The organism is Bradyrhizobium sp. AUGA SZCCT0431 (assembly GCF_018131065.1).
In the GTDB taxonomy this organism is placed as follows: domain Bacteria; phylum Pseudomonadota; class Alphaproteobacteria; order Rhizobiales; family Xanthobacteraceae; genus Bradyrhizobium.
On sequence record NZ_JAFCLR010000001.1, the window covers coordinates 1 to 57,671 of the forward strand.

A 57,671-nucleotide genomic window follows, 5' to 3' on the forward strand; every position below is an offset into this window, starting at 1 on the left:
CTCCTGATCAGCTTTTGGCCTTTCAGGAACTTGACACCAGCAACGGGGTGTCAGGACCACACGACTTCGCCGTACGCCTCAGTGCCGTTCGTCGCCAGCACTTCAGCGTCCACCGCAACCCGTCCAACGTCCGTGACGACGGCCGACGCCCTCTGAGTGGGACGGGATGGGCGAATATATGCCCCTGACTTTCCTTCTGGTAAACAGAAATATTTTTTATTTCAGGGCTTGACACACCTTCCGAAAATCAGAACTGATTTGCCCGTCGGGTTGATTTGTCGCAGGCGACGGCGATATTTTCTATTGCGAGCGAAGCGACTCAAAGCAGAAGCAATACTATTCATCGTCGTCCCGGCTTTGAGCCGGGACCCATACTCAGCGGCCGTGATGATACGGCGAGTTGGCAGAGATTTTTCAAACAACAAACAGCGGTGGCTATGGGTTGGCCGGGACGACACCGGTGTTGTGGCGATGTCCTCACGCCGCGCGGATATTCGCCATGAAGCGGTCGAGTTCTTCGCGCAGCCGCGTGCTTTCGCTCGACAGCGTGCGCGCCGAATGCAGCACCTCTTCCGAGGCCGTACCGGTTTCGGTCGCGCCGCGATTGACCTGCATGATGCTGGCGGCGGCTTCCTCGGTGCCTTGCGCGACGTTCTGGACGCTGCGCGCGATTTCCTGCGTCGCCGTGCTCTGCTGCTCGACCGCGTCCGCAATCGTCGTGGCGATGTCCGAGATCTTGCCGATGGTGCCGCCGATTTCCTTGATCGCCGCGACCGATTCCTGGGTCGCGCCCTGCATGCCCGAGATGTGATTGGAGATCTCGTCGGTCGCCTTCGCGGTCTGGCTGGCGAGCGATTTGACCTCGGAGGCGACGACGGCAAAGCCGCGGCCGGCATCGCCGGCGCGGGCCGCCTCGATGGTCGCGTTCAGCGCCAGCAGGTTGGTCTGCTCGGCAATCGCCGTGATCAGCTTGACCACGTCACCGATCTCTTGTGCGGCGCGCGACAGTTTTCCGATGCGGCTATCGGTCTGTTCGGCCTGGCGCACCGCGGCTTCCGCAATCTGGCTGGATTCCTTGACGCGGCGGCCGATCTCGTCGACGGAGGCCGACAGCTCCTCGGTCGCGGATGCCACCGATTGCATGTTGCCGGAGGCTTGTTCCGAAGCGCCGGCGACCTGGCTCGACAGGCTCTGGGTGGTTTCCGCCGTTCGCGTCAGCGTTCCCGCCGAGGCTTCCAGCTGCACGGCCGAGGCCGAAACGTTGGAGACGATGGCGCCCACCGCGGCCTCGAACTCGTCGGCAAAGCGAATGAGTTCGGCGCGGCGCGCGGCGCTGCTCGCCTTGTTCTGCGCCTCTTGCGTGGCGGCGTCGCGTTCGGCCTTGGCGACCGCCTGGACCTTGAACTCCTCGACCGCGCCGGCCATTTCGCCAAGTTCGTCCTTGCGCCCGAGGCCGGGCAGCACGACGTCGAAATTGCCGGCGGCGAGTTCACGCATCGCACCGCACATTGCGGTCATCGGCTTGGAAATGCCCTTGCCGAGCAAGAACGCCCAGACACAGCCGAGCAGGAAGCCGCCGGCCGCCAGGATCAGGATCAGCCGTTCGGTTTCGCCAATGCTCGCGTTCGACTCGGCCTCGAGCCGTTTCTGATCGGCCAGCAGGCTGGACTTCATGACGGCAGCGCCCTTGCTGATCGCGGTGACGGAATCCGTCATGTCGAGCGTCAGATCGTCGATTTCCTTGGCGTTGTGAATCAGCTTGGCGAGCGCCTCCCGGTAGGCTTCCAGAAGTCCGGCGACCTCCTTGAGGTCAGCCACGACCTTTTCATTCTTCGAGGAAATCGACTTCAGCGAGTTCTCGACGAATTTCAGACGCGCCAACGCGCTGGCGGCCACCGCCTTGTCCGAATTGATGACAAACGTGTTGACCAGTGCGGTGACGGACTGAAACTGCTCATAGACCTTTTTCGCGCCGAGACTGATGACCTGCTGCTCGGACTCCTCGGCGTTGCTGGGAAGATCGTCGAGCTTGTAGTGCAGCGACATGCCGCTGCGTGTGAGCTGGTTCTGGGTGATCCGCGCGCTCTCGTCCTTGACCTTGACGACGTCGGCAAAGATCTTGGCAAAGGCGCGGAATTCCCGCTCCAGCTTGGCGAGCTGTTCAAGCCGGCCTGGATCCGTGGTGCCCTTCATCGAGGCGATAATGGCTGCCTTCAGGCTGGCTTCGGCCGCCAGCGTCGCCTTGCCATCCTCTTCCTTGGCCGTGACCACGAAATAGCGGGCGAGCGAACTATAGGAAATCAACTCGCGGTCGATGTCGCGCGCCAGGTCGGCTTCCTGCACGCTGCGCCGGTAGGCGTCCACACCTGCGGAAACGTGTTCAAATCCCATATAGGCAATGCCCATGCTGGCCGCCGAGATGGCCAGCGTCACGGCAAAACCAAGCATGATTTTGGCGCGGAATCGAAAGGTTGGGAGTTTGATCGAGAACAAGCCCGTACGTTTCTTAAATCCCACCTCAAGCCCCCCGTTTTCATTCTGAAAACCCGGATCGGGAGGCCCTGCCCCCGATCCAGTGCGCAAAGATAGGGCAGAATGGATAAGGCTGGGTAAACTCCGGCCCCCACTCCCGTGGATTGCATCGCCGGAAGCGCGCATTTTTGGCTTGGGTCGCACCCGTGGGGTTCGGACGATCGACGCAAATATGATGCGGTGCGGTGTGGACGAGACCTCACCCCGTCAATTTACCTTCCATCGCGTGCGGCGCTTTGAATTCATTCCGGCCCGACCGCCGCATGACGGCCGAAGAATCGGCTTGGCCGACGCCGCGTCGCCGCGAGGATGTCATCACAATGACAAGGGCGACCAAAATCCTAGTTGCAAGTTCCCTCGCCCGTGTTTCTAATTGGAATAATTATAAAACATCGGGAGGTATCACGCGTGTCTACCATCAAATTGACGGTGAACGGCAAGGCTGTCTCAGCCGACGTCGAGGACCGGACCCTCCTCGTCCATCTGCTGCGCGAAAACCTGAACCTGACCGGCACCCATGTCGGCTGTGACACCAGCCAGTGCGGCGCCTGCGTCGTCCATATCGACGGCCGGGCGGTCAAATCCTGCACCGTGCTGGCGGGCCAGGCCGCCGGGTCCAACGTCACCACCATCGAGGGCATCTCGAAGGGCGACGAATTGCACCCGATGCAATTGGCGTTCCGCGACAATCACGGCCTGCAGTGCGGCTATTGCACCCCGGGCATGATCATGTCGTCGATCGATATCGTGAATCGCCATGGCGGCAAGCTCGACGAGGAAACCGTCCGGCAGGAGCTGGAAGGCAACATCTGCCGCTGCACCGGCTACCACAACATCGTCAAGGCGGTGCTCGATGCGGCCGGACGCATGAAGGTCTCGCAGGCAGCCGAATAGCTGCCGCAGGCCACCAAACCAGCATTCAAAGGCCGCTTCGTTTCGATGGAAATGGCGGAAACAATAACTCCGGTTGGGAGGACAGGACATGGGCGTTGAAGGCATTGGCGCAAGCGTTGTGCGCAAGGAAGACCGCCGTTTCATTACCGGCAAGGGCCGTTACGTCGACGACATCAAGATTGTGGGCCTGACCCACGCGCACTTCATCCGCAGCCCGCACGCCCACGCCAAGGTAAAGAGCATCGACACGTCAGCGGCGATGGACATGCCCGGCGTGGTCGGCGTCCTGACCGGCCAGCAGATCGTCGACGACAAGGTCGGCAACCTTATCTGCGGCTGGGCCATTACGTCGAAGGATGGCACTGGCATGAAGATGGGCGCATGGCCGGCGATGGCGCCGGAGACCGTGCGCTTTGTCGGCCAGGCGGTCGCGGTCGTGATCGCCGAGACCAAGAACCAGGCCAAGGACGCCGCCGAAGCCGTCGTCGTCAACTACGAGGAACTCCCGGCCGCCGCTGATATTCGCGCGGCCATCAAGGCAGGCGCGCCGCAGCTTCACCCTGAAGCGCCCGGCAACGTGATCTACGACTGGACGATCGGCGACGAGGCCGCCACCGAAGCCGCGTTCAAAGCGGCGGCCAACGTGGTTTCGCTCGACATCACCAACAACCGGCTGGTGCCGAACGCGATGGAACCGCGGGCGGCGATCGGCGAATATAATGAGGCGGAAGAGCACTTCACGCTCTACACGACCTCGCAAAATCCGCATGTCGCCCGTCTTGTGCTGTCGGCGTTCTATAACATTGCCCCGGAGCACAAATTGCGGGTGGTGGCGCCCGACGTCGGCGGCGGCTTCGGCTCCAAGATCTTCATTTACCCTGAGGAGATGGTGGCGCTGTGGGCCTCCAAGAAGGTGGGGCGGCCGGTGAAGTGGACCGGCGATCGCACCGAGGCTTTCCTGACCGATGCCCATGGCCGCGATCACCTGACCAACGCCGAACTGGCGCTCGACGCCGACAACAAGATCACCGGCTTGCGCGTCAAGACCTATGCCAATCTCGGCGCCTATATGTCGCTGTTCTCGTCGTCAGTGCCGACCTATCTCTACGCGACGCTGTTGTCGGGCCAGTACAACATCCCCAACATCTTCGCCGAGGTGATCAGCGTCTACACCAACACCACCCCGGTCGACGCCTATCGGGGCGCGGGCCGGCCCGAAGCGAGTTTCGTGGTTGAACGGCTGCTGGAGACGGCGGCGCGGCAGTTGAAGGTCGATCCGGCGGAATTGCGCCGCAAGAACTTCATCACGCAATTCCCGCATCAGACGCCTGTCATCATGGCCTACGATATCGGCGATTTCGGCGCCTCGCTCGACTCGGCGATGAAGGCGATCGACTACGCCGGCTTCCCGGCCCGCAAGGCGAAGGCCAAGTCCGAAGGCAAGCTGCGCGGCATCGGCCTCTCCTGCTACATCGAGGCCTGCGGCATCGCGCCCTCGAAAGCGGTCGGCAGTCTTGGCGCCGGCGTCGGCCTGTGGGAATCCGCGGAAGTCCGCGTCAACCCGGTCGGCACCATCGAGATCCTCACCGGCTCGCACAGCCACGGCCAGGGCCATGAAACCACGTTCTGCCAGCTGGTGGCCGAACGCCTCGGCGTTCCCATCAGCCAGGTGCAGATCGTCCATGGCGACACCGACAAGGTGCAGTTCGGCATGGGCACCTACGGTTCGCGCTCGGCCGCGGTTGGCCTGACCGCGATCCTCAAGGCGATGGAGAAGGTCGAGGCCAAGGCGAAGAAGATCGCCGCCCATGCGCTCGAAGCCTCCGAAAGCGACATCGTGATCGAGAACGGCGAGTTCAAAGTCACCGGCACCGACAAGTCGATCGCGCTGCCGATGGTCGCGCTCGCCGCCTACACGGCGCACAATCTGCCCGACGGCATGGAGCCGGGCCTGAAGGAGGGCGCGTTCTACGACCCGACCAACTTCACCTTCCCGGCCGGCGCCTATATCTGCGAACTCGAGGTCGATGCCGCCACCGGCAAGACTTCCTTCGTCAACTTCGTGGCGGCGGACGATTTCGGCCGGCTGATCAACCCGATGATCGTCGAGGGCCAGGTCCATGGCGGGCTCGCCCAGGGCATCGGCCAGGCGCTGCTCGAAGGCGCAGCGTATGACAGCTCGGGTCAGCTGCTGACGGCGTCGTTCATGGATTACGCCATGCCGCGCGCCGACGATCTGCCGTCGTTCAAGCTGAACCACACCACGACGCTGTGTCCGGGCAACCCGCTCGGCGTCAAGGGCTGCGGCGAGGCCGGCGCGATCGGTGCATCCGCCGCCGTGATCAACGCGATCACGGATGCGATCGGCAACAACAAACTCGAAATGCCGGCGACGCCTGATCGCGTCTGGCACGCCATTCACGGCTAATTCTCGTCATTCCGGGGCGACGCAAAGCGTCGAACCCGGAATCTGAAGCACGGCTAACTCCTCGAGATTCCGGGTCTGCGCGCAAGAGGCGCGCATCCCGGAATGACGGAGGAGACCAAAGAGCAAAATTTCAGGGAGTACCATCATGTACGAGACAATCTATCATCGCCCCTCCTCGGTCGACGAAGCCGTGGCGCTTTTCGGCAAAGGCTCGGATTCGAAATATCTCGCCGGTGGCCACACGCTGATCCCCGTGATGAAACAGCGGCTGGCCGCGCCGTCCGACGTGATCGATCTCGGCAAGATCAAGGAGCTGATCGGGATCGAAGCATCAGGCGATACGCTTGTTATCAAGGCGGCCACGACCTATTTCGACATCATGCAAAGCGCTGATGTGAAGAAGTCGATCCCGGCGATCGCCTACCTCACCTCGGTGCTCGGCGATCCCGCGGTCCGCTACCGCGGCACGATCGGCGGCTCGATCGCCAACAACGACCCGGCGGCGGATTTTCCGGCGGCATTGGTCTCGCTCGGCGCCACGGTGAAAACCAACAAGCGCTCGATAGCGGCGGATGATTTCTTCATGGGCCTGTTCACGACGGCACTGGAAGACGGCGAGATCATCACGCAGGTCGCGTTCCCGATTCCGGCCAAGGCCGGTTACGAGAAGATGCGCCACCCCGCCTCACGCTTCGCGCTGACCGGTGTGTTCGTGACCAAGACCAAGGCCGGCGATGTCAGGGTTGCCGCGACCGGAGCATCGCAAAACGGCGTCATGCGAGTACCGGTGATCGAGACAGCGCTGAAGGCGAACTGGTCGGCCGGCGCGCTCGACAGCGTCAAAGTGTCCGACAGCGGCATGCTCGCCGATATCCATGGCTCCGCCGCCTATCGCGCCAACCTGGTCAAGGTGATGGCGCAGCGCGCGGTGACTGCGGCGGGCTAATAACGTCTAGACACAAGTTCCCATGCAAGCGGCGCGTGCGAGCCCGGTTCTGATTAAATCAGAACCGGGCCCTGCGCTTTGTTTTGACGCGTTTCTTCACGCGAACCGGCGGCCCACCCCGGATCAAGTCCGGGGCAGGCCTTCGCTCAAAACGCTATGGATATGCGCGCCGCTCTGCATTTGGTCAGATTCTCGACGAAAGAAGCTTGCCACGCCTTCCCTAAGGCGAGACAATTTAGCTAATCAGCTAATTAAAAATACCACTTCGGGAGAACAAGACGTGCTCGACAAACCCGCCGCTCAATCCGCAGTTCGCGCCTCCGGCCCGCTCGCAGGCTTTCGCATCGTCGAGTTCGCGGGCATTGGCCCGGGTCCGTTCGCCTGCATGATGCTGGCCGACATGGGCGCGGAGGTCGTGACGCTCGACCGCGTCGGCGCCAAGAAGAATTTGAAATCGGTGGCGGGCCGTGGCCGCAAAGTCGTCGAACTCGATTTGAAGGACAAGGCCGCGGTCGGCCAAGTGCTCGATTTGCTCGCCAATGCCGACGCGCTGATCGAAGGCTTTCGTCCCGGCGTGATGGAGCGGCTGGGGCTCGGGCCCGACGTCGTGATGGCGCGCAATCCGCGGCTGGTGTTCGGCCGCATGACCGGCTGGGGCCAGGAAGGCCCGCTGGCGCAGGCTGCCGGCCATGACATCAATTACATCTCGGTCACCGGCGCGCTCGCTGCGATCGGCACGAAGGAAAAGCCGGTGCCGCCGCTTAACCTGGTCGGCGATTTCGGCGGCGGCGCGCTCTATCTCGTGGTCGGCATTCTTGCCGCACTGCTGGAAGCGTCGAAATCCGGCAAGGGCCAGGTGGTCGATGCCGCGATGTGCGACGGCGCGGCGTCGCTGATGTCGATGTTCTTCGACATGACCGCGATCGGCCGCTGGACCGAAGGACGCGATCAGAATTTCCTCGACGGCGGCGCGCATTTCTATGGCGTCTACGAATGCTCCTGCGGCAATTTCATTTCGATCGGATCGATCGAGCCGCAGTTCTACGCCCTGCTCCGCGAACACGCCGGCCTGACCGACGCCGATTTCGACGCCCAGATGGACCGCAACGCCTGGCCGGCGCTGAAGGAAAAACTCACAAAAGTGTTCAAGAGCAAGAGCCGCCAAGACTGGTGCAAGATCATGGAAGGCACCGACATCTGCTTCGCGCCGATCCTGACCATGGCGGAAGCGCCGAAGCATCCACACAACGCCGCGCGCAAGATTTTTGTCGAACGCCACGGGGTTACGCAGCCCGCGCCGGCGCCGCGGTTTTCGCGGACGCCGTCGGCGATCCGGGATGCGGAGAAGGCGGAGATTGGGGAATTGACCAGCGCGTGGAGGGCGGGGAGGTAAAATCTCTCCGTCGTCCCGGCGAACGCCGGGACCCGTAGCCACCAGCGGAAATGATATGGCACGCTGGTCGTTGTCTTCCTTTTCCAACAACATTGGCCGCGGCGTATGGGTCCCGGCCTTCGCCGGGACGACATGAGCTACGCCGCGTCCACCTTCAACACACCCCTTCGAATCTGATCCTCCTCGATCGATTCGAACAGCGCCTTGAAATTGCCTTCGCCAAAGCCGTCGTCGCCCTTGCGCTGGATGAATTCGAAGAAGATCGGTCCGATCGCGTTCGCCGAGAAGATCTGCAACAGCACCTTGGTGTGGCCGCCTTCGACGACACCCTCGCCGTCGATCAGGATGCCGTCACGTTGGAGGCGTGCGACGTCCTCGCCATGCCGGGGCAGCCGTGCATCGATCTTCTCGAAGTAAGTCAGCGGCGGTGACGGCATGAACGGCAAGCCGTCGGCGCGCAGCGTCTCCACCGTGCCGTAAATGTCGCGCGCACCGCAGGCGATGTGCTGGATGCCCTCGCCGCGATAGGTGTTGAGATATTCTTCGATCTGGCCGGAATCGCCGGCGTCCTCGTTGATCGGAATCCTGATCTTGCCGTCCGGGCTGGTCAGCGCGCGCGAGAACAGGCCGGAGGCGCGCCCCTCGATGTCGAAGAAACGGATCTGGCGGAAGTTGAACAGCTTTGCGTAGAAGCCGGTCCAGACATCCATGCGGCCGCGATGGACGTTGTGGGTGAGGTGATCGATGTAGAACAGGCCGGCGCCGGCGGGACGCGGGTCTTTGGCGCCGAGCCATTCGAACTCGCTGTCATAGGCCGAGCCCTTGGCGCCGTAGCGATCGACGAAATACAGCAGACTGCCGCCAATGCCCTTGATGGCAGGAACGTCGATCGTCTTCTGCGCTGACGGGATACCCGCGGGCTCCGCGCCGAGCGAGATCGCGCGTTCATAGGCCTGCCTGGCGTCCACCACGCGGAACGCCATCGACGGCGCGCAGGGGCCGTGGGCGGCCACGAAACTAAAACCATGGGTGCCGGGTTCTTCGTTGACGAGGTAATTGATGTCGCCCTGGCGATAGACCGTGATGTTCTTGGTCCTGTGGCGGGCGACCGGCGCATAGCCCATCAGCTTGAACAGCGCGTGCAGCTCTTCCGGCCGGGGATGGGCGTATTCGACGAACTCGAAGCCGTCGGTGCCCATCGGATTGTCGGCGCTCACAGTGGCGGCCGGCGCGTCGTGCGGAAATGGACCCATGGCGGAATCTCCTTCTTGATTTGATCCTTGGAGTTTCCGCCAGATCAGGCGCAATGTGCATGCAAATGGCGGCGGGATTGGCTATGGTGGCGCACAGTTCGTGCATCAAATGGGCATTTCACGCATGATCCCGGTAGACGCTTTCGACCTCAAAATGCTGGCCGCGCTGCAGGACGACGGCCGGCTGACCAACCAGCAACTGGCCGATCTGGTCGGCCTGTCGGCATCGCAATGCTCGCGGCGGCGGATGCGGCTCGAAGAAGAGAAAGTGATCGCGGGCTATCACGCCGACCTCGCCTCCGAGGCGCTCGGCTTCAATTTGATCGCCTTCATCCACATCACGCTGGCGACGCATTCGCCCGACAACGCCAAGAAATTCCGTGCGCTGGTGGGCCGCGTCGACGCGATCCAGGAGGCCTATTCGCTGACAGGTGATGCCGATTATCTCTTGAAGGCGGTGCTGCGCGACCTCAAGAGCCTGTCCGACATCGTCAACAACGTGCTGATGCCGCACCAGAGCGTGGCGCATGTGCGCTCGTCGATCGTGCTGGACCGGCTGAAGGAAAGCGCCAAGCTGCCGTTAAAGGAATTGGCGCGGTAGAATTTGATGCACATGGCCGAAATCGAGGGGTATTCGCCATTCGCTTTCGACGACCAGTTTGCGATGATCCAGCTTGAATCAACGCAAAGAGACGACCATGGCGCTGCAACTCCGGCCGAACTGCGAATATTGCGACAAGGATCTGCCGCCGAACGCGACGGAGGCGCGGATCTGTTCCTATGAATGCACGTTCTGCGCTGACTGCGCCGACAACAAGCTGCACAATGTGTGCCCGAACTGCGGCGGTGGCTTTGCGCCGCGGCCGATCCGCCCCGCGCAGGAATGGCGGCCGGGACTAAGCGTTGCGAAGCGTCCGCCATCGGACAAGCGCGTGCATCTGTCCTACAGCCTCGACGAGGTCGCGACGCATTCGGCGCGAATCAGGGCCGTTCCGCCGCAGGAGCGGTGACACTCTGGTCGTCCCGGCGAAGGCCGGGACCCATACGCCGCGGCCCATCGTTTAAGAAAGCTGTTTGACGACTTCCCATAACCACAGCTGACCGGGATTATGGGTCCCGGCGTTCGCCGGGACGACAGCGTCTAATATTCAGTACTACTACCCCGCCGGCGTGATCGTGCCTTCGACCTCGCCGAAACCGACGCGGTAGCCTTCGCCCTGGCACCAGCCGCGCATCACGAGCGAATCGCCGTCTTCCAGGAACGTACGCTTGACGCCGCCGGGCAACTCAATCGGCTCGGTGCCGTTCCAGCTGATCTCCAAAAGACTGCCGCGCTGATCCTTCTCCGGGCCGGAGATGGTGCCGGACCCTAAGAGATCGCCGACATTCATGGCGCAGCCGGACGAGGCGTGGTGCACCAATTGCTGCACCGACGACCAGTACATGTACTTGAAATTGGTGCGGCAGATGCCGGCGGCCGCGTTCATGGTGCCAGCGCGCAGGGCGACGTCGAGCTGCATGTCGTAATTGTTCGGCTGCGCCTGGCGCAGATATTCCAGCGGCTGCGGATCCTGTGCGGGACCCTGGACGCGGAACGGCTCCAGCGCCTCGCGCGTCACGATCCACGGGCTGATCGAGGTCGCAAACGCCTTGGCCTGGAACGGCCCGAGCGGCACATATTCCCACTGCTGGATGTCGCGCGCGCTCCAGTCATTGAGGATCACAAACCCGAAGATCATCTCTTCGGCCAGTTTTTCCGTCAGCATCTCGCCGATCGCCGACGCCTGTCCGATGACGACGCCCATTTCCAATTCGAAATCGAGCCGTTTACACGGCCCAAAACTCGGCACGTCGGCCGTCGGCGGCTTCAACTGCCCGCGCGGCCGGCGCACCCTGGTGCCACTGACGACGACGGTGGACGCGCGGCCATTGTAGCCGATCGGCATATGCAGCCAGTTCGGCTGCAGCGCATTGTCCTTGCCGCGGAACATGACGCCGACATTGGTGGCGTGCTCCTTGGACGAATAGAAGTCGGTGTAGCCGGAAACCGCGATCGGCAGATGCAGCGTGACATCCGCCATCGGCACCAGCGTGCGCTGGCGCAGTTTTTCATTGTCGCGCAGCTCGGGATGATCGTGGCGCAACAGCTCGCTGATCCGCGCCCGCGTCCGCGACCACACTTCGGGGCCCAGCGCCATGAACGCGTTGAGCGATGCGTTCGCGAACACGCCGGGTTCGACGACGTCGATCCGGCAATCCTGCGCGAGCTGCCAGAGATCGAGCACATAGTCGCCGATCGCAACGCCAACGCGCGGGGCGAGCCCGTCCTTGGCGGAGAACACGCCGTAGGGGAGATTCTGGATCGGGAAATCCGACGCGGGATCAACCGGGATGAAGGATTTCAGTTTGGGATCGTTGGGGTGGGTGGTCACTTTGTGCTTCGTCCTTTCTTCCTCTCCCCTTGTGGGAGAAGGTGGCGAAATCGACCGGAGGGAGATTGCGCCGGATGAGGGGTTCTTTCCGCGGAGACAGACCCCTCACCCGTCTCGAATGAGCTTCGCTCATTCGATCCACCCTCTCCCACAAGGGGAGAGGGCAAGAACCGTCACGGCTTGTTCGGATCGAATCGCTTCTCCAGTCCCTGCCAGCAATCCGCGTAGTCGTCCTGCAAGGTCGCCGACTTCGCCGCGTGCGCGGTGACGCGCTGCGGGTAGCGGGTCTCAAACATGAAGGCCATGGTGCCTGTCAGCTTCACGGGCTTCAGCTCGCCGTTGCTGGCATGATCGAAGGCTTGGCGATCCGGGCCGTGCGGCAGCATCATGTTGTGCAGGCTGATGCCGCCGGGGACAAAGCCTTCCGGCTTGGCGTCGTAGACGCCGTAGATCAGCCCCATGAACTCCGACATGATGTTCATGTGGTACCAGGGTGGACGGAAGGTGTTTTCCGCGACCGCCCAGCGCTCCGGGAAAATGACAAAGTCGATGTTCGCAGTGCCTGCGGTTTCCGATGGCGAGGTCAGCACCGTGAAGATCGAGGGATCCGGATGGTCGAAGCCGATGGCGCCGACCGGCGAGAAGGTGCGCAGGTCGTATTTATAGGGCGCATAATTGCCGTGCCACGCCACCACGTCGATCGGCGAATGCGGCAGCATCGTCTTGAACAGCGAACCGCCCCATTTCACGAACAGTTCGGTCGGCGTGTCCTTGTCCTCATACGCCGCCACGGGGGTGAGGAAGTCGCGCGAATTGGCCAGGCAATTGGCGCCGATCGGACCACGTTCGGGCAGCGTGAAGGCGCCGCCATAGTTCTCGCAAAGGTAACCACGCGCCGGGCCGTTGGTGAGCTCGACGCGGAATTTGACGCCGCGCGGGATCACGATGATCTCGCCGGGCTCGGCGTCGATGCGGCCAAACTCGGTGACAAGGCGCAGATTGCCCTGCTGCAGCACGAACATCATCTCGCCATCGGCATTGTAGAAATGCTGATCGACCATCGATTTCGTGATGAGATAAACGTGAGCCGCCATGCCTCCTTGCGTGTTGGCGTCGCCTGCGGTCGTCATGGTCTGCACGCCCTGCAGGAACGTCATGTCTTCTTTCGGAATCGGCGCCGGATCCCAGCGCAATTGCGCGATCGGCAGTTCGTATTCGTGGCATGGCGCGGTGCGCCACAACCCGGCATCGGCCTTCTCAAAACGTCCCGAATGCTTGACCGAGGGGCGAATGCGATAAAGCCACGACCGCTCGTTGGCGCCGCGGGGCGCGGTGAAGGGCGAGCCGGAAAGCTGCTCGGCGTAGAGCCCATAGGCGCAGCGCTGCGGCGAGTTGCGGCCGATCGGCAGCGCGCCGGGCAGCGCCTCGGTCTCAAAGCTGTTACCGAAGCCGGACATGTAGCCCGGCGTGACGCCAACGGTGCTGCGCGAGATCGCATCGGGCGAGGTGTTGATATTCATGGTCATCCTCCTCCTTGCAGGGCGGCCCACATTTCCTGATCGCGCTTGTCGGTCCAGATCACGGGATCGTCGATCCCCGAAGCCTCGTCGAACGCGCGCGAGACGTTGAACGGCAGGCAGTGCTCGTAGATCGCAAAGCTGGAAAATTTCGGGTCCATCACCTCGCGCGTCGCCGCCATCGATTCTTTGAGGTTGCGGCCCCTGGCGACCGAGGTCTCGGCCGCGCCATAGAGCGTGGTGACGAAGTCCCGCGTCATCGCGATCGCATCGCGCCCGGTCGAAAGGCCCTTGAGCGCGTCGCCGCGGCCAGGCGCGATCGCCTTGGGATTGAAGGCGCGGATTTCGTTCAACGTCGTCGGCCATTCGCGCAAATGCGCATCGCCGCAATAGCAGGCCGAGTGATATTCGATGAGGTCGCCGGAGAACATCACTTCGGCATCCGGCACCCAGGCCACGATGTCGCCGGACGTATGCCCCGCGCCGAGCTGCATCAACCGCACCTCGCGCTTGCCGAGATAGATCGACATCTCGCCTTCAAAGGTCAGCGTCGGCCAGGTCAGTCCGGGAATGCTCTGGGCATCCTGGAACAGGCGCGGGAAGCGGCCATATTCGGAATCCCAATCCTGCTGGCCGCGCTCCTCGATCAGGCGATAGGTTTCCGCCGAGGCGACGATGCCCTGCGCCTTGTAGGCGGAGGCGCCGAGTACGCGCACCGCGTGGTAATGCGACAGCACGACATATTTGATCGGCTTGTCGGTGACGGTGCGCACCCGCTCGATCACTTTATTCGCCATCGCCGGCGTCGACTGCGCATCGAACACCAGGCAGCCATCGTCGCCGACGATGATCGCCGAGTTCGGATCGCCTTCGGCGGTGAAGGCGTAGAGATCAGTGCCGATCTCGGAAAAGGTGATCTTCTTTTCCGCCATGTCCGTGGTGGACGCGAAACCCTTGGCCATCAGTTCAATTCCTTTACGTTAGCTCTATCCCCGTCATTGCCTGCAACAAACGCAAAGCGTTTGTGCAAGGCGTAGCGAAGCAATCCATTGTCACCTCGCTTGCGGAGGGATGGATTGCTTCGCTGCGCGCGCAATGACGGCATGTTCAAACTTTTCATTGTTGCTGCTGCTGTTGCTGCTGGCTGGCATCGAGCATCCGCCGCTTGGCGAGTGCGATGGCCTCGTTCAGCACCGCGATGTCGCCGATATGGTTGGCGAGCACCAGAACCAGCGCGGCGTCGAGGTCGGCACTTTGCGCCTCGCTCAACCCGCGATGCGCCTCCACGATGGCGCGGAAGGCGTCGTCGGGTTTTGCGAAATTCGAACTGGTGGACAGCGTCATGACAGTCCTCGATTGAGACCCGCCGCGCGCGCCAACGCCGCGTCCAGCGCCGGCCGGGTCGGATGCCGGAAGCGCGCGGCGACATAGCCGTCGGGCCGCAGCAGATAGGCGGTGCCGGGCTCGGCGTCGTAGCGCGTACCCGCAAGGCCCCTGGTGTCGGCAAGGCCGTCGTCGCCGCCGATGCGAATAGTTTCCACGCCTTCAGGCGGATCGATCGCGGCACCGTTGCCGAATTCCAGCAACGTGAATTGCGCTCCCTTGCCAACGAAGGCTTCGGTCAGAAACATCGGCTGGCCGCTCGCTGCCGCAATCGGCGCATCCGGCATCGACGCGCCGGGTCGCGGGCCACCGCGCCACGCATCGCGATCGGCGGTCGACAGCGGCGTGTCATAGGTGGAAGGCACCGACAGCCGTCCGCCATTGACCATGCGCTTGCCGAATTCGGTTTCCTTGGCCAGCGACAGCACCGCCTTGCGCAGCCGCGCCTCCTGTTGCGACACCGGCGCCATGAAATCGGTCGAGCGCGTGGACTCGCGGATGTTCTCGTCCGCCGCGGCGCTGCGTTCGGTGTGGTAACTCTCCAGCAGCGCTTCCGGCGACGACCCACGCAAGACACGATCGAGTTTCCACGCGATGTTCTCGGCGTCTTCGAGGCCTGAATTGGCGCCGCGGGCGCCGAACGGCGAGACCTGGTGCGCGGCATCGCCGGCAAAGATCACGCGGCCGTGCAAGAACTTCTCCATCCGCCGGCACTGAAACTTGTACAGCGAGATCCATTCGAAATCGAACTTGTCATGGCCGAGCATGCGCGCGATCCGCGGCCGTACATTTTCCGGGCGCTTCTCGACGACAGGATCAGCATCGGGATGCAGCTGCAGGTCGATGCGCCAGATGTCGTCCGGCTGCTTGTGCAACAGCGCGGAGCGCCCGGCGTGGAACGGTGGATCGAACCAGAACCAGCGCTCGGTCGGGAACGCCGCCGTCATCTTGACGTCGGCGATCAGGAATTGATCTTCAAACACTTGCCCGGCGAATTCCGCGCCCACCATCTGCCGCAATGACGAGCGGGCGCCGTCGCAGGCGACGACGAAGCCGGCATGCAGCCGGTACGGTCCGTCAGGCGTTTCGATCGTCAGCAGCACATGGTCGTTGCGCTGTTCGAGGCCGACCACCTTGTTGCGCCAGCGCAGGTCGATGCCGGAAAGCTCCTGGACCCGATCGACCAGATAGGCCTCGGCATAGAACTGCTGCAGGTTGATGAAGGCGGGCCGCTTGTGGCCCTCCTCCGGCAGCAGGTTGAACTGGTAGAGCTGCGAGGCGCCGTGAAAGATCTTGCCGACGCTCCAGACCACGCCCTTGTCGACCATGCGCTGGCCGACGCCGAGCCGGTCCCAGAATTCCAGCGAACGTTTGGAGAAGCAGATCGCGCGCGAGCCCTCGCCGATCCGGTCGGCATCATCGAGCAGCACCACGGATTGGCCGCGTTGAGCGAGATCGATCGCCAGCGACAGCCCGACCGGCCCGGCGCCGACCACGACGACGGGATGTTCGGCCACATCAGCACCCGCCCGATCCTGGTCGGGGTGCCTGCGGTAGCCGAATTGGGTTTTGGTCTGGACCATTGGAAGGTTTACTCTGGCCAAGGGTGCGCGGACTTGCTAAATTAGTCGCATCTGCAACTATCTTAAACCCGCTGGCGCCCCCGGCGTCAACTCAAATTGGAGCGATTTTGGCCAACGCGTCGTCCAGCGAGAACAGCGCCCGATCCCGATCCGCGCCCGACAGCGGCGCGCGCAAAGACGGGGATAAGGATGGAACGCCTGCGAAAGCCGCAAGAAACGGCGGCCGTCTCGACCTCTTCAAATTCGTCCCCTTCCGCCTGAACCGGCTGGCGGCGGAAGTCTCCTCGGCGCTCTCGGCCGAATATCAGGCTCGGTACGGGCTCGACATTCCGGAATGGCGCGTACTGGCGACGCTGGGTTTCCGCGTTGAGCCCTGCAGCGCGCAATACATCGCCCATTGCACCCGCACCCATAAATCGACCATCAGCCGCGCGGTCACCACGCTGATGAAACGGCAGATGATCGAGCGCGTCGAGAACGAAGAGGACCGCCGCGAATTCCGGCTGCGCATGACCGGGAAAGGCAAGGCGCTGTACGAGGAGCTGATCCCGCGCCTGCTGCGCCGGGAACAGGAGATTTTGTCGTGCCTCTCCGCGCCGGAGCGAAAGGCGCTGGCGGCGCTGCTCGGCAAGATCGAGGCAAGCCTCGATCTCGTTCAAACCAGCGCAGAGGCCGACGCGAAGGAAGCGTATTAGGCACTCTCTCCACGTCATTGCCTGCAACAAACACAAAGCGTTTGTGCAAGGGAGCGAAGCGACGAAGCAATCCATGCCTCAGCACGTGGAGATATGGATTGCTTCGCGGAGCCTGTCATCGGGCGCGCATTCGCGCGACCCGGTGGCTCGCAATGACGGGGAGACAGCCGCGCCTCCGAAGAGCGATCGGTGCGAAGGAAGCCTACTCACCGCCGCCTACTTCGTCGCCGTCACCACGATTTCCACGATATGCGGCGGTTCGAGCTCGACGCCGAGGCAGGCGCGCATCGGCGGGTTACTGGTATCGACCCATTCATCCCAGGCGCGGTTCATCTCGCTTTTGCGCTTCATGTCGCTGATGTAGACGATCGCCGAGAGGATCTTGCTCTTGTCCGAGCCGCACAGAGCAAGGCTCTCGTCGATGCGGGCGAGCGCCTTGACGCTCTGCTCATACATCGACGGGGTGACAGGATCGGGCGCGACCGCCACCGTGAGCACCAAATCATTGTGAACGACGGCGCGGCTGCGGGTGGGCGTGAGGCCGGGAAAGCGCTCGATCATGGCTGATTCCGTTGCATTACGCGTGTGCTCCTACTTCACGAATGATCGCGACGGCGCGAGGTGCAACGCAAACGCATCGACCTTGTCGCTGGCGCGCGGATAGATCTCGCTGACGATCGGATCGTGGCCGGGAATGAACCGGTCGGGATGGCCGGCCAGCCGCTCGACAATCTCCCAGCCCTGCACCATGTCGCCGACATTGTAGACGATCGGAAATGGGCTGCGCTTCTGCAGATTGGCGTAGTAATGCGCAGCGTCCGAGGCCAGCACCACCGGCCCGCGCGCGGTCTCGACCCGCACCACCTGCAAACCATCGGAATGGCCGCCGACGCGGTGCACAGTCACACCCGGCGCGATCTCGCCGTCGCCATTATGGAACGTGACGCGCTCGCCATAGACATGGCGCACCATCAGCGTGACGTGCTCAACGGAGAAGGGATGGCGGATCAGGCCGTTGCACATGCAGCGCCCGGTCGCGTAGCTCATCTCGCGATCCTGCAGATGAAACCGGGCGCCGGGGAAGCGATCGAGATTGCCGGCATGGTCGTAATGCAGATGGGTGACGACGACGTCCTTGATGCTTGACGCCTTGACGCCGAACGCTTCCAGCGCATCGACCGGATTGAGGTTGAGCTTGCGCGACCGCGCCTTGGCTTCCTCGGCGTTGAAACCGGTATCGACCAGTATCTCGCGGCCGTGGCCGCGGATCAGCCAGACGAAGTAGTCGAGGTCCTGCGCCGTGGTGTCGTGCGGATCCGGTATCAGGAAATTCAGATGAGGGGTGCGCGGCGACATCGTCGCATAGCGCAGTGCGTAGATTTCGTAGGCATTTCCCATCGGTGTCACTTTTCTTGAGGTTTGAGTTTTGGCCGACGTCCGCAACAAGCCATCGTCATCCGCAAAGGTCAAACCGGCACAGGGCGACACACCCAATGTGCGACCGGTTACACCGCTGATGGCCGGCCGGGCGCCAGGGCCATAGCTGGCCCCGGGAAGGGCCCACGCACGCAACCACCGGATGATCACGCACCGCAACGTCACGACGAACGGGATTTATTCCCCTTCAATCCCCAAGGGTTCGTCGCGGTGAATTGTCGCAATTAACGCCGCCTTCGCAAGTGGTTGACGGCCTGCGGGGCCCGTTTGATAATGCGGTTTGCGTGGAGTATGGTCGCCGCGGCGCAAGCTGGGATCGGCGCTTTTTTGGCTGGACTGCGGTGATAATGAAAATCCGCCTTGCATTGCTGCTCACAGTGATTTTTTCCGTGGCGTCGATCGCCCCGTCGTTCGGGGCCGGCGAGCGTTTTGCGCTGGTGATCGGCAATTCGAAATATCCGGACGCCGAAGCGCCGCTGAAAGAGCCGATCAACGACGCGCGCGATATCGCCGAAGAACTCAAGCGCGATGGCTTCAACGTCGATATCGGCGAAAACCTCACCGGCGACGGCATGCGCCGGGCCTTCGAGCGCCTGTACGGGAAGATCAAGCCCGGCTCGGTCGCCCTGATCTTCTTCTCGGGTTTCGGCATCCAGGCGAACCGCCAGAGCTACATGATCCCGGTCGACGCGCAGATCTGGGCCGAGGCCGACGTGCGCCGCGACGGCTTCAGCCTCGAGATGGTGCTGGGCGAGATCAACAGCCGCGGCGCCGGCGTCAAGATCGCCCTGGTCGACGCCTCCAGGCGCAATCCGTTCGAGCGCCGGTTCCGCAGTTTTTCCGCCGGACTTGCGCCGGTGATTGCGCCGAACGGCTCTCTGGTGATGTATTCGGCGGCCCTTTCGTCGGTCATTTCGGATAATGGCAGCGATCGCAGCCTGTTCGTGCGGGAACTGCTCAAGGAAATCCGCACCCCCGATTTGATGGCCGAGGAAACTTTGAATCGCACCCGGGTCGGCGTCACCCGCGCCTCGCGCCAGGAACAGGTGCCGTGGATTTCGTCGTCGCTGGCCGAGGATTTCTCCTTCATTCCGGGTGGTGCAGGGCCGAAGCCTTCGAGCCCACCGCCGGCCCCGCCTCCAGTCGTCGCCGCCCCCTCCCCGCCGCCGGTCGCAGCAACGCCCTCCCCGGCCCCGGTCGCCGCCGCTCCGTCGCCTCCTCCCGCTCCGACACCGGCGCCTGCTCCGGCACCTCCTCCCGCCGGAGCCCAGGTGGCCATTGCGACGCCGGCACCGCCGCCGCCTGCACCGCCGCAGCCGCCCGCTCTGCCGCAGCCGCCAAAACAGATCGAAGTCACAATCCCGCCGCCCGCTCCGCCGGCCAAGCCGACCGAGAGCAACACGGCGATCGCGGCGCTCGCCGATGATCCGACGATCAAGAGCCTCACGGCCAGGCTCAACGACAACCCCGACGATGGGGCCGCGCTGTATCGGCGGGGTCAGGTCTATGCCAGCAAGGGCGCCTACGAACTCGCTATCAAGGACTTCAACAATTCGCTGCGGCTCAACCCGAAGGATGTGGAAGCCTACAACAATCGCTGTTGGGCCCGCACGGTCATCGGCGACCTGCAGGCCGCGCTGAAGGATTGCAACGAGGCGCTGCGGCTGCGGCCGAATTTCGTCGATGCGCTGGACAGCCGCGGCCTCGTCAACCTCAAGAGCGGACAGACCAAGAATGCAATTGCTGACTTCGACGCCGCGCTGAAGATTAACCCGAGATTGACCTCGTCGCTGTACGGACGGGGCGTTGCCAAGAAGCGCAACGGCTCGATCCCGGAAGGCGATCTGGATATCAGCAACGCCAAGGCGATGGATCCGAATATCGTTAAGGAATTCGCCGATTACGGGGTACAGTGACGATTATTTGACGCTAAGTGCCAACCTCCTCGAACCGGCAGGCGGGCGGCTAGACTAACCGTAATAGGCCGCGACCGGATTGGTCCGGCAGCTCATTTGAATCACGTTTTGGAACCACGCGCAGGAGGGACTGGTAATGTCACAGAGCTCTGGAACGAAGACCCTGACCGGAATCCTTTCGATCGCGACGCTGGGAGCCGCACTTTCCTTTGGTATGGCCAGCGCGGTTGCCGAGGAGAAGGCCAAGGACAAGAACGTGACCGAGGATCAGATCCTCCGCGCGCTGGCGCCGGAAAAGAAGCCGCTGACCCGCGGCCTGTCGGTCGGTCCGCAGCAGGTTGATCAGGCCGCAGTTGCCGCCGAAGGACAATTCGTCCAGAAAATCCGCGGCCGCTCGACGCGGTCGCTGTCGTTCAGCGAGCGTGAAGAGATCGCCGCGATCGTCAAGGACAAGCCCAAGATCGATCTGGAAATCAACTTCGACTACAACTCGGCCGATATCAGCCCGAGATCACTGGCATCGGTTCAGGCGCTCGGCCGCGCCTTGTCCAATTCCGACCTGAAAGGCTCGACCTTCGTGGTCGCCGGTCACACCGACGCAGCCGGCGGCGAAGGCTACAACCAGGACCTTTCCGAACGGCGCGCCGACGCGATCAAGCGCTATCTGGTCGACAAATACGGCATCAACGGCACCGATCTGGTGACCGTCGGTTACGGCAAGAGCAAGCTGAAGGACCCGAACCAGCCGATGGCAGAAGCCAATCGCCGCGTGCAGGTTGTGAACATGGAAAACAAGGCCACTGCGTCCAAATAGCCTGTTCAAGTAGGGCGTGGCGTTGACCTAGATTTTCCGGCTACAATGCGTCCCGCAGCACCCTTGCGGGACGCATTTTGTTTTGGGTTCATTGTGATTTTTCGGTGAACCGGATGCACCCCGCTTCATTTGACTTCCAGTCTGGACTGATCCGGCGATGAAACTCTCCGAATACCTCAAACCTGCGCTCGGAGTAGCGTTCGTTGTTGTTGTGGGTGGCTTCTACTACTGGTTCGAGCACCGCTCCCGTCCCGAGCCCAAGGATGCGCCCAGCCAGGCGCTGGTGATCGTGACCAAATCCACCAACGCCTGCTTCTCCGACATGGTGCGGGTCACCGGATTTATCGTGCCGCGCCGCGAAGCGCAGGTCGGCGTCGATCAGGAAGGCTCCAGGGTCACCGATGTCTTCGTCCGCGAAGGCGACATGGTGGCGGACAATCAGGAATTGGCACGCCTGACCGCGCCGCCGCAGCAGCCGGGAGCTCCGGGCGGCAGGACCGGACCGATATCGCTGCGCACGCCTGGCCCAGGCCTCGTTACCGAAGTCAGGACCGCCGTCGGCGCGCCGGCCTCGCCGCAGGCCGGACCGATGTTCCGGATTTCGATCAACAACGAGATCGAGCTGGAGGCCGAAGTGCCGAGCGTGCATCTGCTCAAGCTCAATCCCGGCGCCACGGTGCGGATCAGCCGCGACGACGCGCCCGATCTGGTCGGCAAGGTCAGGCAAATCTCGCCGCAGATCGACCGCGCCACCCAACTCGGCAAGGTCAGGATATCGCTGAACAACAATCCCTCGCTCAAGGTCGGCATGTTCGCCCGCGCCAATATCGACGCCAAGCGCAGCTGTGGCGTCGCGGTGCCGCGTACCGCCATCGACCGCCTGACCCTGCAGGTGGTCAAGGAGAACAACAGGATAGAGACGCGAAAAGTCCGGGTCGGCCTGACGTCGGACACCTCTACGGAAATTCTTGAAGGCCTCGCCGTCGGCGAAACCGTCGTGGCCGATGCTGGCACCTCGCTGCATGACGGTGACCAGATCAAGACCATGTTTGCCGACGAACTCGAGCGCACGCGGACACGATAATGGCTTTGAACATCTCGGCATGGTCGATCCGGAACCCGCTTCCGTCCATCGTCTTTTCGATCATCCTTCTGGTGCTGGGATGGGTCAGCTTCACCAAGCTCGCGGTCACGCGGCTGCCGAGCGCCGACATCCCCGTGATCTCGGTGGCGGTCTCGCAGTTCGGCGCGGCCCCGTCGGAGCTTGAATCTCAGGTCACCAAGACGATCGAGGACGGCGTATCCGGCGTCGAGGGCGTGCGGCACATTTCCTCGTCGATCACCGACGGCCTGTCGCTGACCACGATCCAGTTCGCGCTCGAAACCAACACCGACCGCGCGCTGAACGACATCAAGGACGCCGTCACCCGCGTTCGCGCCAGTCTGCCGCAAAACGTCACCGAACCGCTGATCCAGCGCGTCGACGTGATCGGCCTGCCGATCGTCACCTATGCCGCGATCTCTCCGGGCAAGACGCCGGAGCAGCTCTCCTATTTCGTCGACGACGTCGTCAAGCGCGCGCTGCAGGGTGTCCGCGGCGTCGCCCAGGTCGAGCGCATCGGCGGTGTCGAGCGCGAGATCCTGGTCTCGCTCGATCCCGACCGGTTGCAGGCCTCGGGGCTGACCGCCGTCAATGTCAGCCAGATCCTGCGCGGCACCAATGTCGACCTCGCCGGCGGCCGCGCCGGTATAGGCAACAACGACCAGGCGATCCGCACCCTGGCCGGCGCCAGGACGCTGAACGAACTCGCCGGCACCATGATCCCGCTGTTCGGCGGCGGCGAGGTGCGGCTCGACGATCTCGGCACCGTCACCGACACCATCGCCGATCGCCGGACCTTTGCCCGCTTCAACGGCGAGCCGGTGGTCGCGCTCGGCATCAAGCGCTCGAAGGGCGCCAGCGACGTGGTGGTCGCCGCCGCCGTGCAAAAACGCATCGATGCGCTGAAGGCGGCCTATCCCGACGTCGACCTGAAGATGATCGACACCTCAGTCGATTTCACCAAGGGCAATTACGAGGCGGCGATCTCGACCCTGTTCGAGGGTGCTATTCTCGCCGTCGTCGTCGTGCTGTTGTTCCTGCGCGACATCCGCGCCACGATCATCGCCGCGATCTCGCTGCCGCTGTCGATCTTCCCGGCGTTCTGGGTGATGGATCTGCTCGGCTTCTCGCTCAACCTCGTCAGCTTCCTCGCCATCACGCTGTCGACGGGTATTCTGGTCGACGACGCCATCGTCGAAATCGAAAACATCGTCCGCCACATGCGGATGGGCAAGACGCCCTACCGCGCCGCGTTGGAAGCCGCCGACGAAATCGGCCTCGCCGTGATCGCGATCTCGCTGACCATCATCGCGATCTTTGCGCCGGCGAGCTTCATGTCCGGGATCGCCGGGCAGTTCTTCAAGCAATTCGGCATCACCGTGTCGGTGCAGGTGTTCTTCTCGCTGCTGGCGGCGCGCTTCGTCACGCCGGTGCTGGCGGCCTACTTCCTCAAAGATCACCCGCATGAGGACCCGCCGCCCGGGCGCTTGCTGAAGGCTTACACCAGGCTCGTGACATGGTCGGTGAAACACTACTTCATCACCGTGCTGGCCGGATTTGCGATATTTGCCGCCTCGATCTGGAGCATCACGCTGCTGCCGCAGGGCTTCCTGCCGGCGCAGGACACCGCGCGCTCGCTGCTGGCGATGGAGCTGCCGCCAGGCTCGCAACTCGCCTACACCGAGAAGGTGACCGAGGAAATCGTCCAGCGCCTGCGCAAGCGCCCGGAGATCAAGAGCATATTCGTCGATGGCGGCCGGGTGCCGCCGGGAACGCAGGAAGTGCGGCGCGCCGCGCTGATCATCAACTACACGCCGAAGAAAGACCGCGACAGCAAGCACACCCAGCGCCTGCTCGAACTCGATATCAGCAAGGAGCTGGAAAACGTCCCGGACATCCGGTTCTGGTTCCTCGATGAAAACGGCCTGCGTGCGATTTCGCTCGTCGTGACCGGCATCGACAGCAACATCGTCGGCAACGTCGCCAACGAACTCGCGACCCAGATGAAGCGGATTCCGATCATCGCCAACGTGATCTCGGAAACATCGCTCGACCGGCCGGAGCTTCGGATTCGCCCAAGGGCCGAACTGGCGGCACGGCTTGGCGTCTCCACCGAAAGCCTGTCGCAAACCATCCGTGTCGCCACCATCGGCGACGTCGGCCCGGCGCTCGCCAAGTTCGATGCCGGCGACCGCCAGGTGCCGATCCGCGTCCAGCTCGAGGACAGCGCGCGCGGCGACCTGCAGATGCTGCAGCAATTACGGGTGCCGCTCGGCCAGCGCGGTGAGCGCGGCGGCGTGCCGCTGTCTGTCGTCGCCGACATCCAGCTCGACCAGGGCCCGACCAGCATCAACCGTTACGACCGGGAACGGCAGGCCACCGTCGCAGCCGACCTCGTCGGCACCGCGGCGCTGGGCGACGCCACCAAGATGATCTACGACCTGCCCGTGATGAAGAGCCTGCCGAAGGGCGTCAAGGTCAGCCCGTCGGGCGACGCCGAAAGCCTGGCTGAATTGTCGGACGGCTTTGCCACCGCCATCACCGCCGGCCTGATGATGGTCTACGCCGTGCTGGTGCTGCTGTTCGGCACCTTCCTGCAGCCGATCACCATCCTGTTCTCGCTGCCGCTTTCGATCGGCGGCGCGATCGCAGCCTTGCTGCTGACCGGCAAGCAGCTGACCACGCCGGTGTGGATCGGCATCCTGATGCTGATGGGCATCGTCACCAAGAACGCCATCATGCTGGTGGAGTTCGCGGTCGAGTCGATCCGCGAAGGCAACAAGCGCGATTTTGCGATCATCGACGCCGGCATCAAGCGCGCCCGTCCGATCATCATGACCACCATCGCGATGGCGGCCGGCATGATGCCGTCAGCGCTGGCATTCGGCGCCGGCGGCGAGTTCCGCTCGCCGATGGCGCTCGCCGTGATCGGCGGCCTGCTGTTCTCGACGGTGCTGTCGCTGGTGTTCGTGCCGGCGATGTTCATGATGATGGACGATCTCGGCGCGCTGATCTGGCGCTACGGCAAGCTGCTGTTGGCCTCGGAAGCCGAGAGCGACGATGTTCCGCCGGGCGGTCATCACACCGCACCGCCTCCAGCCAAGGGGCCGCCGCCGGTCCCGCCGGCGATGTCGCCCGCGGCGAAGTGAGGCGCGCCAGACACGCCCCCTGATAAGTCCGACGGTCGAAGGCGCCGGCGACGCCTTGTAGACCCTTGTATCGCCCTGTTCACCCCTACGACTCGTGCTGTTGCCAGCATCGAAGCGAGTGCTATGCTCGCATTCAACCAACGGTTTCAGGGAGGGTGGGATGGCAGATCGCGAAACAATGCGAAGATTTGTCGCACAAGCCTATGCGGATCGCGATGGTGGCAATATCGACGGCCTCATGTCAGCGTTCCACGCTGAGGCGGTTTTCGAGCTTGCCGGGGAACCGAAGGCACTCGCGCTGGCCGGAGCCGTTCGCAGTCATCCGAACATTCGGGAAGCGATGACTGCCTTCATCGGCCACTTCGAGTTCGTCAAGCGCGACATTATCAGCTTTATCGCCGACGGCGACCGCGCGGCGGTGCACTCCCGGCTCACGGTACGATTTGTACCGAAAGACGTGTCCTTCACGACCGAGGTCGCCGACCTGTTCAAATTCCAGGACGGAAAAATCATCGAACTCGTGGAGTTCGCCGATACGGCGCTGATCAAGGAAATAACCGCCGGGGCCTGACGATCAGGCCCTACTCGTTGCGCGCCACCGTCGTCAGCTTGTTCAGGTTCTGCAGCAGGATGCGCCCGCGCTGCAGGTCCAGAATGCCGTCCTTGCGCCAGGCCTGCAGTTGACGGTTGACGCTTTCGCGCGCGGCGCCGACGAACACGCCGAGCTGCTCCTGCGAAATATGCACTTCCGATCCGAAATCGGCAGCCAGCGCCACCAGCCTTCGCGCCAGCCGCACCGGCAGCGGCTGCAGCATGGATTCTTCCATCCGCTCGCTCTGCCAGCGGATGCGCTGGCACAGCAGCGTGATGATCTTGATGGCGACTTTCGGCTCACGTTCGAGGAAGGCGAGGAAATCCTCACGCCGGAGCACGAACAGTTCCGTCGCCTCGCCGGCGGTGGCGTCCGCGGTGCGGCTTTGGCCGTCGAGCACGGCAACCTCGCCGAAGAGATCGCCCGAACCCATGAAGTTCAGGGTCAGGCGGCTGCCGTCGGAGGCGCCGGTCTCGATCCGGATCTGGCCGCGGCGGACCCCGTAAAGGGCGTCGCCGGGGTCCCCCTTCTGGAACAGCATCTCGCCGAGCCCCAGTTGCTGGGTGTGGCAGAGTCCGGAGATTCGCTGCAGCTCGTCGGCGCCAAGGTCCGCGAACATCGGGTTCATCTTCAAAATGACCGCAAATTCGGCCTGTTTGCTCATTGGTTTGCCTTCCAGTTCGATCCCAAAACCGTCCCCAAAGGCCCTAGCAAGATTCACCCCGACCGAAGTGTGTCATAAGTCACATAGCATTGCAGTAGCCTTGGAATAATTTTGGCTTCTTTGAGCGATGTCCCCTTCCGGGATAAGCTCGCTTGTCCGGCTGCGCCCCATCGGGCGCGGCCGAAACCGATGCCGTTTGCCCGGCCTGGAAAGTCGAAATGAGAGCATTGAAATTCGCCGGAGTCGCCATCGGCGCCGTGATCGCCATCATCGCGCTGCTGCTCGTGATCGGCATCCCGTCCGGCTTCATGACGTCGCAGATCCAGGAACGGGTCGAGCGCGAGACCGGCTACAAGCTCACCATCAACGGCGGAACCAGGGTCGGGCTCTGGCCGTCGCTCAACATCACGCTGAACGACGTTGCGCTGCAGGATCCGAAAGATCGCGACATCAACCACCGCCTCACCGCGGTCAGCATCCAGGCAGACGTGACACTGACGAGCCTGTGGTCCGGCAAACCGCAAGTTACCGAACTTGTCATCGTTCGTCCGGTGCTGAACCTGCCGCTGCAGCGCGAACGCATCAAAGATATCAATCCGCCGTCGAAGCCGGCCGCCGCGATCAAGGGCGAGGCCTTTACGATCGAGCATGTCAGCGTCACCGGCGGCACGATCGTGTTTTCCAATCTGCGCGACCGCGTCGAGAACAAGATCGAGACCATCAACGCCGACATGACGATCGATGCCGACCGCAAGATCCGGGTGACCGGCAATGCGCGCGCCGGCGAGCACGGGTTGAAATTCGACATCAAGGCGGTGGCTCCGGCACCGCCGCTCGAACGCCAGAACATCCCGACCGAATTCAAGATCGACGCGCCCGGCATCCTGCAGGCGCAGCTGTCGGGCAAGGCGGAGGTCCGGCTCAACGGCCCGGTGGTGATGATCAACGGCCTGACCGGCACGCTCGGCGACGGCGCGTTCAATGGCTGGGCCTCGGTCGATACCGCAAGCAAGCCGCTGGTGAAGCTCGATCTCGATTTTCAGCGGCTCGATGTCGCGATCGGCCGTGGTGACGGCGGTTCGGCGGCGCAGCCCTGGAGCAATGCCACGATCAACCTCAATGGCCTCAATTATGTCGACGCCCAGGCGCGGATCTCCGCGGCGGCGCTCAATATCGGCGACGCGCGTTTCGCGCCGGCGGCGATCGAGGTCACGCTCAACAGCGGCGTGCTGAAGACGCAAGTTTCCAATCTCGGCGCCTATGACGGCAACAGCAATGGCGATCTCACCATTGACGCCTCGACCGCCAATCCTTCATTTGCGCTGCGGGCCGATCTCACCGGCGTGCGCGCGCTGCCGCTGCTGAGGAGCCTGGCCGATTTCGACAAGCTCGACGGCAAGATGCAAACCAAGATCAGCGTGCGCTCCACCGGCAACAACCAGCGCGCGATCATGGCGGGCTTGCAAGGCACCGCGTTCGTCGTGTTCCAGGACGGCGCCATCAAGGGCCTCAACGTCGCCCAGATGATCCGCTCGCTCACTTCGGGCACCCTGTCCGGCTGGCAGGAGGGCAAGGAACAGTCGACGGATCTGTCGCAGCTTTCGGCGTCGTTCAAGATCGACAAGGGGCAGGCCGTCACCACCGATCTCAATCTGGTCGGCCCGCTGGTGCGGATGACGGGCGTCGGCACCATTGCGCTCGACACCAAGCAGATCGGGTTCCGCGTCGAACCAAAGCTCGTGATGACCACCGAAGGCCAGGGCCGCGCCAACGAGCCGGTCGGGTTCGGCATTCCCGTGATGATCGAGGGGCCGTGGGGCGCGCCGAAAATCTATCCGGACATGCAGGGCATTTTGGATAATCCCGACGCCGCCTATGCCAAGCTCAAGGAGATGGGCAAGGGGCTGTTCGGTCCCAATAGCGGCGGCCTCGGCTCCGCCCTCGGCGGCCTGCTCGGCGGACAACAGGGTGTCCCGAGTGGACAACCGGGCGGACCGGGTGGCCAGCAAGGCAGCGGGCTTGAGGGGATTCTGGGTGGACTGCTCGGCGGCGGCCAGCCGGGGGGACAGGGTGGCCAGGGCGGCGGCAGGCCTAACGATCCGCTCGGCGGCCAGCTGGGCGAGGCCATTGGCAATCTGCTGCAGCAAGGTCTGAATGGCGGTCAAGGCGGTCAGGGCAGACCCGCTCAAGGGAGTGCCGGCCAAGCCGCCCCGCGGCCGAACAGCCCGCGCAGCATTCCGATTCCCGGCCAGCAGCCCGCTGATGCCGAACCCGCGGCGCCCGCCGCCCCGATCGCGCAAAATGACGGTGCTCCGCAAGCGGACAGCCAACCGATGAACGACGTCTTGCGGCAGCTGTTTAATCGCTGAGTTTTGCCCCGTCATGGCCGGGCATAGCCGCCCGAGGGACGGCGTCGCTTCGCTCGCCTATGCGCGGGCATGACGAATTTGGGTGATATCCGCCCAAAGTCGGGGCTAACCATGTGTGGGATAGGCCACCGACTCGGCCTCTCAAATCGTGCTAAACAGGCCCAACCGCGGCGGCTCCCGGCCGGGGAATGCCGCCAACGGCAAAACCGATGCGCGCGCAAGATGCGTGGCGCTCGAGGGTTGTGGATGTGAGCGCCGTCAAGGACAAAGTCTGGTTCCTGCGTGAGGGCCTGTTCGCGAAATACGTCGTCGCGCTGGTCGGCCTTGTCGTGTTCGTGCTCGCCGTCAACGGCGCGATGGAAATCTGGATCAGCTACCGCGGCATCAAGTCTTCGCTGACCGACGGCATGTCGGAGAAGGCGGAAGCGACCGCCAAGCGCATCCAGCAATCGATGTCGGACCTCGAACGGCAGATCAACTGGGTGACGCGGACCTCTTCCTACAAGATCGAGGACCGCCGCGCCGACTATGCGCAATTGCTCACCCAGGTGCCCTATGTGAGCCAGCTGACGCTGCTGTCGGCCCAGGGCCGCGAGCAGCTCCGCCTCACGCGCCAGACGGTCCACTACGGCAGCAACGCCGATTTCTCCCGCGACCTGCGCTTCACCGAGTCCGCGTCCCGCGGCACCAGCTTTGCGACGCCCTATTTCCGGGACGGGCGGCCGTTCACGTCGATCTCGCTGCCGCATTCGGACTCCCAGGTCACGGTCGCCGAAATCAATCTTACCTTCCTGCAGGACTTCTTCGGCGATACCGAGGTCGGCAGGACAGGCTTTGCCTATATCGTCGACAGCAAGGGCCAGGTGCTGGCGAGTTCGTCGAAGGGCCCCGAAATCGGCAAGGACGTCTCAAGCCTGCCGCAGGTCGCCGCCATCAAGGGCTCGCTGCTGTCGGAGGGCACGGACATTGCGGGCAACGACGTGCTGACGACGGTGAGCGCGGTGCCGCGGATCGGCTGGTTCGTGTTCTTCGAGCAGCCGACGGCGCAGGCGCTGATGCCGATCCGCGATCAACTGATGCGCATCGCGCTTCTGATCGCGATGGGCCTCGTGACCGCGATCATCGCCGGCACCGTCATGGCGCGGCGGATGCTGGTGCCGATCAACGCGCTGCGCGCCGGTGCGCATCGGCTCGGCGGCGGCGATTTCAGCCACCGCATCGAGGTGAAAACATCCGACGAGCTGGAAGAACTCGCCGACCAGTTCAACGGCATGGCGAGCCAGCTTGCGGAAACCTATTCCGGCCTCGAGGCCAAGGTGAAAGAGCGGACGCGGGATCTGGCGCAGTCGATCAACGAGCTCAAAGTCCTCGAGGAGGTCGGCCGCGCGGTGTCCTCCTCGCTCGACCTCAACGCCGTGCTGCCGACGGTCGCCGCCCGCGCGCTCGAAATCACCCATGCCGACGCGGTCTTGATTTACGGCTATGACGCCGCGAACCGCAAATTCAACCTCTCCGAATCGATCGGTATCGACAAGGCGGCCGAAGGCAAGCACCTCGCGATCGAGGCCGACAATTCGCCGCTCGGCGAAGCCGCCGCGCGGGGCGAGCCGATCGCGATCCCCGATCTCGATGCGACGGCGGATCATCCGCTGCGCGACGTCGTGGTCGAGGCCGGCTTCCATTCGGTGCTGGTCGTGCCGCTGGTCGACCAGCAGGGCATCTTGGGATCGCTGGTGGTGCTGCGGCAAAACGCCGGCGAGTTTTCCGACAACCTCATCGGCCTGATGAAAACCTTTGCGCACCAGAGCGTGCTCGCGATGCGCAACGCGCGGCTGTTCAGCGAAGTCGATCACAAGAGCCGCGAACTGGAGATGGCGAACTCCACGGTGCGCGAGCAGGCCGACAAGCTGCAGGAGCAGACCGACCAGCTCAAGGACTGGAACAAGTCGCTGGAGGAGCGGGTCGAGACCCAGCTCGGCGAGATCGAACGCATCCGCCGCCTCGAACGTTTCCTGGCGCCGCAGGTGGCGCAGCTGATCGCCTCCGGCGACGGCCATGAAGGGCTGCTCGACAGCCATCGCCGCGAAGTCACCGTCGTGTTCTGCGATCTGCGCGGATTTACCTCGTTCACCGAGACCACCGAGCCGGAAGAGGCGATGAACGTGCTGCGCGAGTATCACGCCGCGCTCGGCGCGCTGATTTTCAAATACGAAGGCACGCTCGACCGCTATGCCGGCGACGGCGTGATGATCCTGTTCAACGCGCCGATCCAGTTCGAGGACCATGTCAAGCGCGCGGTGAAGATGAGCGTGGAGATGCGCGACACGGTGGGCGCGCTGACCGAGAAATGGCGCAACCGCGGCCACAATCTCGGCTTCGGCATCGGCATTGCGCTCGGCTACGCGACATTGGGCCAGATCGGCTTCGAGCAGCGGCTGGAATACGCCGCGATCGGCAGCGTCACCAACCTCGCCTCGCGCCTGTGCGACGAAGCCAAGGCCAACCAGATCGTGGTGAGCAGGCGCGTCTACGGCATGGTCGAGCCCTGGGTGGAAGGCCACCCGATCGACGATCTCAATTTGAAGGGATTTAACCATCCGATTCTTGCGGCCGAGATTACGAGCTGGCGGGAAGAGGTGGATAACGTCGTCGATGCGGCGTCGGCGGCGCGGCGGCAACAGAAGAAGTAATTGCCGTCGTCCCGGCGAACGCCGGGACCCATACCGCGTGATCTCTCGATAGAGGCTCGGTAGCAGAGACCATTCGCAAAACTTCACCCTGTGGTTATGGGTCCCGGCCTTCGCCGGGACGACGATGAATGCCCGTCATAGCCCCAACCTGCCAAATCGTCGCAGCGCACAAAAACACCCCCTTTCACCGCCATCGCATAGAACCCGTTGCCCGCTGGATGCGACAAACGGCGGTCAGTTCGCATTCGAGGTCGCGGCCTGGACAGTCCCCAAACACCAGGAGCTTCCCAATGCTTTCCCGCACCACCTATGTATCCGTCATCACCCTTGCCGCCGCCGCAGCCAGCCTTGCTTCCGCCTCGCTCGCGCAGGCCGGACCGATCGGCAATTCCAACTTCGCCGGCTCGAAAACGGTGATCCATCACCCGATCCCGACGCCGCCCCGCGTTCAGCCGACGCGGCCGATGATCAATTCGAATCTGAAGCTGCATTGCCATAAGTACGTCGATCGGACCACCAATCCGGGGCACCCCGTGATGGCCACCACTTGCCACTAGGCCGCCTTCCGCCTTCACTCTTCGAGCTACGGCGCGACGTGTCCGCGCGTCGCTCCTTCATCGTCGTCCCGGCCTAGTGCGCGATTGCGCACGGGGGCCGGGACCCATACTCCGTGGCGTTCATTGTTGCAGAAGGTCTCTAACGCCTGCGCTCTTATCGATAGGCCGCGGCGTATGGGTCCCGGCCTTCGCCGGGACGACGTAGATATGTGTTCGCATTCTCGCGACGCATTGCGCCCGAGCTTTGCCAGAAAACCTTGCCCCCGGAATTAAGAGGGCGCAGGGAAGACCGGGTGCGCGCTGCACCCGCGGTCCCGTGTGCAATTTGCACAGAAAAATGCGCACACGAGCATACAGGTTCAGCGGAGAGCATCCGGCCTTCCCTGCGCAGTGGCTTTACGACTTATATCGTGCTCTCCCCGGTGAACGGGCTTTTTTGCCACCGTTGCCCGCAAGAAGCGTTTGGCTTCTCACGAACGTGACGCCAGCAACGGGGCGCCAGGACCACACGACTTCGCCGTACGCCATGCGCGCCTTCGTCAAGTGCGCGCATCGCGTCCACCGCAACCTGTCCAACGTCCGTGACGACGGCCGACGCCCTCTGAGTGGGACGGGATGGCTCACATATAAACTGATTTAGACTTCTGTAAAACAGAAATATTTTTTATTTCAGGGCTTGACATGATTTCTGTAAATCGGAAGTGATTTGCCCGTCGCGCCGATTTGTCGCGGGCTAGCGTGTAGCCCGGATGAGCGCAGCGACATCCGGGCCTTTCTTGCACTGATCCCGCATATCGCTGCGCTCATGCGGGCTACGCCCTGCACTCCTACCCAAAGCCTGTTCCCCAGGGAACAGCGCCGGGCGGCAGGCCCTGCGATGTTCCGGGTCACAGGCAAGCCCATTCCGGGCGGCCGGCACAGAGGGAACACGACGATGATTTATCCTTGGAAACCTTTCAACAAGCTGGATTACGCTGAACAACAATCCGAACTGACCCAGAACGATGCGCGCGACGGTTTTCAGAATCTCGGCAGCGGCGACAACTTTCACTTCCAGCTGACAGGGACCGCCCCCAAGCTCGTCAACGGCCAGGGCGGCAACGACACCATCATCCTGGACGGCAACTCCGCCGACACGGTGTTCGGCGGATCCGGCAACGACGACATCGACGGCGGCGCAGGCAACGACAACCTCAACGGCCAGTCGGGCGAGGACCACATCTTCGGCGGCGCCGGCGCGGACCGCATCAGCGGCGGCAGCGACAACGACTATCTGGTCGGCGACAATGACGCGGTTGCGTCCAACCTGCATGGCATCGACACGATGTTCGGCGGCAGCGGCGAAGACACGCTCTACGGCGGCGGCAAGGCCGACGTGATGTCGGGCGGCACCAACAACGACACTTTCGTCTACTTCGTCGGCCTGGGCACTGAGAACGAGAGCGCGGTCGGCGCCGCGGACCGTATCACCGATTTCCAGGTGGGCGACAAGATCGACGTGTCCTTCATGGACGCCGACGGCAATTCCGCCAACGGCAGCAGCCAGTTCACGTTCTCGTCCAGCGGTGCAACCACCCAGGCCGGCAAGTTCTGGTTCGAGACCCACGACGACGGCCAGCACGTGTTCTTCAACATCAACGGCGGCGCCGCCGACATGGAGATCATCTCGACGAACAACCACCAGTTCACGACGGCGGATTTTATTCTGTGAGGTGGGATCGTTCGGCGCGATGAGTGCTGAATGAGGACCGCCAGCTCGAAAGGGCTGGCGGTCTATGTTTGGAGGGCTTCCGTCAGGCCGCGTCGGCCACCGCGCGCACGCGCAGACGAACGCCCGTCTCGTCCTGCAGCAGGCTGATGACGCCCAGTAGGTTCTCAGCCGTCGGATTGCCCGACGGTCCGAACATGCGCATCAGGCTCTTCGGCGACCTGCCGAGCGCGCCACCGAGCTTTTCGAAGCCGACCGTGGCGTTGATACACGAGCGCAGTGCGGCGCGCCCCTCCTCCAGATCACCATCGAGCAGCGCCTGCATCGCCTCGGCGAGCAATGCCTGCCGAAACTTGACGTCGCGGCGAGCGCGCGCCTGAACCGTCTCGCGAAAAACTTCTCGTCAAGGGCATGGTCAGTGTCTCCGTCGGATTGTTCGACGCCTAGTCCGCCTGATCCTCGATTTCACGCCTCAGTTCGTCCAGGCGCTTGCCCTTATAACCCCAGGCCCAAGGTCCCGAGGCCGACGGCCACTCGTCTCCAAGCGCCGTGTGCGCTTGGAGAGCGGCATCCGATAAAGAGGTAATATCGCCGTGATAGTTGACCTGGTTACCTTCGTCCACAGTGGTACAAATGATCGTCGGGTCCTTGAAGAGCTGAAGTTCGGTACCTGGTTTGATGCCAATCATTGAAAGCTTGAATCTGCTTCGCCGCTTCGCCGCCTCGACTTCCGCTTTTACCTCTGTCGTCTCGAATATTTCATCGCCAAGTTTGACTTCTTTGATCGCCGCAAGAAGCATTGCTGCTCGTGCCCGTTCGGCCGCCAAGCGAAAGAACTCTCGTCCTTTGCTCACACGATGGTCACCAAATGCCTCGTGCAAGTTCCTTTCGACAAAGCCCCCATCGGCCACCTCACAAGCATAAAAGAGTTCGAAGGGGAGTGGCACGCCAGTGGAATACAATGTCCGGATTCTTATGGCTAAGTCGCCATTAGTTCGTCCGATCTTGATAAGACCGGGCATAGCTTCGTTGATCAGGACATAGACGATTTCGGTCATCAATAATGTCTCGTGCATGGAGCGGGCCGCAACTGAAGGCTGAAGTTTGAAAACGCCCACACGACACAATCTATGTGCTTACTTGATCTTTCTACAAGCAAAAGACGCACGCGAACCATCGCGCCCTTAATAAAGAATGCCAAGTGTATGCGCTGGTGGAAGGGTCCGCTCGTTCGCTCGACCTCCCGCCTTACGGCCTGGGCTCTGGTGAGGACCATGCAGGCAACTGCACGCTCGGATAGAGTTCTTAGAACGGCCTCGAAGTTCAATTAACCGCGAGTCCAGTCTTTGCAGATAAGCGGCATTTCATTCTTCCGCCGGGTAGACAGCCCAGCCGAAGTTGCGTTCGGTTGGCTCAATTGCTTTCAGCCACGACTCGGAAATTATGATTGGGAAATCGGCCAGCACGCTGTTCTCTGAGTACCAAGCGTCGTGTTCGAAGTGCTCTCCGATCAACGCATCGCATTTGTAGCACCCGTTGCTAATGTGGCCTTGCATTCGGCTGTATCTTGCTTTGATAGCCCCCACGAAGGGGGACGGCGGTAGGCGATTTACTACGGTTGATAAAAGGTCAGGAAACCTTCCGAGATCTGCCACCGTGAGCTGGCAACGGTGAGGTCCAATTGCGATGTCGATGAAGGTAATAATCCGCGTTGATGCTCTGCAGCGCCAACAATCCATCACGCCGGAATGTACCGTCACTGTGGCACCCCTTCCGACAGCGACCCCGTATCGGAACCGTCCCGCAAACACCGCGTCGAGGAACTCTGGCATAGGCATCATCTGATCAGAGGTGATACGAGCCTGAAAACCAGTTGTCGTATTTCCGACGATACAAACTGCTGGCAGATCTTCCGAGATTGGAAATTCGCGCTGTCGGAATAGCCAAAGGCATCGGACGTCAGACTGCCGATACCGCTCCTGCCGAAGGTTGGTCACTTGGATTGTTTGGCCCGACCATTGTATTTCGATGGCTACCTTGTGTTTGCCTTTCGTCGCCAGCACGTCTGCGGTCCAGACGTCACCGGCTGGCGAGGACCCACGCTCTTCGGTCGAGCAGGTCCAACCTGCCCTGCGGGCCGCGTCGACCGCCAATGTCTTGAGAATGAGGTGCTGTGCCGTCTCCAGAGCGGTAGTGCATGTTCCGCGTGATTTGTGGGCGAAGAAACGTGTCCCAAGGCGCGAGCTCTTCAATACGACCGGCGCATCGCAGCATGGCATATGGAGAGCTTGCGACCTCCTGTTGCTCAGTCGCAACGCTGCCCATTCGTCGTTGGTCAGGTCAAAGGACTGAATATTCTGGTCATCTGGCCCGAGGCAACGCAGTGGCATCTCGTGAACTATCTTGAGCGCGAACGGAATGGTAGATTATGTCAGGATTATTTGCTCAGGCGCTGATTAAGGCAACACCTATCGCTAGTCACCCACCGACTCACGTGGAGTAACCGCTGTGCCTTCTGAACAGCCAATGACCAACCAGAAACCAACGGCTCTAAGACGCAATCAGAGCGACGCCCGTCGGATCGCGCGTGCTGCGTATCCCCATCCAGGTTGCTGCATCTGCGACAATCAGCACGTTGAACTGGCCCACCTTGACCATGACCCACTCAACAACGATCCGGATAATCTCGCGTGGCTTTGCCCGACCGATCATCACAGGTTTGATCGCGGATTAATCCCGCTCGATGGGCTAAAGAGTTTCCGCGCTCATCAGCAGCGAGTAAAAGGAAAGAAGACGACGTTGTACATGAAGGATGCTGGCTCAAAGGCGGCAGCTTCTCGCGCTGCGCTCGGGATCGGGAGTGAAATAGCGCGCAAGGCGCACGCCACCCGAAAAAGAAACAAACAAATCGCGCCATAGCGTATTCGCGTTGTGGCGGCACGTATACCCTTGTTCTCGGTTCTTGGTTTAAGACGATCACTGTCACATCCATAAGCGCTCTGGGACATTTGCTGGAATCAGCTCACGGAGCGTGTTAACAGCGAGAATTGCAGCTTTCGGTGGTCGTAGCCCGTCCCCCTACCCCAACCCTGCCCGCCTAAACCCCTCCAGATAATGCTCCCTCTCCACCTCATGCTCATACGGCATCTCGCTCGATAGCCACGCCAGCGAGATATTCGGCTGCACGTTCCGAAGCCCCTCCAGCGCCGCTGCCGCCGCCTGGGTGAAGCCGGACATGCCCAGCGAGGCCGTCAGCACGCGGTGGGCGCCGACGAAATCGGGGCGCTGGCGCAGCGCTTCGCGGGAGAGGCGGATCGCCTCCTCGTAGTTGCGGCCGACATACTGGCAATAGGCGGCGACGCCGCAATAGATGCCGGCAAAGGGATCGCGCGGGGAAAAGCGCAGCGCCTGCCGGGCGGCGGCGTCGCCGTCCTCCCAGCGCCCGCGATAGGACAGCGCCACGCCATAGATGCCGCGCGCAGGCGAGAAATTCGGATTGAGCCGCAGCGCCAGCTCGAACTCGGCGATGCAATCGTCAAAGCGGCGGTTGAACAGATAGACGCTCGCCAGCGCATAATGCGCCCACGCATCCTCAGAATCGGCGCGGATCGCCGCCAAGGCGGCGCGTTCCGCCGCCCGCACCGCCGTCGGCATGTCCTCCCAGCCCATATGGGCCGCAAAGGTGTGGCAGGCCGCCAGCAGGCTGAGCGCCTGGCCGTAGCCGGGATCGACCGCAATGGCTTTTTCCAGGAGCGCCTGCGCCACCAGATTGTCCGATCGCGTCACCCGCCAGTAATGCGACAGCGCGCGCATGACGAGATCCCAGGCGTCCATATTGTCGGGCGTCTTGCGCTGGCTGCGGAAATTCTCCGCGGCGTAGAGCTGCGGCTCGATCGCGGCGACCACGGCCTGCGTGATCTCGTCCTGCACCGCGAACACGTCGGCCAAATTGCGGTCGTAGCGCTCGGCCCAGAGATGGCTGCCGGTGACGACATCGTTGAGCTGCGCGGTGATGCGCACATGGTCGCCATCCTTGCGCACCGAACCCTCGACGACATAGCCGACGCCGAGTTCCTCGCCGATCTGCTTCAGATGCACCTGACGGCCGCGATAGACGAAAGCGGAGTTGCGGGCGATGACATAGAACCAGCGCAGCTTCGACAGCGCGGTGATGATGTCCTCCGAAATGCCTTCGGAAAAATATTCCTGCTCGGGCTCGCCGGAGATGTTCGTGAATGGCAGCACGGCGATGGCGGGGCGATCGAGCGGCGGCAGGGAGGCGACGGCGGGTTCGGGCGGGCGAGGTGTTGATGCAGGGGTCGCGCTTTGCGGCACAAGAGTGCCGCTGAGCGCGGGTCGCGGCGCAAGAGCGCCGCTGGGCGTAATAGCGCCGCTGCCGCTGCTGACGTCGCCGACGAAGCGGAAACCCTTGCGCGCGATGGTGCGGATCAGCGCCTGGTCCTTGCCGCTGTCGCCGACCGCGGTGCGCGCGGCGTTGATGCGGCTGGTCAGGGTGGATTCGGAGACGATGCGGCCATGCCAGATGCTCTCGATCAGATCGTCCTTGGAGACGACGTGGTCGCGGTGCTCGACCAGGTACCTCAGGAGATCGAACACCTGCGGCTCGACTGCGACAATTTGGCCATCGCGGGTCAACTCCCGCACGGCGGTGTCGAGCACATGGTTGGCAAAGTGAAATTGCACGCGACTATCCCCGTGGCCGGTTGATCGGGCCCCCTTGGCGCCCGGTTTTGCCGGGTTTTGCTGGCGGGGCCGCTCAATTAGCGCGCTCAAATCAGCCATGACGTGCGCTACCTCACAGAAAAATCAGGGTGGCCTCAAGGCAAAATCCACCCCGTGTCAGAGTCTTTAGGTCCGCGGAAGGCGATGTTCGGTTCATCGCGGCCCACCCCGTGGCCGCATGACCCGGAGCAACACCGCATGGCCACCCCAGCTGCCGCTACCGCCGCCACCCCCACCCCGACCATGATGCCAGCGCCCGACCTGGCCGCGCTGAAGACCAAGCAGCAGGCAGCGTGGTCGTCAGGCAATTACGCCATTGTCGGTTCCACGCTGCAGATCGTCGGCGAGCAGCTGTGCGAGGCGATGGACCTCAAAGCCGGCGCCAAAGTGCTGGACGTCGCCGCCGGCAACGGCATGGCCTCGCTCGCCGCCGCGCGCCGCTGGTGCGACGTGACCTCGACCGATTACGTGCCGGCGCTCTTGGAGCGCGGCCGGGCGCGCGCCAATGCCGAAGGCATGACGATGGAGTTTCGCGAGGCCGATGCGGAGAACCTGCCGTTCGACAACAACAGTTTTGAAGTGGTGCTGTCGACCTTCGGCGTGATGTTCACGCCGAACCAGGACAAGGCGGCGGCTGAATTGCTGCGCGTATGCAAGCCGAAGGGCCAGATCGGGCTCGCCAACTGGACGCCGGACGGTTTTATCGGCCAGGTGTTCAAGACGCTCGGCAAGCATCTGCCGCCGCCCGCCGGCGCGAAATCGCCGGCGATGTGGGGCACGCGCGCGCGGCTCACCGAAATGTTCGACGCCGGCGCGGCCTCGATCAAGGCCGAGTCGCGGCTGTTCAATTTCCGCTACCGCTCGGCCGAGCATTTCCTCGACGTGTTCAAGACGTTTTATGGCCCGGTGCTGAAGGCGTTCGCCGCGCTCGAGCCGGCCAAGCAGGAAGAGCTGCACAACGACCTGCACGCGCTGATCGTGCGCATGAACCGCGCCACCAACGGCAGCATGGTGGTGCCGAGCGAATATCTCGAAGTGGTGATTACCAAGCGATGACGCTGCACTTCCACACACCCCCATCATCGTCATGCCCGGGCATCGCCGTCCTTCAGACGGCTATGCCCGGCCATGACGGGGAGAAAGTCACTTCTGAGAACGCACAGGACAAGTTCGATGAATATTTTGACTCCAGTATCTTCACGCAAAAGCGCCACCGCTTGCGTCGTCGCGCTGCATTGCTCACTCGGTTCGGGACGCCAATGGGCAAAGCTCGGCGCCGAACTTGGCGCCGGCACAAGGCTGATCGCGCCGGATCTGATCGGCTATGGCCATAGCGCCGTTACGTTCGACCTGCCGCTGACGCTGGCGCAGGAAGTGGCATGCCTGCGCGCGACGCTGGATCAGGCTGATGGTCCGATCCATCTGGTCGGGCATTCCTATGGCGGCGCCATCGCGTTCAAGATCGCGACCGATCCGGCGTATGAGCATCGCGTCCAGAGCCTTGCGCTGATCGAGCCGGTGCTGCCGACGCTGCTGCTTGACAGCGCGCCGGACCGGCGGCTGCACGACCAGTTCGAAGGTCTCGCCGCCGAGGTGCGTGAGGATATCTGGAACGGGTCAGTGCTGGAGGCGATCGACAGGTTCAGCGAATTCTGGTGCGGCTCCGGCCCGCGCGAGGAGCTGCCTGTGGCCGCGCGCATCCGCATGATCGAACATGCGGAACGGCTGCCGTTCGATTTCGCAGCCGCCTTCGCCGAAGAGAACGTCACGATGGCGGCGACCTCGTTGCGGGTGCCGACGCTGCTGTTGTCCGGCGGGCAATCTCCGAACCTGACCCAGCGCATCGTTCGCCGGCTGGCCGCGGTCATCGACGGCGCCGAACTGCGCCATCTGCCGGATGCCGGGCATATGCTTGCCATGACCCATGCCGCCATCATCAACCCTGTGATCGCGGCCCGCATCGCCCGCGCCGATCAACTCGCCGGCGTGTCGCTGGCGGCCGGCCAGCCGGCGGCGAAGCTGGTCAGCCTGGCAGGCGGTTGAGCGGCGGTTTGGGCCTTCTTGCCGCTTGGCGCGCCGGTCGGGCATCTGGTATCGATGTTCCCGAAACCGGGCAAAATGGAAACGAAACGCCGATGATCACCGCGCGCGACCTCAAGCTGCCTGCCCTGATGCTTGCGGGGGCACTCAGCCTGGCCGCGCCGCAGGCCTTCGCCGCCGACGAGGAAACGGCGCCCAAGGGCGCGGCGGTCACTGTGTTCAAGGCCACAAAATCCTGCTTCGGCAACAATGTCGAGGTGTCCGGCACCATCATCGCGCGCGAGGAAACCCAGGTCCGGCCCGAGCGCATGGGGCTGAAGGTCGCCGAAGTGCTGATCGATGCCGGCGATACCGTCACCGCGGGCCAGACGCTGGCCCGGCTGACGTTGCCGGAAGGCGGCACGGTGCTGGTGCAGGCGCCCGTCGCCGGGCTGGTTTCGGCCTCGACCGCCGCGGTCGGCGCCATGGCGTCCGGCAAGGGCGAGGCGCTGTTCTCGATCATCGCCCGCAGCGAATTCGACCTGGTCGGGCTGGTGCCGACCCGCGACATTGCAAAGCTTCAGATCAACCAGAGCGCGCGGATCAAGGTGATCGGCGCCGGCGAAGTCGATGGCAGGGTGCGGCGGCTGTCGACCACGGTCGAGCCCAACAGCCAGCTCGCCCAGGTGTTCATCGCCGTCACCACCAACCGCCGGCTATTGGTCAACTCCTCCGGGCGGGCGCAGATCAAGACCGGCCAGAGCTGCGGCATCTCGGTGCCGCTGACCGCGATCCTCTATGGCAATGCCGGCACCGTGGTGCAGGTGGTGAAGCGCCAGCGCGTCGAGACGCGGCGGGTGGAAACCGGATTGATGTCACAGGGCCAGGTCGAGATCCGCGAGGGCATCGTCGAAGGCGATATCGTGGTGGCCCGCGCCGGCGCCCTGCTGCGCGAGGGCGATCCGGTGCGCCCGGTGATGGTGGCCGCGGACGCGAAGTGACGGCGTAGCCGTCATGGCCGGGCTTGACCCGGCCATCTATCACTCTTCAGAGAAATTTTTCTTGATGGATGCGCGGGTCAAGCCCGCGCATGACGAGGGGTGCTTAGCCGCCGATGCTGACGTCTTCGAGCAGCGAGGACGACACCGAGGGAACCTGCTCGCCTTCGCTGGCGCGGGAGACCGTTACGCGGGTTTTGTTGAACGCCGTTTCGAGGCCCGCTTGCGCGGCGAGGTTATTGAGCAGCTCGGACATCAGCACGCTGTACTGGCCCTTGGAATCGTCGGCCACCTTGCCCGGCGTCGCCGAGGTCAGGATCAGCGCGTTTTCGGGCGCCGAGATCGGCGCCAGGCCGTGGGAGTAGGAACGGAAACGGCGCTCATAGGGGTTGCGGCGGGAGGCGTCGACCACGACGAGTTTGACCTTGGCGCCCTGCTCCTTCATCGCGTCGAGCACGGCCTCGATGCTGACGCCGTCGCGGCGGACATCGGCTTCCTTCCAGATCGCGGCATCGACCGGGATCATGTAGCTCTGGCGGCCGACCTGGACGCCGTAGCCGCCGAAGAACAGCATCACCACGCTGTCGGGCTTGATCTTGGACTTGAGCCGGCCGATGGCGCGGGCCATGTCGTCCTTGGTGGCGTCTTCCACCACGTCGACGTCAAAGCCCTTGCCGCGCAACGCCGCGGTCAGGCCGCGGGCGTCATTGATCGGCTGCGCCAGCGGCGCCGAGGCGTCGGGATAGTGGCCGTTGCCGATGACCAGTGCGACGCGGGAAGTCTTGGTGGCGACGTCGGAATTCTGTTCGGTCGCGATCGCCTTGGCGGCATCGAGCGAACGCTTGTTGAGCGCAGCATGGGCGCCGATCGCCAGCGACACCAGACCGACCAAAGCGGCGGCCACGGTGACCGTGCGGCGAGAGATGCTAGGCTTACCGTCCATCATTCAATTCCCAATCGTTGACCAGGGCGCGCCAGTTAGTCGCGCCAGCGCCGTTTAGGTTTGAGGGGTTGCGAATTGGTGTGCCGTCGAATTGTGGCAATTTGCGGCACCGCAACAAAGAAACCCTTAACCCGCACGGCCATTGCGGGCAACCTCCTTCGGCGCATGACGTTCCCCAGAAGAATGATGGTACCAAATCGGGACATTTTCTGTGACATCAGTCACATTTGTATTTCCCGCTGATTTGTATCATTTTCAATGGCTTGCAGGCCGGCGGTGGATTCGACGGCCCTCGGTTCACGGTTCCGGCGAAAAGAGACTGCATGGGCTTTCAATATTTCGCCGGCGCCGCCTACCGCGCGCTAACCGCCCGCAAGGACGGGCCGTCGCTGTATGACGTCTGCGATCCCCTGCTGCTGAACTACGCCGGCGGCGATCCCCATCTCGGAAAGTTCTATCGGACCGCGCTTGGCAACCCCGCGCTGCGCCCGCTGCTGCGTCGTACCGGATTGCCGCAACTGCGCGACGAAGGCCGCCTGCAGTCGCTGCGCCAGGCGCTGACCCGCGCCCGCGACGAGGACGCGCCGGACTGGGAAGCGGTCGGTCAACCCATCGCCGAACTGATGGCGACGATCGATGTCCGCCACCCAAAGCCGGCGCCGGCGGTGACGCCTGCCAAAGCGCCTGACCTCGCCGAGATCGAGCGCGTGATCCGGACCTGCGGGTCGCATCTGCTGCGCTCGTTTGCCAGCAACGGCTTCATCCCGACCTATGCCGCGTTCAACCTGCTCGGCGATGCCGACATGGGCGGGCGCGAAATGCTGATGGCGCTGACCGGGCTCAATTCGCGCGGCTACAAGAACTCGACCCTGCTGTTCAGCCTGGCGCGGATCTTCATCGCGCATTCACCCGCCCGCGCGCTGATCAACCCGCCCTGGACCGGCATCGCCGAGCCGATGTGGGAGCCGATGCAGATCCGGCATCGCTCGGCCTATTACGACGCCTTCTTCACCGAGGCGCTGCTCAGCTTTGTCGAAACCGGCCTGGCCTCCGTGGACCAGACGGCTGCGTCGCGCCGCGCCATCTCGGAGATGGTCGATTTTTGCCTCGCCACCAGCGCCGAGGAAGTGCCCTCGCATGACGGCTCCACCGTGCGCGTCATCACCGCACTGGCGCCGCTGCCGCATCCGCGCTTTTCGAAATTCTTCTCCCAGATCAAGCAGGATCTCGGCTTCGGCATCTACGTGCCGGACTGCGACACCACGGCCTGCTCGTTCTCGGCGGCGACGCAGGCAGGCTCGACCGATCCGATCCTCGACCAGCCGCTTTTGGATTTCTACGCCGGCTATCAGGTCCGCAGCGGCGCCAACGAGCCGCGCGTGACGGTGCCGCTGAACGACAATGTCGAGTACGAGGGCGGCGTCGTCACCTGGATCGACAACCTCGCCGGCGACCGGCCCTACGGCAACGACCTCGACCCGACGCTCAATCTCGACATCCTCGAGGTCAGCTTCCGCAACCTTGCGCGCTGGAAGATCATCGAGACGCCGTCACGGCTGGAGACGGTTCACCGCATCATCGGCTTCCAGAAGCGGCTGGTGGAAAGCGGCGCGTTCACCAATCCGCGCTCGCATATCTATTATCTGCCGGAGCTGTATTGCGCCTATTTCGGCCGCTGCTACGCGGCCTTCATCGCGCTGCCGCCGGCGGCGCGGCTGGCGATCGATCCCGAAAACACCTTCGACTTCATCCGCGGCCGCGTGCTGGCCTATGTCGAGGGCGAGTTGATCACCCACGAGATGAACGCCTTCGACGCGGCGCTGGCCCTGATGGCGCTGGCGCATCTCGGCGCCGACGCTTCGAGCTTTACGCCAGCGCTGCATTGCATCGTCGCCGGTGTCGGCGAAGGCGGCCGGCACGGTCCCTACAAGGCCTATGAGTGGAACAAGATGAAGACCCCGACGCGTATCCTGGTCGGTGGCCCCGAGGTGACCTCGGCCTTCGTGCTGATGGGGCTGGCGCTGGCACGGGGTGTGATGATGCGGGGTGGAGTCAGCTGAGAGGCGTAGGGTGGGCAAAGCGAAGCGTGCCCACCAACTTCGTCGAGTGTGATAGATGGTGGGCACGGCGCAAGGGCGCCTTTGCCCACCCTACGGTGCTGCGAGTGCGGCCCGCTGCATAAGGGCCTTCTGACGGGAAGTTGAAAGCCATGCGACCCCAGAGCACTGGCGAGCCGGCCTCAATGTCCGCACAATCCGCGCAATGATGATGCACATTTCCGCGCCGGGATTGCCCATGAAGTCCAAGATTTGGAAATCGAAGCGGTTGAAATCGAAGGTTTGGAATTCGAAGATTTGGCTTTGTGCCGTCTTGATGTTGTTGCTGCCGGCGATGGCGCACGCCGCCGACATCACCGGCGTCCCGAAGATCCGCGAAGGCGATAAGCTGCAGATCGGCAATACCCGCATTCGGCTCGGCGGCATCGACGCGCCGGCGGTGGACCAGCTCTGCCTCAACAACAAGGGCGAACGCTGGACCTGCGGCGTCGCGGCGCGTGACGAAATGATCAAGCATTTCGGCAACAAGAGCTGGACCTGCCGTACCCGCAGCGTCGATCGCCGCGGCCGCATTGTGGCGCGATGCGAGGTCGGCGGCGAGGACGTCCAGAAATGGCTGGTCGCCAACGGCTGGGCGCTGGCATTCACTCGTATTTCCCACGACTATGAGGCGGATGAAAAGGCCGCGCGCGAGGCCAAGGCCGGCATGTGGCAGGGCGCCTTCATCGCGCCGTGGGACTGGCGCGCCCGCAACAAGAAGACCGCCATTCTCGGCGCCGCCAAGCCGCCCGAGAACGCCAGCACCATCCTGCAGGCATCGGCCTCCGGCTCGGTCGCGCCGTCGCCCGACTGCACCATCAAGGGCAACGTCAACCGCTCGGGCGAGTGCATCTTCCACCAGCCCACCAGCCGCTGGTATGCGAAGATCGAGATGAAGATCAGCAAGGGCACGCGCTGGTTCTGCTCGGTCGAAGAGGCCGAAGCCGCGGGCTGCCGCGAGACTAAACGCTAAGATCTTACCTCTTCCCGCGAAGTGCGGGGCGAGGGAGAAGTGCCGCAACTGAACGAGCAACGCTGTGGCGCGCACGCAAGTTGATGGACCACTGCCAAAACGGCGCGGCGGGCTGCGCCGCGCGATTACGCTCACCCTGTTCATCCTTTGCGGCTATGGCCTGCTCGCCTATCTGATCCTGCCCGGGCTGTGGACGCATTATGAGCACCAGAGGGGCCTTGCGGATCTGCCGATGGTGACGCGCACGGGACAAGGCATTCCCGGCGATCCGATGAATGTCGGCCTGATCGGCGACATCGGCGACGTGGTCTGCGCGATGCATCAGGCCGGCTGGTATCCGGCCGATCCGATCACGCTGAAATCATCGATCGAGATCATAGGCAGCGTGCTGCTCGACCGTCCCTACAAGGATGCGCCGGTCAGCAATCTCTATTATCAGGAACGCCGCGAGGATCTGGCTTACGAAAAGCCGATCGGCGCCAGCGCCGATCGCCGCAACCACGTGCGCTACTGGAAGGTGCTGGATCAGGGCGAGGAAAAACGCCCGGTGTGGCTCGGCGCGGCGACGCAAGATCGCGGCGTCGGCGTCAGCAGATACACCGGCGCGGTGACGCATCACATCAGCGCCGATCTCGACACCGAGCGCGCGCGGCTCAGCACCGACCTCGCAAATGCCGGCATGGTGACCGCGAAATATCAGGTGACCGGCATCGGGCCGACGATTGCGGGCTATAATGGCGGCGGCGACCTCTATTACACCGACGGCGAGATCTGGGTGCTGCGGCTGGTCGAGGCGTGCCGGAAGCGCGACGGCCCCGCGGTGACCATCCCGAGCCCGCCGGCGACCGAGCTGAAGGATCAGATCTGGCATGCGATCGCGGGTGCAATGGGAAAATAGCCAATGGCTGTCGTCCCGGCCTTGAGCCGGGACCCATACTCCGTGACACTCATTGTTGCAGAAGGCCTCCAGCGCCAGCGTCCTCACCGATGGGCCGCGGCGTATGGGTCCCGGCTCAAGGCCGGGACGACGAGATAGAGTACAGACATTGCACGGAGTTGCAGGGCTTCCTCAAAGGCTTCCCTCGGAGCAATCCATTCCCTATTTGTGATTCTGGATTGCTTCGCTGCGCTCGCAATGACGGTTTCAATCGAATATGATTGTGCTCCAATTTCTACCAAACCTCGGGCGCCTTGATTCCGCGTTCCACCGATAAGGAATAAGAAAAATGACCGTTCGCGCGGGCCGGGAATTTCTGGCCATCCCCGGACCCACCACCATGCCCGACGAAGTGCTTCAGGCGATGCACCGTCCGGCGCTCGATATCTATTCCAAAGAGATGCTGGACCTGACGCACGGCCTGCTCGGCGATCTCTCCAAGCTGTTCGCGACCAAGGGCCACTCCTACATCTACATCGCCAACGGCCATGGCGCGTGGGAAGCGACGCTCTCCAACGTGCTGTCGCGGGGCGACAAGGTGCTGGTGCTGGAAAGCGGCCGCTTCGCGATCGGCTGGGGCAATGCCGCGGCCGCGATGGGCGCTGAGGTCGAGGTGCTGAAAGGCGACTGGCGCCGCGCGATCCGCCCGGCCGAGGTCGAGGCGCGCCTCAAGCTGGACAAGGAGCACAAGATCAAGGCCATCGTCGCCGTGCAGATCGATACCGCTTCGGGCGCCCATAACGACGTCGAAGCGATCGGCAAGGCGATCAAGGCGTCGGGTCATCCCGCGCTCTTCATGGTCGACACGGTTGCCTCGCTCGGCTGCGTACCGTTCGAGATGGACGCCTGGGGCATCGATGTCGCGATGTCCGGTTCGCAGAAGGGCCTGATGACGCCTCCGGGCCTCGGCTTCGTCGCCGCCAACGACCGCGCTCGCGAGGTGCACAAGAAGGCAAACCTGCGGACGCCCTATTGGGACTGGACCGAGCGCGAAGGCAGCGAGCATTACCGCAAATATGCCGGCACCGCGCCGGTGCATCTCTTGTTCGCGCTGCGCAAGGCGATCGATATGCTCCACGCCGAAGGCCTGGAAAATGCCTTCCTGCGCCACCGGCTGCTCGCCGAAGCGGTTCGCCGCGCCGTCGCGGTCTGGGCCGAGGGCCAGGTCATCGGCTTCAACATCGCGGAAGCAAACGATCGCTCCAACACCGTGACGACGGTGACGGTGAACGGCCATGACCCCGCCGCGCTGCAGCGCTATTGCAAGGAAAAATGCGGCGTGGTGCTTGGGACCGGCATTGGCGACCTCTCCGGCCAGGCATTCCGGATCGCGCATATGGGCCACGTCAACGCGCCGATGATCCTGGGCACGCTCGGCGTCATCGAAGTCGGCCTCAACGCCCTCAACATCCCCCACGGCAAGGGCGGAACCGAAGCAGCGATCGAATGGCTCGGCGAAAGCGTGAGCGCGACAGCGTAATCACGGCTTCTGCGCGCTCGACGCCGTCTCTCTCACAATGTGAGAGAGATTCGAGGCGATGCGCTTGATTCAATCCAACTAACTTCTGACGCGAAGGCTTTCCCGCGCGTCATATTTAGTGCTTATACTGTATGCCAGAGAAAGCCGGGCGCAGACTCCGGTGCAAGAAACGTTGGAGGATTCCGATTGGCGTCCGTCGAATTGCGCGGCCTGACCAAGCGATTTGGATCGCTCGCGGTGGTCGATAACGTCTCGCTGCGGATCGATCATGGTCAGCTGGTTTGCCTGTTGGGACCATCGGGTTGCGGCAAGACCACGACGCTGCGGCTGATCGCGGGCTTTTTAGAACCCTCCGACGGCGAGATCCATGTCGGCGACCGGCTGGTGTCGTCGAAGGCGCGGACGTTGCCGCCCGAACAGCGCAAGATGTCGATGATCTTCCAGAGCTACGCGCTGTGGCCGCATATGACCGTGACCGAGAACATCGTCTACGGGCTGCGCCTGCGCAAACTGGATCGCGATATCATCGCCAAGAAACTCGCCGCGATCCTGGCGACGACGAAACTTGAGGCGCTGGCGCAGCGTTACCCCGGCGAACTCTCCGGCGGCCAGCAGCAGCGCGTGGCGCTGGCGCGCGCGCTGATCGTGGAGCCGGAAACGCTGCTGCTCGACGAGCCCTTGTCGAATCTCGACGCCAATCTGCGCGAAGAGATGCGGTTCGAGATCCGCCGGCTGCATGACGAATATCGCTACACCACGATCTACGTCACCCATGACCAATCGGAGGCGATGACCACGGCCGACATGATCGCGGTCATGAACGGCGGCAGGATCGACCAGCTCGGCACGCCCGAGGACATCTATGCGCGCCCCGAATCCGAATTCGTCGCGCGCTTCATCGGCGCCAGCAACGTGATCAAGGGCACCGCGCGCGATGGCAATCATGTCTCGTTCGCGGGCGCGACCTTGCAGGTGGTCGGTGCGCCGCTCACATCAGGCCAGAGCGCGCCGGTCGCGATCCGTCAGCACGATATCCAGCTTTCGACGCAGACGCCGGCGGCGCCGCAGAACGCGATCAAGGCCACGGTCACGCGGCAGGTCTATCTCGGCGTGGCGCGCGACTACATGGTGGAGGTGGCCGACGGCACCTCGCTGCGCGTCACCACGCCGACCGCGAACAATGTCGCAAAGGGAACCGAAGTCTGGCTCACCCTGCCGCCCGACCGCTGCCGGGCGCTCAGCCGATAAAGAGCCATCAGCCGATAGAGAACAAGAAGCGGAGGATGCAATGAAGCGAAAACTCTCAAGGCGCGAGGTGCTGCAGGGCTCGCTGAAGGCTTCGACGGCGCTGGCATTCGGAACCGTGTTCGCCTCGCCCTCCCGCGCGCAGGCGCCGCCGCCGGAAGCGATCACGCCGCAACTGATCGAGGCGGCAAAAAAAGAAGGCAAGGTGGTCTGGTACACCTCGATCGATCTATCGGTATCCGAAAAGATCGCGGCTTCGTTCAAGGCCAAATTCGGCGGCATCGAGGTGCGCGTCGAACGTACCGGCGCCGAGCGCGTGTTCCAGCGCATCGGCCAGGAATATGCCAGCAACGTGCACGCCGTCGATATCGCCAATTCCTCCGACGCCGCGCATCTCCTGGCATGGAAGCGGCAGGGCATCCTGCTGCCTTACGTGCCGGAGGACGTCGCCAGGCATTACAAGCCCGAGCATCGCGATCCCGACGGCATGTTTGCCGGCTTCCGCGCCACGCTGAGCCCGATCGCCTACAACACCAAACTGGTGAAGGCCGAAGACGCGCCGGCGAGTTTCAAGGACCTGCTCGATCCCAAATGGAAGGGCAAGATCGTCAAGGCGCATCCCGGCTATAGCGGCACGATCCTGACCGCGACCTTCGAGATGGTTCGCGACATCGGCTGGGAGTATTACGAGCAACTCGCCAAGCAGAACATCATGCAGGTGCAATCGGCGACCGATCCGCCGAAGAAGCTGTCGCTCGGCGAGCGCAGCGTGATGGCCGACGGCACCGAGTACAATATCTTCCTGCTCAAGGAGGCCGGCCAGCCGGTCGAGGTGGTGTATCCCACCGAGGGCACGCCGTTCATCGTCGGCCCCAACGGCATCTTCAAGGCGGCGCCGAATCCCAATGCGGCAAAGCTGTTCCAGAACTATTGCTTCACGCCGGACGCACAGCGGATCATCATCGACGCCGGCGGCCTGCGGTCGCTGCACGCCCAGGTGAAGGAACATACCGGCCGCAAGCCGCTCGCCGCCATCAAGCTGATGAAGGAAGACGCCGCGGGCGCCGAGGCCCAGAGCGAAGAGATCAAGGCGCGCTACCAGAAGATCTTCCGTGTTTAGGGCGTCATTGCGAGCGAAGCGAAGCAATCCATCGTGCAGCACGAAGAAAAAATGGATTGCCGCGTCGCTGCGCTCCTCGCAATGACGACAGCGATCAAGGAACCACGATGCGAAAACACATCAACCGGCGCGACATCATCAAGGGCTCGGCCGCGCTCGCGCTCGGCACCGTGTTCGCGTCACCGGTTCGCGCCCAGGCGCCGGAACCGGTCGCGATCAACCCCGGCCTGATCGAAGCGGCCAAAAAGGAAGGCAAGGTCGTCCTGTATTCCTCGATGGATCTGCCGGTCGGCGAAAAGCTCGGCAAGGCGTTCGAGGCGGCTTATCCGGGAATCAGTGTGCAGATCGAGCGCTCCGGCTCGGAGCGGCTGTTCTCGCGGGTCGACCAGGAATTCGCCAGCAACATCCGCGCCGCCGACATCATCAACACGTCGGACGCCTCGCACATCATCACCTGGAAGAAAAACGGCTGGCTGATGCCGTTCCTGCCGGAAGACGTTGCCAAGCATTTTCCGGAAACCTATCGCGATCCCGACGGAATGTCCGCGACCTCCCGTATCTACTTGTCGTCGATCGCCTACAACACCAACCTCGTAAAGCCCGAGGACGCGCCGAAGAGCTATGCGGACCTGCTCGATCCAAAATGGGCGGGCAAGATGGTCAAGGCTCATCCGTCCTATAGCGGCACCATTATGACCGCGACCTTCCAGCTGGTGCGTGAGCTGGGCTGGGGCTATCTCGAAAAACTATCGAAGCAGCGCGTGATGCAGGTGCAATCCTCGACCGATCCACCGAAGAAGCTCGCGCTCGGCGAACGTGCGGTGATGGCCGACGGCAATGAGTACGGCGTCGTGCTCCTGAAGGAGGCCGGCCAGCCGGTCGAGCCGCTATATCCAACCGAGGGCACGCCGACGATCTCGGGGCCGACCGCAATCTTCAAGACCGCGCAGCATCCGAATGCCGCAAAACTGTTCCAGGCCTGGCTGCACACGCGCGAGACCCAGCAATTCTTCGTCGACTACACCGCGCAATATTCGGTTCATCCGCAGGTGCAGTCGAAGCCGGGACGCCGCAAGCTTTCCGACATCAAGCTGATGAAGGAAGACGCTGTCGGCGTCGAGGCGATGACGGAAGAGATCAAGACACGGTATGCGAAGTTGTTTCGGGTGTGACGACCCAGTTCGGACCAATTTGCTGTTGTCATTCCGGGGCGATGCGAAGCATCGAACTACGGTGCGCAACTGCGCACCTGAGAATCTCGAGATTCCGGGTTCGCTTCGCGCCCCGGAATGACCGGATAGAGAGATAAATGACCATCGCCGACACCGCTCCCGCCAAAGCCAAACTCGACTGGACCAAACCTATCCTGTGGCTGTTCGCGGCCGTCATGATCGTGCTGATCGTGATGCCGATGTCGTGGCTGGCGGTGTATGCCTTCACCGACAAGGCGCGGAACCCGACGCTGCAGAATTTCATCAAGCTGTTCACCGATCCGGACTTCCTCGATCCTTTGGCGACGACCGCGATCATCGCGACCACGTCGGCGACGATCTGCTGCATCATCGCCGCCCCGATCGGCTGGCTGGTGTCGCGCACCGACATGCCGGGACGGCAGACCATCCGTGCGCTGGTCACCGCCTCGTTCGTGACGCCGCCGTTTCTTGGCGCGGTGGCCTGGGAATTGCTGGCCGCGCCCAACAGCGGGTTATTGAACCAGCTCTATCGCTTCCTGACCGGCGCCGGATCGGACGTGCATCTCTTCAACATCTATTCGTTGACCGGCATCATCTTCGTGATCTCCTGCTACACGTTTCCGTTCGTGTTCGTGCTGGTCGCCAACGCGCTCGACAACATGCCGGGCGAGCTCGAGGATGCTTCCGCCATCCTCGGCGGCAAGGCGTGGACCACGGCGCGGCGCGTGACGATCCCCCTGGCGCTGCCCGCATTGGTCGCGGGCGCCTTGATCGCCTTCCTGCAGGCGATGACGCTGTTCGGATCGCCGGCGATCCTGGCCTTGCCGGCGGGTTTCCACACCATGACCACCAAGATCTGGAGCCTGTTCCAGTATCCGCCCAAGCCCGAACTCGCCGCGGCGGCCGCGGTGCCGCTGCTGCTGCTGACGATCCTGCTGCTGCAGGGCCAGAAATTCCTGCTCGGCCGCCGCGGCTATTCTGTCGTGGGCGGCAAATATGGCGCGCCGCGCCCGATTGAAATGAAGGCTTGGCGCTGGGTGGCGCTGGCGTTCTGCCTGATCGTGCTGCTCAATCCCGTGTTCCTGCCCTATCTGGCGCTGCTCAACGCCGCCTTCTCGCCGAACGCGACCACCTTGGTGACACCCGCGACGGCGACGCTGCACAACATCGTGTTCGTGTTCACCGAATTGTCGTCGACCCAGCTCGCGCTCAAGAACACGGTGATCCTGGGCGCCTCGACCGCGACCATCGGGACGTTACTGGCGCTGGTCATCGCCTATGTCACGACGCGGCGCGTGATCTCGGGGCATCGTTTCCTCGGCTTTCTTGCCACCGCGCCGATCGCGGTGCCCGGCATCGTGCTCGGCGTCGGCCTGTTCCTGAGCTACACGCGGCCGCCCTTCGTATTGTATGGCACGCTGTGGATCCTGCTGCTGGCGTTCCTCACCATCAATCTGCCGTCGGCCTATCAGCAATTGCAGGCGGCGTTCGCGACCATCCACCCCGAACTCGAAGACGCCAGCCGCATCCTCGGCGCGACGCGGCTGCAGTCGCTGCGCCAGATCACCGCGCCCTTGCTGCGCACCGGCGTGATCGCGACCTGGTGCTTCATCTTCATCGGCGTGATGCGCGAATTATCGGCCGCAATCGTCCTGTTTACGTCGCAGACCAAGGTGCTGTCGGTGCTGATCTACGACCTCAACGAAAGCGGCGACCTCGCCGCGATCGCGGTGCTCGGCATCGCGATGCTGATCATCACCTTTGCGGTGGTGCTCGCCGTCAACCGTATCCCGGGCGGAAATGCCGCCGCGCGGTTGAGGAATAGCTAGCCGACAACGTCTGATCAAAGCAATCCCGTCTGGCAATTGGCGCTTTCGACCCGATATAAGGACGAACGCGAACGAACTTCCAGAAATCAGACGAGGATAGCTTGACCCAACCGACGAGCAAAAGCCGTTCACTGCAGGCGCCGGTGGCGCCGCGCCGCCCGCATTCGTTCACCACCCATGGCATCACGGTGACGGACGATTACGCGTGGCTCAAGGACGCCAAATGGCAGGACGTGCTGCGCGATCCCTCGATCCTGGATGCCGACATCAGGCAATATCTGGAAAGCGAAAACGACTACACCGAGAGCCTGCTCGGCCACACCTCGCCGCTGCAGAAGAAGCTGGTCGCGGAGATGCGCGGGCGCATCAAGGAAGACGATTCCAGCGTGCCATCGCCGGATGGCCCGTTCGCTTACCTGCGGAAATTCCGCGAGGGCGGCCAGCACGAGATGTACGGCCGCACCCCGCGCGATGGCGGCGAGCTTGAGATCGTGCTCGACGGCGACGCACTGGCGGCATCCCATAAATACTTCAAGTTCGGCGGCGCGCGGCATTCGCCGGATCACAAATTGCAGGCGTGGAGCGCGGACACCAAGGGCTCGGAATATTTCTCGATCCGCGTGCGCGACTGGGCGAGCGGCAAGGACTCTGACGACCTCGTCGAGGAGACCGATGGCGGCGTGGTCTGGAGCACGGACGGACAAAGCTTCTTCTACGTCAAGCTCGATGACAACCACCGGCCGATGCAGGTGTGGCGGCATCGCTTAGGCACCACGCAGGCGGACGACACGCTGGTCTATGAGGAACAGGATTCCGGCTGGTTCACCCATCTGCATGAAAGCTCCAGCGGACGCTTTTGCGTCATTGCCGGCGGCGACCATGAAACGTCCGAGCAGCGCCTGATTGACCTGGCCAATCCCGAGACACCGCCGCGGCTGGTCGCGGCGCGCGAGGAAGGCGTGCAATATTCGATCGCCGACCGCGGCGACGAGCTGTTCATCCTCACCAACGCCAACGACGCAATCGACTTCAAGGTGATGAGCGCGCCGCTGGCTTCACCAGAGCGCGCGAACTGGCGCGATTTGATCCCGCATCGCGAGGGCATCTATGTGCTCGATGTCGAGCTTTACGCCGGCCACATGGTGCGGCTGGAGCGCGCCAACGCGCTGCCCGCAATCATTATCCGCGACCTCACGTCAGGCGAAGAACACGCCATCGCCTTCGATGAAGCGGCCTATTCGCTCGACACCATGGGCGGCTATGAATTCGAAACCACCAATTTGCGGTTTTCCTATTCGTCGATGACGACGCCATCGGAAGTCTATGATTACGACATGGCGACGCGAACGAGAGTGCTGCGCAAGCGCCAGGAGATTCCGTCCGGCCACAACCCGGCCGACTACATCACCACCCGCATCATGGCGACGGCGCATGACGGCGCCAAGGTGCCGGTCTCGATCCTGCATCGCAAGGATCTCGTGCGCGACGGCAACGCGCCGCTGCTGCTGTACGGCTACGGCTCCTACGGCATGGCGATGCCGGCCTCGTTCGCGGCCAACCGGCTGTCGCTGGTCGATCGCGGTTTTGTCTATGCGATCGCGCATATCAGAGGCGGCGCCGACAAGGGCTGGGGCTGGTATCTCGACGGCAAGCGCGAAAAGAAAACCAATACGTTCGACGATTTTGCCGCGGCAGGCCGCGCCTTGATTGAGGCCAAATACACCAGCGCAAAGCGCATCGTCGGCCATGGCGGCAGCGCCGGTGGCATGCTGATGGGAGCGGTCGCCAACCGCGCCGGCGAATTGTTCGCCGGCATCGTTGCGGAGGTGCCGTTCGTCGACGTGCTGAATACGATGCTTGACGACACGCTGCCGCTGACGCCGCCGGAATGGCCGGAATGGGGCAACCCGATCGAGAGCGAAAGGGATTTCCGCACCATCCTGTCCTATTCGCCCTACGACAATATCGCGGCAAAGGACTATCCGCTGATCCTCGCGATGGGCGGCTTGACCGATCCGCGCGTCACCTATTGGGAGCCGGCGAAATGGATCGCGCGATTGCGCGCGACCATGAAGGGTGGCGGCCCGGTGCTGCTCCGCACCAATATGGGCGCCGGCCATGGCGGCGCATCGGGGCGCTTCAACCGGCTCGACGAGGTCGCGATCGCTTACGCGTTCGCGCTATGGGCGGTGGGATTGGCGGAGAGAGCGGAGGTTTAACCTTCTCCCTCGCCCGCGCTTGCAGCGTCAGACCGTCGCCAGACTGGGTGGCGGCGGCCATGTGCGCAGCGCCATCTCGGCGATCTTGCGCACTTGCTCCCGCGTGGTTCCGCCAGCCGCCTGCACCGCCATGCCCTGCAGGATCGCGGAGAGATAGGCCGCGAGATCGGCGGCGTCGGATCCCTCGGGTAGCTCGCCTTCGGCGATCGCCCGCTCGAAGCGCTGGCGCAAATCCTGTTCGCTTTTGGCACGGCGCGACACCAATTCCTGTTTGATGGATTCGGCGGCATCGCCGCAGGTCAGCGCGCCCTGGACCGCCAGACATCCCGGCGGATGGTCGGGACCCGTGACAGCGTCGGCGCTTTCATACAACAGGTGCTCCACCACGGCGCGTATGGTCGGCTTGGCCAGCGCAACCTGGAAGTAACCGCCGGGACCATCGACATACCGATCCAGCGCCTTGCGAAACAGCTCTTCCTTGTTGCCGAAGGCTGAATAAAGGCTTGGCTTGGTGATCCCCATGGTTTCGGTGAGGTCCGCGATCGACGCGCCTTCATAGCCTTTGCGCCAGAACACCTGCAGCGCCAGGTCGAGCGCCGTGTCGACATCGAATTCGCGGGGCCGTCCCATGGCCATGATGGGGTCCTCCTCCAATTTCCTACCGATCGTTAGATAAGTGACTTGACAGGGGATGTCGATGGCCCATCTATACCGAACGTTATGAATGTGTGCGCTGCAACGTAGACGTGGATCGGGTGTCGTGCCGGCTCCAGTCTGTTCAAATCGGGGTTAACAGCGCCGAATGTCTGGGGTCTCCATGAAAAATATTATCAAAAACAAACGCTTGGTTGGAACCGGGCTGGTGCTGGCCGCTCTCGCCATCGCCGCCGGCGCGACCTTCCTGAGCGGTCGCGGCGGTAGCGCGCAGGCCGTGGCGGCCGCAGCTGCCCCGGCGGCGCTGCCAGTCTCGGTCTCCGTCGTGGCACCCCGGCAGACCGTGCCTTGGGACGAGTTTTCCGGCCGGCTTGAAGCCGTCGAGCGGGTCGAAATCCGCTCCCGCGTCGCAGGCGCCATCCAGCAAATTCACTTTACGGAGGGAGCGCTGGTCAAACAGGGCGACCTGTTGATCCTGATCGATCCGTCGCTCTATGCGGCCGATGTGGCGCGCGCCGAAGGCCAGGTCGCCGCGGCCAAGGCGCGCCTGATCCTCACCAAGAGCGATTTCGAACGCGGCCAGCAATTGACGGATTCGCGCACGATCTCGCAGCGGGATTTTGACGGTCGCGTCAACGCCTACCGCGAAGCCGAAGCCAATCTGAAGGCGGCCGAGGCGGCGCTGCAAACGGCACAACTCAATCTCGGCTATACCGAAATACGGGCCCCGGTCACAGGTCGGGTCGGCAAGCTCGAGATCACCGTCGGCAATCTGATCGCCGCCGGACCCGGCACACCGGTGCTAACCACGCTGGTCTCGGTCAATCCGATTTATGCCAGCTTCAATGCCGATGAGCAGGTGGTGACACGGGCGTTGCGGACGCTGGCGGATGAATCGACGCCGTCCGAGATCGGACGCATCCCAGTGCAGATGGGGACCGGCACCTCCGACGGCACGCCCTACAAGGGCCGAATGCAGCTGATCGACAACCAGGTCGACGCCCGAAGCGGCACCGTTCGGGTGCGGGCGGTGTTCGACAACGCCGACGGCCGCCTGATGCCCGGCCAGTTCGCGCGGCTGCTGATGGGACAGCCCAAAGCCGAGCCAGCGTTGCTGATCAGCGAGCGCGCCGTCGGTACCGACCAGAACAAGAAATTCGTGATGGTC

The 57,671-nt window shown here is 63.1% G+C and carries 45 protein-coding genes (1 of these 45 running past the window's edge); 30 read left to right on the forward strand and 15 right to left on the reverse strand.

The window, feature by feature from the left end:
• Positions 1–477: 477 nt before the first annotated feature.
• Positions 478–2,448, reverse strand: coding sequence for a methyl-accepting chemotaxis protein (locus JQ567_RS00005; RefSeq protein WP_212436909.1), 1,971 nt, complete (start codon positions 2,446–2,448; stop codon positions 478–480).
• Between the two features lie 492 nt (positions 2,449–2,940).
• On the opposite strand from JQ567_RS00005, the gene JQ567_RS00010 reads away from it, so the two are divergent.
• The 4 genes from JQ567_RS00010 to JQ567_RS00025 all read left to right on the forward strand — a co-directional run bounded on the left by JQ567_RS00010 (position 2,941) and on the right by JQ567_RS00025 (position 8,193).
• Positions 2,941–3,426: a (2Fe-2S)-binding protein gene (locus JQ567_RS00010; protein ID WP_192735652.1), complete on the forward strand. Its 486-nt coding sequence runs from the start codon at positions 2,941–2,943 to the stop codon at positions 3,424–3,426.
• 88 nt (positions 3,427–3,514) lie between these two features.
• Positions 3,515–5,854, forward strand: coding sequence for a xanthine dehydrogenase family protein molybdopterin-binding subunit (locus JQ567_RS00015; protein WP_212436910.1), 2,340 nt, complete (start codon positions 3,515–3,517; stop codon positions 5,852–5,854).
• 145 nt (positions 5,855–5,999) lie between these two features.
• Positions 6,000–6,800 carry a xanthine dehydrogenase family protein subunit M gene (locus JQ567_RS00020; RefSeq protein ID WP_212436911.1) on the forward strand — a complete coding sequence of 267 codons (801 nt, stop codon included), beginning with the start codon at positions 6,000–6,002 and terminating at the stop codon, positions 6,798–6,800.
• 280 nt (positions 6,801–7,080) lie between these two features.
• Positions 7,081–8,193 (forward strand): CaiB/BaiF CoA-transferase family protein, encoded by a 1,113-nt coding sequence (locus JQ567_RS00025; protein ID WP_212436912.1) that lies wholly within the window; start codon positions 7,081–7,083, stop codon positions 8,191–8,193.
• 137 nt (positions 8,194–8,330) lie between these two features.
• On the opposite strand, the gene hppD is transcribed toward JQ567_RS00025, so the two are convergent.
• Positions 8,331–9,446 carry a 4-hydroxyphenylpyruvate dioxygenase gene (gene hppD / locus JQ567_RS00030; protein WP_212436913.1) on the reverse strand — a complete coding sequence of 372 codons (1,116 nt, stop codon included), beginning with the start codon at positions 9,444–9,446 and terminating at the stop codon, positions 8,331–8,333.
• A 124-nt stretch (positions 9,447–9,570) separates the two neighbouring features.
• Here hppD and JQ567_RS00035 point away from each other — a divergent pair, with 124 nt between their 5' ends.
• A complete protein-coding gene (locus JQ567_RS00035) occupies positions 9,571–10,047 on the forward strand; it encodes an Lrp/AsnC family transcriptional regulator (RefSeq protein ID WP_192735657.1) in 477 nt (158 codons plus the stop codon).
• Positions 10,048–10,144: 97 nt separating this feature from the next.
• Positions 10,145–10,456, forward strand: a complete 312-nt coding sequence (locus JQ567_RS00040) for a DUF1272 domain-containing protein (RefSeq protein WP_212436914.1) — start codon at positions 10,145–10,147, stop codon at positions 10,454–10,456.
• A gap of 147 nt (positions 10,457–10,603) precedes the next feature.
• Here JQ567_RS00040 and fahA read toward each other — a convergent pair whose 3' ends face one another.
• The 5 genes from fahA to JQ567_RS00065 form a co-directional block, all read right to left on the reverse strand.
• Positions 10,604–11,878, reverse strand: a complete 1,275-nt coding sequence (fahA, locus tag JQ567_RS00045; RefSeq protein ID WP_212436915.1) for a fumarylacetoacetase — start codon at positions 11,876–11,878, stop codon at positions 10,604–10,606.
• Between the two features lie 173 nt (positions 11,879–12,051).
• Positions 12,052–13,398 (reverse strand): homogentisate 1,2-dioxygenase, encoded by a 1,347-nt coding sequence (gene hmgA / locus JQ567_RS00050; RefSeq protein ID WP_212436916.1) that lies wholly within the window; start codon positions 13,396–13,398, stop codon positions 12,052–12,054.
• Positions 13,399–13,400: 2 nt separating this feature from the next.
• Positions 13,401–14,357 carry an MBL fold metallo-hydrolase gene (locus JQ567_RS00055; protein WP_212436917.1) on the reverse strand — a complete coding sequence of 319 codons (957 nt, stop codon included), beginning with the start codon at positions 14,355–14,357 and terminating at the stop codon, positions 13,401–13,403.
• A 154-nt stretch (positions 14,358–14,511) separates the two neighbouring features.
• On the reverse strand, positions 14,512–14,739 hold the full coding sequence (locus tag JQ567_RS00060) for a DUF2783 domain-containing protein (RefSeq protein WP_212391303.1): 228 nt from the start codon (positions 14,737–14,739) through the stop codon (positions 14,512–14,514).
• Positions 14,736–16,361, reverse strand: a complete 1,626-nt coding sequence (locus JQ567_RS00065) for an FAD-dependent oxidoreductase (RefSeq protein WP_212436918.1) — start codon at positions 16,359–16,361, stop codon at positions 14,736–14,738. The genes JQ567_RS00060 and JQ567_RS00065 overlap by 4 nt, the downstream gene beginning before the upstream one ends.
• A 257-nt stretch (positions 16,362–16,618) precedes the next feature.
• Between JQ567_RS00065 and JQ567_RS00070 the strand changes: the two genes are divergently transcribed.
• On the forward strand, positions 16,619–17,056 hold the full coding sequence (locus JQ567_RS00070; RefSeq protein WP_249165149.1) for a MarR family winged helix-turn-helix transcriptional regulator: 438 nt from the start codon (positions 16,619–16,621) through the stop codon (positions 17,054–17,056).
• A 216-nt stretch (positions 17,057–17,272) separates the two neighbouring features.
• On the opposite strand, the gene JQ567_RS00075 is transcribed toward JQ567_RS00070, so the two are convergent.
• Both JQ567_RS00075 and JQ567_RS00080 read right to left on the reverse strand, forming a co-directional pair.
• Entirely contained in the window at positions 17,273–17,617 is a 345-nt protein-coding gene (locus JQ567_RS00075; protein WP_212436920.1) for a RidA family protein, read from the reverse strand.
• A 30-nt stretch (positions 17,618–17,647) separates the two neighbouring features.
• Positions 17,648–18,454, reverse strand: coding sequence for an N-acyl homoserine lactonase family protein (locus JQ567_RS00080; protein ID WP_212436921.1), 807 nt, complete (start codon positions 18,452–18,454; stop codon positions 17,648–17,650).
• Positions 18,455–18,840: 386 nt separating this feature from the next.
• On the opposite strand from JQ567_RS00080, the gene JQ567_RS00085 reads away from it, so the two are divergent.
• From JQ567_RS00085 to JQ567_RS00105, 5 genes are all read left to right on the forward strand, one after another.
• Positions 18,841–20,409: a caspase family protein gene (locus JQ567_RS00085; protein WP_212436922.1), complete on the forward strand. Its 1,569-nt coding sequence runs from the start codon at positions 18,841–18,843 to the stop codon at positions 20,407–20,409.
• A gap of 136 nt (positions 20,410–20,545) precedes the next feature.
• On the forward strand, positions 20,546–21,223 hold the full coding sequence (locus JQ567_RS00090; protein ID WP_212436923.1) for an OmpA family protein: 678 nt from the start codon (positions 20,546–20,548) through the stop codon (positions 21,221–21,223).
• Between the two features lie 157 nt (positions 21,224–21,380).
• Complete coding sequence (locus tag JQ567_RS00095; RefSeq protein ID WP_212436924.1) at positions 21,381–22,307, forward strand: efflux RND transporter periplasmic adaptor subunit; 927 nt, start codon at positions 21,381–21,383, stop codon at positions 22,305–22,307.
• A complete protein-coding gene (locus JQ567_RS00100; protein WP_212436925.1) occupies positions 22,307–25,474 on the forward strand; it encodes an efflux RND transporter permease subunit in 3,168 nt (1,055 codons plus the stop codon). The genes JQ567_RS00095 and JQ567_RS00100 overlap by 1 nt, the downstream gene beginning before the upstream one ends.
• Before the next feature lie 160 nt (positions 25,475–25,634).
• Positions 25,635–26,045, forward strand: coding sequence for a nuclear transport factor 2 family protein (locus JQ567_RS00105; RefSeq protein ID WP_212436926.1), 411 nt, complete (start codon positions 25,635–25,637; stop codon positions 26,043–26,045).
• Positions 26,046–26,055: 10 nt separating this feature from the next.
• On the opposite strand, the gene JQ567_RS00110 is transcribed toward JQ567_RS00105, so the two are convergent.
• On the reverse strand, positions 26,056–26,730 hold the full coding sequence (locus JQ567_RS00110; protein WP_192735671.1) for a Crp/Fnr family transcriptional regulator: 675 nt from the start codon (positions 26,728–26,730) through the stop codon (positions 26,056–26,058).
• Positions 26,731–26,948: 218 nt separating this feature from the next.
• Here JQ567_RS00110 and JQ567_RS00115 point away from each other — a divergent pair, with 218 nt between their 5' ends.
• From JQ567_RS00115 to JQ567_RS00130, 4 genes are all read left to right on the forward strand, one after another.
• Entirely contained in the window at positions 26,949–29,099 is a 2,151-nt protein-coding gene (locus JQ567_RS00115) for an AsmA family protein (RefSeq protein WP_212436927.1), read from the forward strand.
• Positions 29,100–29,347: 248 nt separating this feature from the next.
• Positions 29,348–31,789: an adenylate/guanylate cyclase domain-containing protein gene (locus JQ567_RS00120; protein ID WP_312017322.1), complete on the forward strand. Its 2,442-nt coding sequence runs from the start codon at positions 29,348–29,350 to the stop codon at positions 31,787–31,789.
• A 290-nt stretch (positions 31,790–32,079) separates the two neighbouring features.
• Positions 32,080–32,346 carry a hypothetical protein gene (locus tag JQ567_RS00125; protein ID WP_212436929.1) on the forward strand — a complete coding sequence of 89 codons (267 nt, stop codon included), beginning with the start codon at positions 32,080–32,082 and terminating at the stop codon, positions 32,344–32,346.
• 706 nt (positions 32,347–33,052) lie between these two features.
• Positions 33,053–34,057: a calcium-binding protein gene (locus tag JQ567_RS00130; protein ID WP_212436930.1), complete on the forward strand. Its 1,005-nt coding sequence runs from the start codon at positions 33,053–33,055 to the stop codon at positions 34,055–34,057.
• Positions 34,058–34,139: 82 nt separating this feature from the next.
• On the opposite strand, the gene JQ567_RS00135 is transcribed toward JQ567_RS00130, so the two are convergent.
• Positions 34,140–34,394 carry a transcriptional regulator gene (locus JQ567_RS00135; protein ID WP_312017323.1) on the reverse strand — a complete coding sequence of 85 codons (255 nt, stop codon included), beginning with the start codon at positions 34,392–34,394 and terminating at the stop codon, positions 34,140–34,142.
• A gap of 103 nt (positions 34,395–34,497) precedes the next feature.
• Positions 34,498–35,112 carry a GIY-YIG nuclease family protein gene (locus JQ567_RS00140; protein ID WP_212436931.1) on the reverse strand — a complete coding sequence of 205 codons (615 nt, stop codon included), beginning with the start codon at positions 35,110–35,112 and terminating at the stop codon, positions 34,498–34,500.
• Between the two features lie 1,468 nt (positions 35,113–36,580).
• On the opposite strand from JQ567_RS00140, the gene JQ567_RS00145 reads away from it, so the two are divergent.
• Complete coding sequence (locus JQ567_RS00145) at positions 36,581–36,973, forward strand: hypothetical protein (RefSeq protein WP_212436932.1); 393 nt, start codon at positions 36,581–36,583, stop codon at positions 36,971–36,973.
• A 159-nt stretch (positions 36,974–37,132) separates the two neighbouring features.
• Here the strand turns inward: JQ567_RS00145 and JQ567_RS00150 are convergent, their stop codons facing one another.
• Positions 37,133–38,758 carry a winged helix-turn-helix domain-containing tetratricopeptide repeat protein gene (locus JQ567_RS00150; RefSeq protein WP_212436933.1) on the reverse strand — a complete coding sequence of 542 codons (1,626 nt, stop codon included), beginning with the start codon at positions 38,756–38,758 and terminating at the stop codon, positions 37,133–37,135.
• Between the two features lie 237 nt (positions 38,759–38,995).
• Between JQ567_RS00150 and JQ567_RS00155 the strand changes: the two genes are divergently transcribed.
• From JQ567_RS00155 to JQ567_RS00165, 3 genes are all read left to right on the forward strand, one after another.
• On the forward strand, positions 38,996–39,853 hold the full coding sequence (locus JQ567_RS00155; RefSeq protein ID WP_212436934.1) for a class I SAM-dependent methyltransferase: 858 nt from the start codon (positions 38,996–38,998) through the stop codon (positions 39,851–39,853).
• Between the two features lie 117 nt (positions 39,854–39,970).
• The gene (locus JQ567_RS00160; RefSeq protein ID WP_212436935.1) at positions 39,971–40,840 is read left to right on the forward strand and encodes an alpha/beta fold hydrolase; all 870 of its coding nucleotides are present in this window, start codon (positions 39,971–39,973) and stop codon (positions 40,838–40,840) included.
• Between the two features lie 92 nt (positions 40,841–40,932).
• Positions 40,933–41,817, forward strand: coding sequence for an efflux RND transporter periplasmic adaptor subunit (locus JQ567_RS00165; RefSeq protein WP_212436936.1), 885 nt, complete (start codon positions 40,933–40,935; stop codon positions 41,815–41,817).
• A gap of 103 nt (positions 41,818–41,920) precedes the next feature.
• Here JQ567_RS00165 and JQ567_RS00170 read toward each other — a convergent pair whose 3' ends face one another.
• A complete protein-coding gene (locus tag JQ567_RS00170; protein ID WP_212436937.1) occupies positions 41,921–42,760 on the reverse strand; it encodes a caspase family protein in 840 nt (279 codons plus the stop codon).
• Positions 42,761–43,080: 320 nt separating this feature from the next.
• Here JQ567_RS00170 and JQ567_RS00175 point away from each other — a divergent pair, with 320 nt between their 5' ends.
• From JQ567_RS00175 to JQ567_RS00215, 9 genes are all read left to right on the forward strand, one after another.
• Complete coding sequence (locus JQ567_RS00175) at positions 43,081–44,817, forward strand: hypothetical protein (protein ID WP_212436938.1); 1,737 nt, start codon at positions 43,081–43,083, stop codon at positions 44,815–44,817.
• Between the two features lie 313 nt (positions 44,818–45,130).
• A complete protein-coding gene (locus JQ567_RS00180) occupies positions 45,131–45,826 on the forward strand; it encodes a thermonuclease family protein (RefSeq protein WP_249165151.1) in 696 nt (231 codons plus the stop codon).
• Between the two features lie 64 nt (positions 45,827–45,890).
• Positions 45,891–46,724, forward strand: a complete 834-nt coding sequence (locus tag JQ567_RS00185) for an LssY C-terminal domain-containing protein (RefSeq protein WP_312017324.1) — start codon at positions 45,891–45,893, stop codon at positions 46,722–46,724.
• A gap of 328 nt (positions 46,725–47,052) precedes the next feature.
• Positions 47,053–48,243 carry an alanine--glyoxylate aminotransferase family protein gene (locus tag JQ567_RS00190; protein ID WP_212436940.1) on the forward strand — a complete coding sequence of 397 codons (1,191 nt, stop codon included), beginning with the start codon at positions 47,053–47,055 and terminating at the stop codon, positions 48,241–48,243.
• A 186-nt stretch (positions 48,244–48,429) separates the two neighbouring features.
• On the forward strand, positions 48,430–49,491 hold the full coding sequence (locus JQ567_RS00195; protein ID WP_212436941.1) for an ABC transporter ATP-binding protein: 1,062 nt from the start codon (positions 48,430–48,432) through the stop codon (positions 49,489–49,491).
• 40 nt (positions 49,492–49,531) lie between these two features.
• Positions 49,532–50,608: an ABC transporter substrate-binding protein gene (locus JQ567_RS00200; RefSeq protein ID WP_212436942.1), complete on the forward strand. Its 1,077-nt coding sequence runs from the start codon at positions 49,532–49,534 to the stop codon at positions 50,606–50,608.
• Between the two features lie 107 nt (positions 50,609–50,715).
• On the forward strand, positions 50,716–51,780 hold the full coding sequence (locus tag JQ567_RS00205; RefSeq protein WP_212436943.1) for a substrate-binding domain-containing protein: 1,065 nt from the start codon (positions 50,716–50,718) through the stop codon (positions 51,778–51,780).
• Positions 51,781–51,917: 137 nt separating this feature from the next.
• On the forward strand, positions 51,918–53,630 hold the full coding sequence (locus tag JQ567_RS00210; protein WP_212436944.1) for an iron ABC transporter permease: 1,713 nt from the start codon (positions 51,918–51,920) through the stop codon (positions 53,628–53,630).
• 101 nt (positions 53,631–53,731) lie between these two features.
• Complete coding sequence (locus JQ567_RS00215; RefSeq protein ID WP_212436946.1) at positions 53,732–55,849, forward strand: S9 family peptidase; 2,118 nt, start codon at positions 53,732–53,734, stop codon at positions 55,847–55,849.
• Positions 55,850–55,876: 27 nt separating this feature from the next.
• Here JQ567_RS00215 and JQ567_RS00220 read toward each other — a convergent pair whose 3' ends face one another.
• Positions 55,877–56,485 (reverse strand): TetR/AcrR family transcriptional regulator, encoded by a 609-nt coding sequence (locus JQ567_RS00220; RefSeq protein ID WP_212436947.1) that lies wholly within the window; start codon positions 56,483–56,485, stop codon positions 55,877–55,879.
• Between the two features lie 181 nt (positions 56,486–56,666).
• Here JQ567_RS00220 and JQ567_RS00225 point away from each other — a divergent pair, with 181 nt between their 5' ends.
• Positions 56,667–57,671, forward strand: the 5' portion of a protein-coding gene (locus tag JQ567_RS00225; RefSeq protein ID WP_212436948.1) for an efflux RND transporter periplasmic adaptor subunit. The gene runs 204 nt beyond the window's last position; only the first 1,005 of its 1,209 coding nucleotides appear in the window; its start codon is at positions 56,667–56,669; the stop codon falls past the right edge of the window.

Bases quoted from the DNA above. Each gene is read 5' to 3' on its own strand.
- JQ567_RS00175 (WP_212436938.1), top strand. From the start codon at position 43,081: ATGGGCTTTCAATATTTCGCCGGCGCCGCCTACCGCGCGCTAACCGCC.
- JQ567_RS00015 (WP_212436910.1), top strand. From the start codon at position 3,515: ATGGGCGTTGAAGGCATTGGCGCAAGCGTTGTGCGCAAGGAAGACCGC.
- JQ567_RS00190 (WP_212436940.1), top strand. From the start codon at position 47,053: ATGACCGTTCGCGCGGGCCGGGAATTTCTGGCCATCCCCGGACCCACC.
- JQ567_RS00210 (WP_212436944.1), top strand. From the start codon at position 51,918: ATGACCATCGCCGACACCGCTCCCGCCAAAGCCAAACTCGACTGGACC.
- JQ567_RS00035 (WP_192735657.1), top strand. From the start codon at position 9,571: ATGATCCCGGTAGACGCTTTCGACCTCAAAATGCTGGCCGCGCTGCAG.
- JQ567_RS00145 (WP_212436932.1), top strand. From the start codon at position 36,581: ATGACCAACCAGAAACCAACGGCTCTAAGACGCAATCAGAGCGACGCC.
- JQ567_RS00205 (WP_212436943.1), top strand. From the start codon at position 50,716: ATGCGAAAACACATCAACCGGCGCGACATCATCAAGGGCTCGGCCGCG.
- hppD (WP_212436913.1), bottom strand. From the start codon at position 9,446: ATGGGTCCATTTCCGCACGACGCGCCGGCCGCCACTGTGAGCGCCGAC.
- JQ567_RS00020 (WP_212436911.1), top strand. From the start codon at position 6,000: ATGTACGAGACAATCTATCATCGCCCCTCCTCGGTCGACGAAGCCGTG.
- JQ567_RS00160 (WP_212436935.1), top strand. From the start codon at position 39,971: ATGAATATTTTGACTCCAGTATCTTCACGCAAAAGCGCCACCGCTTGC.
- JQ567_RS00060 (WP_212391303.1), bottom strand. From the start codon at position 14,739: ATGACGCTGTCCACCAGTTCGAATTTCGCAAAACCCGACGACGCCTTC.
- JQ567_RS00095 (WP_212436924.1), top strand. From the start codon at position 21,381: ATGAAACTCTCCGAATACCTCAAACCTGCGCTCGGAGTAGCGTTCGTT.
- JQ567_RS00115 (WP_212436927.1), top strand. From the start codon at position 26,949: ATGAGAGCATTGAAATTCGCCGGAGTCGCCATCGGCGCCGTGATCGCC.
- JQ567_RS00170 (WP_212436937.1), bottom strand. From the start codon at position 42,760: ATGATGGACGGTAAGCCTAGCATCTCTCGCCGCACGGTCACCGTGGCC.
- JQ567_RS00080 (WP_212436921.1), bottom strand. From the start codon at position 18,454: ATGGGAAATGCCTACGAAATCTACGCACTGCGCTATGCGACGATGTCG.
- hmgA (WP_212436916.1), bottom strand. From the start codon at position 13,398: ATGAATATCAACACCTCGCCCGATGCGATCTCGCGCAGCACCGTTGGC.
- JQ567_RS00110 (WP_192735671.1), bottom strand. From the start codon at position 26,730: ATGAGCAAACAGGCCGAATTTGCGGTCATTTTGAAGATGAACCCGATG.
- JQ567_RS00125 (WP_212436929.1), top strand. From the start codon at position 32,080: ATGCTTTCCCGCACCACCTATGTATCCGTCATCACCCTTGCCGCCGCC.
- JQ567_RS00085 (WP_212436922.1), top strand. From the start codon at position 18,841: ATGAAAATCCGCCTTGCATTGCTGCTCACAGTGATTTTTTCCGTGGCG.
- JQ567_RS00180 (WP_249165151.1), top strand. From the start codon at position 45,131: ATGTTGTTGCTGCCGGCGATGGCGCACGCCGCCGACATCACCGGCGTC.
- JQ567_RS00005 (WP_212436909.1), bottom strand. From the start codon at position 2,448: ATGCTTGGTTTTGCCGTGACGCTGGCCATCTCGGCGGCCAGCATGGGC.
- JQ567_RS00040 (WP_212436914.1), top strand. From the start codon at position 10,145: ATGGCGCTGCAACTCCGGCCGAACTGCGAATATTGCGACAAGGATCTG.
- JQ567_RS00065 (WP_212436918.1), bottom strand. From the start codon at position 16,361: ATGGTCCAGACCAAAACCCAATTCGGCTACCGCAGGCACCCCGACCAG.
- JQ567_RS00200 (WP_212436942.1), top strand. From the start codon at position 49,532: ATGAAGCGAAAACTCTCAAGGCGCGAGGTGCTGCAGGGCTCGCTGAAG.
- JQ567_RS00105 (WP_212436926.1), top strand. From the start codon at position 25,635: ATGGCAGATCGCGAAACAATGCGAAGATTTGTCGCACAAGCCTATGCG.
- JQ567_RS00140 (WP_212436931.1), bottom strand. From the start codon at position 35,112: ATGACCGAAATCGTCTATGTCCTGATCAACGAAGCTATGCCCGGTCTT.
- JQ567_RS00090 (WP_212436923.1), top strand. From the start codon at position 20,546: ATGTCACAGAGCTCTGGAACGAAGACCCTGACCGGAATCCTTTCGATC.
- JQ567_RS00055 (WP_212436917.1), bottom strand. From the start codon at position 14,357: ATGGCCAAGGGTTTCGCGTCCACCACGGACATGGCGGAAAAGAAGATC.
- JQ567_RS00075 (WP_212436920.1), bottom strand. From the start codon at position 17,617: ATGATCGAGCGCTTTCCCGGCCTCACGCCCACCCGCAGCCGCGCCGTC.
- JQ567_RS00100 (WP_212436925.1), top strand. From the start codon at position 22,307: ATGGCTTTGAACATCTCGGCATGGTCGATCCGGAACCCGCTTCCGTCC.
- JQ567_RS00165 (WP_212436936.1), top strand. From the start codon at position 40,933: ATGATCACCGCGCGCGACCTCAAGCTGCCTGCCCTGATGCTTGCGGGG.
- JQ567_RS00155 (WP_212436934.1), top strand. From the start codon at position 38,996: ATGGCCACCCCAGCTGCCGCTACCGCCGCCACCCCCACCCCGACCATG.
- JQ567_RS00220 (WP_212436947.1), bottom strand. From the start codon at position 56,485: ATGGCCATGGGACGGCCCCGCGAATTCGATGTCGACACGGCGCTCGAC.